The organism is Streptomyces sp. NPDC049970 (genome assembly GCF_040660235.1).
In the GTDB taxonomy this organism is placed as follows: Bacteria; Actinomycetota; Actinomycetes; order Streptomycetales; family Streptomycetaceae; genus Streptomyces.
In genome coordinates this window covers 168090-225427 of record NZ_JBFALP010000008.1, presented here as the reverse complement: position 1 = coordinate 225427, position 57338 = coordinate 168090, and the positions used below count along the sequence as shown (strand labels likewise).

50 protein-coding genes and 3 pseudogenes (2 of these 53 cut by a window edge) are annotated in these 57338 nt (G+C 69.4%); 12 read left to right on the top strand and 41 right to left on the bottom strand.

The window, feature by feature from the left end; all coding sequences use genetic code 11:
* Both AB0I83_RS17675 and AB0I83_RS17670 read left to right on the top strand, forming a co-directional pair.
* Positions 1-1957, top strand: the 3' portion of a protein-coding gene (locus AB0I83_RS17675; protein WP_363305232.1) for a glycoside hydrolase family 9 protein. Its footprint begins 635 nt before the window's first position; 1957 of the gene's 2592 nt are visible here — the last part of the coding sequence; its start codon lies off the left edge, out of view; it ends in the stop codon at positions 1955-1957.
* Positions 1958-2128: 171 nt separating this feature from the next.
* A complete protein-coding gene (locus AB0I83_RS17670) occupies positions 2129-3637 on the top strand; it encodes a DUF4246 domain-containing protein (RefSeq protein ID WP_363305181.1) in 1509 nt (502 codons plus the stop codon).
* A 193-nt stretch (positions 3638-3830) separates the two neighbouring features.
* Here the strand turns inward: AB0I83_RS17670 and AB0I83_RS17665 are convergent, their stop codons facing one another.
* From AB0I83_RS17665 to AB0I83_RS17650, 4 genes and pseudogenes are all read right to left on the bottom strand, one after another.
* A complete protein-coding gene (locus AB0I83_RS17665) occupies positions 3831-4499 on the bottom strand; it encodes a GNAT family protein (RefSeq protein ID WP_363305180.1) in 669 nt (222 codons plus the stop codon).
* A complete protein-coding gene (locus AB0I83_RS17660) occupies positions 4496-5692 on the bottom strand; it encodes a ThiF family adenylyltransferase (RefSeq protein ID WP_363305179.1) in 1197 nt (398 codons plus the stop codon). Before AB0I83_RS17660 ends, AB0I83_RS17665 begins: the two co-directional genes overlap by 4 nt.
* Before the next feature lie 277 nt (positions 5693-5969).
* Positions 5970-6374: an FKBP-type peptidyl-prolyl cis-trans isomerase gene (locus AB0I83_RS17655; protein ID WP_363305178.1), complete on the bottom strand. Its 405-nt coding sequence runs from the start codon at positions 6372-6374 to the stop codon at positions 5970-5972.
* Between the two features lie 301 nt (positions 6375-6675).
* A pseudogene (locus AB0I83_RS17650) lies at positions 6676-7464 on the bottom strand (protein kinase family protein); the annotation flags it as partial.
* Positions 7465-8124: 660 nt separating this feature from the next.
* Here AB0I83_RS17650 and AB0I83_RS17645 point away from each other — a divergent pair.
* Positions 8125-8565 carry a hypothetical protein gene (locus AB0I83_RS17645; RefSeq protein WP_363305177.1) on the top strand — a complete coding sequence of 147 codons (441 nt, stop codon included), beginning with the start codon at positions 8125-8127 and terminating at the stop codon, positions 8563-8565.
* 612 nt (positions 8566-9177) lie between these two features.
* Here AB0I83_RS17645 and AB0I83_RS17640 read toward each other — a convergent pair.
* The 8 genes from AB0I83_RS17640 to AB0I83_RS17605 all read right to left on the bottom strand — a co-directional run bounded on the left by AB0I83_RS17640 (position 9178) and on the right by AB0I83_RS17605 (position 15669).
* Positions 9178-9903, bottom strand: coding sequence for a glycoside hydrolase family 11 protein (locus AB0I83_RS17640; protein WP_363305176.1), 726 nt, complete (start codon positions 9901-9903; stop codon positions 9178-9180).
* 906 nt (positions 9904-10809) lie between these two features.
* A complete protein-coding gene (locus AB0I83_RS17635) occupies positions 10810-11415 on the bottom strand; it encodes a lytic polysaccharide monooxygenase (RefSeq protein WP_363305175.1) in 606 nt (201 codons plus the stop codon).
* 462 nt (positions 11416-11877) lie between these two features.
* The gene (locus tag AB0I83_RS17630; RefSeq protein WP_363305174.1) at positions 11878-12270 is read right to left on the bottom strand and encodes a type II toxin-antitoxin system death-on-curing family toxin; all 393 of its coding nucleotides are present in this window, start codon (positions 12268-12270) and stop codon (positions 11878-11880) included.
* Positions 12267-12461 (bottom strand): ribbon-helix-helix protein, CopG family, encoded by a 195-nt coding sequence (locus AB0I83_RS17625; protein WP_363305173.1) that lies wholly within the window; start codon positions 12459-12461, stop codon positions 12267-12269. Before AB0I83_RS17625 ends, AB0I83_RS17630 begins: the two co-directional genes overlap by 4 nt.
* 257 nt (positions 12462-12718) lie before the next feature.
* A complete protein-coding gene (locus AB0I83_RS17620) occupies positions 12719-13306 on the bottom strand; it encodes a SelB C-terminal domain-containing protein (protein ID WP_363305172.1) in 588 nt (195 codons plus the stop codon).
* Between the two features lie 82 nt (positions 13307-13388).
* The gene (locus AB0I83_RS17615) at positions 13389-14147 is read right to left on the bottom strand and encodes a hypothetical protein (protein WP_363305171.1); all 759 of its coding nucleotides are present in this window, start codon (positions 14145-14147) and stop codon (positions 13389-13391) included.
* 277 nt (positions 14148-14424) lie between these two features.
* Positions 14425-14850 (bottom strand): nitroreductase/quinone reductase family protein, encoded by a 426-nt coding sequence (locus tag AB0I83_RS17610; RefSeq protein ID WP_363305170.1) that lies wholly within the window; start codon positions 14848-14850, stop codon positions 14425-14427.
* Positions 14851-14889: 39 nt separating this feature from the next.
* The gene (locus tag AB0I83_RS17605) at positions 14890-15669 is read right to left on the bottom strand and encodes a glucose 1-dehydrogenase (RefSeq protein ID WP_363305169.1); all 780 of its coding nucleotides are present in this window, start codon (positions 15667-15669) and stop codon (positions 14890-14892) included.
* A gap of 106 nt (positions 15670-15775) precedes the next feature.
* Here AB0I83_RS17605 and AB0I83_RS17600 point away from each other — a divergent pair, with 106 nt between their 5' ends.
* The gene (locus AB0I83_RS17600; RefSeq protein ID WP_363305168.1) at positions 15776-16396 is read left to right on the top strand and encodes a TetR/AcrR family transcriptional regulator; all 621 of its coding nucleotides are present in this window, start codon (positions 15776-15778) and stop codon (positions 16394-16396) included.
* A gap of 78 nt (positions 16397-16474) precedes the next feature.
* Here the strand turns inward: AB0I83_RS17600 and AB0I83_RS17595 are convergent, their stop codons facing one another.
* A complete protein-coding gene (locus AB0I83_RS17595; RefSeq protein ID WP_363305167.1) occupies positions 16475-17356 on the bottom strand; it encodes an alpha/beta hydrolase in 882 nt (293 codons plus the stop codon).
* A gap of 168 nt (positions 17357-17524) precedes the next feature.
* Here AB0I83_RS17595 and AB0I83_RS17590 point away from each other — a divergent pair, with 168 nt between their 5' ends.
* The 3 genes and pseudogenes from AB0I83_RS17590 (at position 17525) to AB0I83_RS17580 (ending at position 20383) form a co-directional block, all read left to right on the top strand.
* Positions 17525-19549: a BTAD domain-containing putative transcriptional regulator gene (locus tag AB0I83_RS17590; protein ID WP_363305166.1), complete on the top strand. Its 2025-nt coding sequence runs from the start codon at positions 17525-17527 to the stop codon at positions 19547-19549.
* Positions 19550-19650: 101 nt separating this feature from the next.
* A pseudogene (locus tag AB0I83_RS17585) lies at positions 19651-19833 on the top strand (AAA family ATPase); the annotation flags it as partial.
* A 229-nt stretch (positions 19834-20062) separates the two neighbouring features.
* Positions 20063-20383 carry a hypothetical protein gene (locus tag AB0I83_RS17580; protein ID WP_363305236.1) on the top strand — a complete coding sequence of 107 codons (321 nt, stop codon included), beginning with the start codon at positions 20063-20065 and terminating at the stop codon, positions 20381-20383.
* A 484-nt stretch (positions 20384-20867) separates the two neighbouring features.
* On the opposite strand, the gene AB0I83_RS17575 is transcribed toward AB0I83_RS17580, so the two are convergent.
* Entirely contained in the window at positions 20868-21836 is a 969-nt protein-coding gene (locus AB0I83_RS17575) for an SDR family NAD(P)-dependent oxidoreductase (protein ID WP_363305164.1), read from the bottom strand.
* Positions 21837-21976: 140 nt separating this feature from the next.
* Between AB0I83_RS17575 and AB0I83_RS17570 the strand changes: the two genes are divergently transcribed.
* Complete coding sequence (locus AB0I83_RS17570; protein WP_363305231.1) at positions 21977-22471, top strand: TetR/AcrR family transcriptional regulator; 495 nt, start codon at positions 21977-21979, stop codon at positions 22469-22471.
* 1157 nt (positions 22472-23628) lie between these two features.
* Complete coding sequence (locus AB0I83_RS17565) at positions 23629-25473, top strand: Curculin domain-containing protein (mannose-binding) lectin (protein ID WP_363305162.1); 1845 nt, start codon at positions 23629-23631, stop codon at positions 25471-25473.
* A 732-nt stretch (positions 25474-26205) separates the two neighbouring features.
* Here the strand turns inward: AB0I83_RS17565 and AB0I83_RS17560 are convergent.
* The 23 genes from AB0I83_RS17560 to AB0I83_RS17450 form a co-directional block, all read right to left on the bottom strand.
* Positions 26206-26358 (bottom strand): hypothetical protein, encoded by a 153-nt coding sequence (locus AB0I83_RS17560; protein WP_363305161.1) that lies wholly within the window; start codon positions 26356-26358, stop codon positions 26206-26208.
* Between the two features lie 74 nt (positions 26359-26432).
* The gene (locus tag AB0I83_RS17555) at positions 26433-27131 is read right to left on the bottom strand and encodes an ATP-binding cassette domain-containing protein (protein WP_363305160.1); all 699 of its coding nucleotides are present in this window, start codon (positions 27129-27131) and stop codon (positions 26433-26435) included.
* Positions 27124-28089 (bottom strand): ABC transporter ATP-binding protein, encoded by a 966-nt coding sequence (locus AB0I83_RS17550; protein ID WP_363305159.1) that lies wholly within the window; start codon positions 28087-28089, stop codon positions 27124-27126. The genes AB0I83_RS17555 and AB0I83_RS17550 overlap by 8 nt, the downstream gene beginning before the upstream one ends.
* A gap of 32 nt (positions 28090-28121) precedes the next feature.
* The gene (locus tag AB0I83_RS17545) at positions 28122-28988 is read right to left on the bottom strand and encodes an ABC transporter permease (RefSeq protein WP_363305158.1); all 867 of its coding nucleotides are present in this window, start codon (positions 28986-28988) and stop codon (positions 28122-28124) included.
* Complete coding sequence (locus AB0I83_RS17540) at positions 28981-29946, bottom strand: ABC transporter permease (protein ID WP_363305157.1); 966 nt, start codon at positions 29944-29946, stop codon at positions 28981-28983. Before AB0I83_RS17540 ends, AB0I83_RS17545 begins: the two co-directional genes overlap by 8 nt.
* Positions 29947-30005: 59 nt before the next feature.
* Positions 30006-31628, bottom strand: a complete 1623-nt coding sequence (locus AB0I83_RS17535) for an ABC transporter substrate-binding protein (protein ID WP_363305156.1) — start codon at positions 31626-31628, stop codon at positions 30006-30008.
* Between the two features lie 235 nt (positions 31629-31863).
* Positions 31864-32712 (bottom strand): ABC transporter ATP-binding protein, encoded by an 849-nt coding sequence (locus AB0I83_RS17530; protein ID WP_363305154.1) that lies wholly within the window; start codon positions 32710-32712, stop codon positions 31864-31866.
* Positions 32713-32714: 2 nt separating this feature from the next.
* Positions 32715-33674 (bottom strand): iron ABC transporter permease, encoded by a 960-nt coding sequence (locus AB0I83_RS17525; RefSeq protein ID WP_363305153.1) that lies wholly within the window; start codon positions 33672-33674, stop codon positions 32715-32717.
* A 56-nt stretch (positions 33675-33730) separates the two neighbouring features.
* Positions 33731-34771 (bottom strand): ABC transporter substrate-binding protein, encoded by a 1041-nt coding sequence (locus AB0I83_RS17520; protein ID WP_363305152.1) that lies wholly within the window; start codon positions 34769-34771, stop codon positions 33731-33733.
* Positions 34772-34779: 8 nt separating this feature from the next.
* Positions 34780-39177 carry an amino acid adenylation domain-containing protein gene (locus AB0I83_RS17515; RefSeq protein ID WP_363305151.1) on the bottom strand — a complete coding sequence of 1466 codons (4398 nt, stop codon included), beginning with the start codon at positions 39175-39177 and terminating at the stop codon, positions 34780-34782.
* Positions 39164-39433, bottom strand: coding sequence for a phosphopantetheine-binding protein (locus AB0I83_RS17510; protein ID WP_363305150.1), 270 nt, complete (start codon positions 39431-39433; stop codon positions 39164-39166). Before AB0I83_RS17510 ends, AB0I83_RS17515 begins: the two co-directional genes overlap by 14 nt.
* 46 nt (positions 39434-39479) lie before the next feature.
* Positions 39480-41081: a long-chain-fatty-acid--CoA ligase gene (locus tag AB0I83_RS17505; RefSeq protein WP_363305149.1), complete on the bottom strand. Its 1602-nt coding sequence runs from the start codon at positions 41079-41081 to the stop codon at positions 39480-39482.
* Between the two features lie 45 nt (positions 41082-41126).
* Positions 41127-41660: an FcoT family thioesterase gene (locus AB0I83_RS17500; RefSeq protein WP_363305148.1), complete on the bottom strand. Its 534-nt coding sequence runs from the start codon at positions 41658-41660 to the stop codon at positions 41127-41129.
* A complete protein-coding gene (locus AB0I83_RS17495; protein WP_363305147.1) occupies positions 41657-42547 on the bottom strand; it encodes a TauD/TfdA family dioxygenase in 891 nt (296 codons plus the stop codon). Before AB0I83_RS17495 ends, AB0I83_RS17500 begins: the two co-directional genes overlap by 4 nt.
* A 49-nt stretch (positions 42548-42596) precedes the next feature.
* Positions 42597-42833, bottom strand: coding sequence for an acyl carrier protein (locus tag AB0I83_RS17490; protein ID WP_056792546.1), 237 nt, complete (start codon positions 42831-42833; stop codon positions 42597-42599).
* Entirely contained in the window at positions 42830-43891 is a 1062-nt protein-coding gene (locus tag AB0I83_RS17485) for a beta-ketoacyl-ACP synthase III (protein ID WP_363305146.1), read from the bottom strand. The genes AB0I83_RS17490 and AB0I83_RS17485 overlap by 4 nt, the downstream gene beginning before the upstream one ends.
* 41 nt (positions 43892-43932) lie before the next feature.
* The gene (locus AB0I83_RS17480; protein ID WP_363305145.1) at positions 43933-45336 is read right to left on the bottom strand and encodes an MFS transporter; all 1404 of its coding nucleotides are present in this window, start codon (positions 45334-45336) and stop codon (positions 43933-43935) included.
* A 158-nt stretch (positions 45337-45494) separates the two neighbouring features.
* Positions 45495-46244 carry an aspartyl/asparaginyl beta-hydroxylase domain-containing protein gene (locus AB0I83_RS17475; protein WP_363305144.1) on the bottom strand — a complete coding sequence of 250 codons (750 nt, stop codon included), beginning with the start codon at positions 46242-46244 and terminating at the stop codon, positions 45495-45497.
* A 179-nt stretch (positions 46245-46423) separates the two neighbouring features.
* The gene (locus tag AB0I83_RS17470; protein ID WP_363305143.1) at positions 46424-47071 is read right to left on the bottom strand and encodes a DJ-1/PfpI family protein; all 648 of its coding nucleotides are present in this window, start codon (positions 47069-47071) and stop codon (positions 46424-46426) included.
* A gap of 291 nt (positions 47072-47362) precedes the next feature.
* The gene (locus AB0I83_RS17465; protein ID WP_363305142.1) at positions 47363-47887 is read right to left on the bottom strand and encodes a copper chaperone PCu(A)C; all 525 of its coding nucleotides are present in this window, start codon (positions 47885-47887) and stop codon (positions 47363-47365) included.
* Between the two features lie 74 nt (positions 47888-47961).
* Entirely contained in the window at positions 47962-50253 is a 2292-nt protein-coding gene (locus tag AB0I83_RS17460) for a heavy metal translocating P-type ATPase (RefSeq protein WP_363305141.1), read from the bottom strand.
* Entirely contained in the window at positions 50253-50588 is a 336-nt protein-coding gene (locus AB0I83_RS17455) for a hypothetical protein (RefSeq protein ID WP_363305140.1), read from the bottom strand. Before AB0I83_RS17455 ends, AB0I83_RS17460 begins: the two co-directional genes overlap by 1 nt.
* 114 nt (positions 50589-50702) lie before the next feature.
* Positions 50703-50912, bottom strand: a complete 210-nt coding sequence (locus tag AB0I83_RS17450; protein WP_103759856.1) for a hypothetical protein — start codon at positions 50910-50912, stop codon at positions 50703-50705.
* 388 nt (positions 50913-51300) lie between these two features.
* Between AB0I83_RS17450 and AB0I83_RS17445 the strand changes: the two genes are divergently transcribed.
* Positions 51301-51993, top strand: a complete 693-nt coding sequence (locus tag AB0I83_RS17445) for a hypothetical protein (RefSeq protein ID WP_363305139.1) — start codon at positions 51301-51303, stop codon at positions 51991-51993.
* 138 nt (positions 51994-52131) lie between these two features.
* Positions 52132-52719 (top strand): sigma-70 family RNA polymerase sigma factor, encoded by a 588-nt coding sequence (locus tag AB0I83_RS17440; RefSeq protein ID WP_363305138.1) that lies wholly within the window; start codon positions 52132-52134, stop codon positions 52717-52719.
* Between the two features lie 112 nt (positions 52720-52831).
* Here the strand turns inward: AB0I83_RS17440 and AB0I83_RS17435 are convergent.
* From AB0I83_RS17435 to AB0I83_RS17425, 3 genes and pseudogenes are all read right to left on the bottom strand, one after another.
* Positions 52832-53374: pseudogene (locus AB0I83_RS17435) on the bottom strand (PepSY domain-containing protein); the annotation flags it as partial.
* Between the two features lie 5 nt (positions 53375-53379).
* Positions 53380-54795, bottom strand: a complete 1416-nt coding sequence (locus AB0I83_RS17430) for a PepSY domain-containing protein (RefSeq protein WP_363305137.1) — start codon at positions 54793-54795, stop codon at positions 53380-53382.
* A gap of 625 nt (positions 54796-55420) precedes the next feature.
* Positions 55421-55843, bottom strand: a complete 423-nt coding sequence (locus AB0I83_RS17425) for a YjbQ family protein (RefSeq protein WP_363305136.1) — start codon at positions 55841-55843, stop codon at positions 55421-55423.
* Between the two features lie 157 nt (positions 55844-56000).
* On the opposite strand from AB0I83_RS17425, the gene AB0I83_RS17420 reads away from it, so the two are divergent.
* Positions 56001-57125: an NAD(P)-binding domain-containing protein gene (locus AB0I83_RS17420; protein ID WP_363305135.1), complete on the top strand. Its 1125-nt coding sequence runs from the start codon at positions 56001-56003 to the stop codon at positions 57123-57125.
* Positions 57126-57310: 185 nt separating this feature from the next.
* On the opposite strand, the gene AB0I83_RS17415 is transcribed toward AB0I83_RS17420, so the two are convergent.
* Positions 57311-57338, bottom strand: partial view of an ABC transporter ATP-binding protein gene (locus tag AB0I83_RS17415; RefSeq protein WP_363305134.1) — the end only. It continues 1784 nt past the right edge of the window; 28 of the gene's 1812 nt are visible here — the last part of the coding sequence; its start codon lies off the right edge, out of view; its stop codon occupies positions 57311-57313.

The window sequence follows — 57338 nt, the reverse complement described above, 5'->3', positions numbered from 1 at the left end:
GGACGGCTCGACGGCCGCCACCGGCAGGACGGTTCCGCAGGGCGAGGACCCCAGCTCCCTCCAGCGGGTCCACACCTTCGACTTCGGCGGCCTCACCAAGGCGGGCGACGGCTACACAGTCGAGGTCGACGGCGAGGTGAGCGAGCCGTTCTCGGTCCGCGGCGACCTCTACGACGGGCTGCGCTCGGACGCGCTGGCGTACTTCTACCACAACCGCAGCGGCACCCCCATCGAGGCGGACCTGGTCGGCGAGGAGTACGCGCGCCCGGCCGGCCACATCGGTGTCGCGCCCAACAAGGGCGACAAGGACGTCCCCTGCCGGCCGGGGGTCTGTGACTACCGGCTGGACGTGTCGGGCGGCTGGTACGACGCGGGCGACCACGGGAAGTACGTGGTCAACGGCGGGATCTCGGTGGCCCAGCTGATGTCCACGTACGAGCGCACCCTGACCGCCCCGAACGCCGAGTCGGCGGAGCTCGGCGACGGTCGGCTCCGGGTACCCGAACACGACAACGGGGTGCCCGACATCCTGGACGAGGCCCGCTGGGAGATGGACTTCCTGATCAAGATGCAGGTCCCGGCCGGCGAGCCGCTGGCGGGGATGGCGCACCACAAGATGCATGACGCCGAGTGGACCGGGCTGCCGATGAAGCCGCATCTCGACCCCCAGCAGCGCGAGTTGCACGCCCCGTCGACGGCCGCCACGCTGAACCTCGCCGCCTCGGCCGCACAGTGCGCCCGGCTCTACGCCCCCTTCGACGAGGAGTTCGCGGACCGCTGCCTGCGGGCCGCCGAAACCGCGTGGGCCGCGGCGAAGCAGCACCCTGACGTGCTCGCCGACCCGGACGACGGCACCGGTGGTGGCGCGTACAGCGACGACGACGTCCGCGACGAGTTCTACTGGGCGGCCGCCGAGCTGTTCACCACGACGGGCAAGGACACCTACCGCCAGGCGGTGCTCTCCTCCGCCCTGCACGGTGACACGGACGCGGTCTTCCCGGCGGGCGGCGGCATCTCGTGGGGCTCCACCGGCGGACTCGGCGTACTCACGCTGGCCACCGTGCCGAACGGTCTGACATCGGCGCAGCTCGGCGAGGTCCGCTCGGTCGTCACCGCGGCAGCCGACCGCTACGCCGCGCAGTCCCGCGCGCAGGCGTACGGCCTCCCGTACGCCCCCGCGGACGAGGACTACGTCTGGGGGTCCAACAGCCAGGTCCTGAACAACATGATCGTGCTGGCCACGGCCCACGACCTGACCGGCGAGGCCGTCTACCAGGACGCCGTACTGGGAGGCGCCGACTACCTGCTCGGCCGCAACCCGCTCAACCGGTCGTACGTCACCGGCTACGGCGAGCGGGACTCCCACAACCAGCACCACCGCTTCTGGGCGCACCAGAACGACGCCACCCTGCCGAACCCGGCGCCCGGCTCGATGGCGGGCGGCCCCAACCTCACCGCGGCCTCCTCCGGGGATCCGGTCGCGACGGAGAAGCTGGGCGGCTGCGCACCGGCCATGTGCTACATCGACGACATCGGCTCCTGGGCGACCAACGAGATCACCATCAACTGGAACGCGCCGCTGGCCTTCGTCGCCTCCTACCTGGACGACGCGGGCGAGGGCGGACAGACCGGCCCGGCCCGTACGTGCGAGGTCACGTACTCCTCGCACCCGTGGAACACCGGCTCGACGGTGACGGTCCGAGTCGAGAACACCGGCTCGGAGCCGGTGTCGCCGTGGTCGCTGACCTGGCTGCTCTCCGGCGAGCAGCGGTTGAGCCACACCTGGAGCGCGGAGTTCGCCCAGTCCGGCCGCACGGTCAGCGCCCGCCCGCTGTCGTGGAACCGGAGCCTCGCCCCGGGGGCGGCGGTCGACTTCGGCTTCAACACCTCGGCCTCGGGCCCGGCGCCGGATCCGGAGTCGTTCAAGCTGAACGGCCGCGCCTGCGGTTCCGGCTGACAGGGAGGCAGCTCTCCTGGGAGCCCGGGTGCGGTCATCCTCCACGGGATGCCGCTCCCGGGCCGGCAGGTGCCTCCTCACGGGCGCTGCCGCCGGTGACCGCGGCTGTGGTGTCGGTCCGCTGAAGTAGTCTTCCCGCCACCACTCACCGACTGCGAGGGAACAAGAGAATTGTCCGGCCTGTCTGCTTTCCCGCTGCCCTTTCGCGCTTCCCGTTCCATAGCGTACGCAACACCCCGAACACTGCGGGAACGTCAGATGATGCAGTGCAGCTCACACATTCGGGCGAAGCCCGGATGGTTCCACAAGATGAACGATGGCGACGTCGTCGCCCGGTGGGCGCAGGAAGCGGTCGCTCAGGGGCTCACCGAGGCGCAGGTTCGCTACGTGCTGGCCGAACTCACGCATTACGCGGCACTGAGGGACGCGCCGACCGGCATCGAGGTGTCCGCGGTCGACGGGGTGTGGCAGTCGGACACACTGGTCGACGAGAAGCTCAGGTCCCGGCTGCGCGAGGCGGTTCGTGTGCTGGAACAGGTCCCCGCCGAGGAACAGGACTGGCATCCCGGGTCCGACGGCCAGGTGCTGGACCTGGTTCACCCCTCACTGTTCTGTCTGGTGAGAGAGGTGAGTGGTGCGCCCGAGCGCGCTTGGCGCAGCGATACGGACCGCTACTCGCAGTACGAGTTCTCGGAGAGGTTCCAGTGGCTGCCCACGGACGTGGATGTCCACGCGGACGGCACTGTCGCCTTCCGTTCGTACGTCAACAACGTCCACCCGGAGAACCACCACGAACTGGCTGCCTGCCTCCCGGACTTGTTCGCACGCTTGCGCCCTCTGCTGGAGAACGTGCTCACCGACCTGCGCCATCCGCGCCCCCTCCGGATCGAGGCCGATCCTTACGGTTGGTACGACTCCGAGCCGGAGTATCCGAACGAGTCGTCCTACAGCGATGCCGCGGCTTACGAAGAGGCCCTCGGCGCATGGGAGGAGGCCCAGGACGACTGGTGGGAGAACCGCAGCCCAGTCATCCCGGACGCCCCTGCCTTCGTCCCGCCCGAGTCGCCCGATGAATCCACCCGGGTCGATCTGCGCGGCCGTCGTCTCCAGGTCATCGTCAAGCTCGCCACCATTCACCTCACCCCGGACAAGCCCGAGTACGCCGGCGGTTCGTGGCACGTCGAGGGAATGCTGAACGAGCGGATCGTCTCGACCGGCATCTACTACTGGGACAGCGAGAACATCACCGAGAGCCGGCTGAGCTTCCGGGAGGCACTCGACGACCCGCGCTACGAACAGAACGACGACAACGGTCTGCGCGAGGTGTACGGCCTGGAGGACGAAGACGCGCTGAACCAGCCGCTCGGATCGGCGTCGACCCCGGCCGGGAGGTGCCTGGCGTTCCCGAACATCCTGCAACACCGCGTCGGCTCGTTCCGCCTTGCGGACCCCACCCGCCCGGGCTCTCGCAAGATTCTCGCGTTCTTCCTGGTCGACCCCTCGGAAGCAATCGTTTCGACGTCCGATGTACCACCGCAGCAACCATGGGCCGAGACCTCGACCATGACGCTGGAACAGGCCAACGACTATCGCGAACAACTCATGCGGGAACGCAAGTTCTTCGTCGACGAGCACAACGAACAGCTCTACGAACGAGAATTCTCCCTCTGCGAGCACTGAACGAAGGCGACGAAGGCCTTGCCTCTCGATGCCCCTGTCGACAGTCGACCGTTACGCGTGCCGCGGGATTGCCGTGCGGCGGCGGGCCTTTTGCGATCGGCCGACGGCGGGCCACAGCACGCTCTTCCGAGTGGCACCTCCTGTCCGCCGGAGCAAGCGACCGCATCGACGGACAAGAGGACGGGCGCAGGCGTCAGGAAGGCTGAGCCGTGCTGTGCCGCTCTCCACACGACGGGATCGGTGGCCGGCTCGGTTGAGGCTGCGTCAGCCATTCACCCTCGAGGATGGCTGTCTCGGCCTGTGTGGCCTGGCACTTCCATTCTGGCGCGAGGGCGGTGTACGTGGTGACGTCATGCCAGATTCCGCCGGTCCGGAACAGCTGGCGCAGAGTTGCCTCCTGGGTGAAGCCGGCGGCATGCATGACGGTGCGCATTCGCGTGTGGTCGCTCCGGTGCCCGGTCCATACCCGGTGCAGGCCCAGATGACCGAAGGCGTACGCCAGCAGCAGGCGGCCGGCTTCGTGGGTGTGGCCGCTGACGGAGGAACCGGGCAGCACGGCGAGGCCGGTGATCATCGCATTGCTCCCGTACCCCTCACGCAGGAGGCCGATGGTGCCGATCATGCTGTCCGGCCCAGGCGAGGGCGGGCAGACGGCGAGCGTGTGCCTGCTCCGGGACTCGGCGCCCCGCTGGACGAGGGCTTGAACGAACGATTCCTCAGCCTGCCGCCTGTCCAGACGATCGATCCCCAGATACCGCGTGAGGAGCCGGTGCGTGAAGATCCGCACGTAGGTGTCTCGGTCGTCGAGCCGGAGTTCCCGCAGCCGCAGGTGGGTTCCGTGCAGTTCGGGAACGACGTTCATCGGGCGGCCTCGACAGCCACTGGCTGATGGGATACGGGCGCTTCACAGAGGCCTGCGCCCGTGGGTTCGGTACCTGTTCGGTCGATGTCCTGAGCCGGGATCAGGGCATTCAGGTCAACGCCGTAGCTTCCCGACATGACGTGTTCGCCGAGCAGGATACGGCGCGCGCTGTCCGTGACGAGGGCTCCGCCGAGCAGGACGCCGCTGGCCAGCTGCGGCCAGCTGGACAGCGTGCGGCCGATCTCGGGGAGCGCCTCCGCCATCTCGGGGCTGAGCCGCTCGGCACCGATGGCCTGCAGCATGAAGGCTGTCAGGCCCGCCTGGTCTAGCTGTCGCACGTCACGGGCTGTCGTCGCACCGATGCGGCCGTGGAACAGCGGCCTGTGAGGTTCCAGATCGAAACGTTCGATGTCGAGAAGGCCGCGGTCGTTGGCCTCCATGAGCACCGGAACACGCTGCGCTCGGGCCATTTCGCGAACGGCCACCTTGGCCCACGGAGTGTCGCACTCCTCGATCAGGAGATCGGGGCAGCGGTCGACGAACGCGCTCAGGGAGGCTTCGTCGAGCCCGTCGCGGTAGATCTCGACCTCCAGGTAGGGGTCGAGCTCCGCCATGGCCCGGGCGCACAGCACCGTCTTGTCGATGCCGAGCTGGTCGACGCCGGCACGCAACCGGTTGAGATTCGACAGGCTCAACTGGTCCAGATCGGCCAGCAGGAAGGTCCCTCCCACCCCTTCGGCCGCGCACGCCATGGCAGCGGCAGCGCCCACGGACAGGCCGATCACTCCGATGCTTCGGGTCAGCAGGCTCCGCTGCTGCGACCGCGTGATCTTGCCGCGGTTGCGGTCGGTACGCACCAGCCGGTACTCGTCCCTGGGCAGGACATGCACCAGGCGGCCTGACCACGGGTACCAGACCCACGTGCCGTACGCCTCACTGGACACGCCGTCCGTGGCGCGGGAGATCGCGGCCTCCAACTCCGCACCCACGAGCTGTGAACCGGGCGAAAGGCAGCTGACGAGCTCCCCCAACTGCGACTCGATCCGGTCGTGGACGTCGCGCACCCGGCCGGATGCGCGCAAGTCGTGGAGAGCGGTGCGCTCAGCAGGGCTCGAAAGGTCGAACAGAACAGGACGAAACGGTTCCTCAGAACGAGGAGAGCTCGATCCGTCCACCGAAGAAGAATGGGTCACAAGCGCAAAAACTAGCCGGAAGAGCTCACCCGAAAATGACCGATCACCCCGGGGGCGCAATATCGAATTGATCTTCCCATTCTGTGCGCCCCTCGCACATACCACGCCCCCTGCGCCCACCCCGCGCCGGACGCAAAGGACGATCCGCGCAGCCCCCGCCCTGGTGTGGAGCTGGTCCGATGCCGCCCTGGCCACACGGGCAAGCCGACCGGCCTCACGCCGACGGCACTGACCACGGAGGGGTGTACACGACCTTCGCAGGATCAGGCCGAGCTGGTCAGGCCGGATTTCGACCGGCGGGCCCACCCACCACCGTGAGCAGGTCCACGACGAAGAACAGCGTCGAGCCCGCCGGGATCAGCGGAGAGGGCGACTGCACGCCGTAGCCGAGCCGCGGGGGAACGATGATCTCGCGTCGGCCGCCGACCTTCATTCCCCTTACGCCCCGGTCCCAGCCCCTGATGACCTTGCCACCACCTACGGCGAACTTGAACGGCCGACCCTGCTCCCAGGAGGAGTCGAACTCCCTTCCGGATGCGAACGTGACTCCTACGTAGTGGACCTGGACGACCCGGCCCGGCCGCGCCTCGGGTCCATCCCCGACCCAGAGGTCCCGGATCGTCAACTCGGTGGGCGCGGCGCCCTCCGGAACCTCGATACCGGGCTTTGTCCGTTCGCTCATCACGGTCCCATCGCTCGCCACCGGAATCCCCCGCAAGGGCCGACCGGACACATGGACATTCCACGCGGCAGGCGATCACGCTACGGCAGTGCCCGGGCCCCGAGGTGCACCCCTGGGCTCCGATGCGGGCCAGGGAGCCCGCGCCAACCTGAAGAAGCAGGTCATTCGGCAGGACGGCGAGTTGCCGGGAGTGGACGTCAGCGTCCGGCCAAGCTGGAACCGCTGCGCGGGAGGCTGGTCGGACTCGTCGACCAGGGCCGGTTGCGGAAGCTACCCGACGGCCGGGTCGGGGTGCAGGTGATCACGCACTTCGCCCCATCCGACAGATCGTTGCCAGCGGATGGGGAGCTGCTCGGCTCTCCTGCCGAAACTCGCGATAGAAGTTGCCCATCACCTCGGCGACCGGTGCGTAACGGACAACGAGCGCCGCGATCGACGCGGGAATCCCCTCTGGGAGCACCCCTTGGGCGCACGCGTTCACAAACGCTTTGCGTTCTTCCGGTGTGTATCCGTAGAGAGCGACGGCCAGCCAGTTCACCAGGTGGGTGACGGCGTAGCACTGGTCGTAGCTGCGGTGCTGGTCGAAGAAGTCGGCCTCGTCCCGCGTGAGGTCGAAGCGTGAGGAGAGCGCGAGGCCGTAGTCGGTGAAGAAGAGTTGTCGACCGTCGGTGAGGATGTTCTCGAAGTGGGCGTCGAAGTGCAGAAGCCCGCGGTCGTTCATGAACGGGATGCCGGCTCTCAGCTCGTCGTCGACCATGGCGCAGGCCCACTCGGCCGCCTCGCCGCCGGCCCGGATCTGGACGCCCAGCCAGTCGTGCAGGTTCTGCGGGATGTACTCCAGGAACAGCACGAGGCTCGCCGTGGACTGCTGGAGAGCTTCGATCCGTCGGCGTACCGCTGGTCCGCCTCCCCAGTAGGCGACAGCTCGGTCCACATCGGCAAGTTCCTCGGGAAGCGGCTGGCCGGAGTCCGGGATCACCCGCCAGTGGTACATCAGGGGAAAGCCCTCGTGGTCTCCGGCAACCACCCAGTTCGTCGTCGTGGTGTGCACGGACAGCTCCCGCCAGGCCCCGAACGCCGGGGCGCCGATGGCGCGAACCGGAGACCCTGCGCCGGAGGCCGCCGCCATGTCCGTTGAATCCCGTGCCGGCAAATCCGTTCGAGGCACTGTTCGAGACCGTGGCACCATGTACCGCATGACGACGAACCGAAAGGCCCATGCCGCGTAGCCGGCCAGGACAGATCCGCGCCGGCACGCCCACCGGGCAACGGGCAACGGGCAACGGGCAACGGGCACGAGTCCGGTCATCGACGGCCTGTCTTCGCGTGCGCTGTCCGAGATCATCCGCCTCGAGCACACCCGCAACCATCTGCAGCCAGGCGATGTCGGCGCGGCTGTGAGCCTGTGGAGGAACTACGTCCACCAGCCCGCGCGTGATCTGTGGCACGACTACGAGTGGGGCAACGTTCACTGGTGCTGCTGCGGCAACCCCCTCGAAGCCCGAGCCCTCCTCGGCACCGTGATGCAGGCCGTATCACCACGGAGCGCCCGCGAACTCCGAAAGGTCGTCAGCCGGTCAGATGCGGTCTGGAACCTTCGGTCCCGGCCCTACGACGCGGGCGGAAGATGAAGAGCAAGCTGAGGTCAGGTCCAGGTGGTCGCCCGGCGACGCGGCCTTGCCGGCAGGCGCCAGGACCCTGCCGGGGCCCTGGCGCGCTGGATGGCGGCCGAGCAGGCTAGTTTGCTCGGATGAGTCTCCTTGATGACGTGGCCGAGCGCGACAGCTGGCGGTGCTGGGTGTGTGACGAAGCGGTCGACCCCGACGAGTCGGTGAACGACCCGCGGGGCCCCAGTGTCGACAGCAGGACAGCCGACCGGAAGGCAAAGGTCGCCGAGCGGCTCGCACACCGCGGATGCAACACCCGCAAGGGTGCGGTCAAGGTGGTCATCGCCTGGCCGGACCGCCTGTACGTGGTCGAGCCCGCGCCACTGATCAGCGTTGCCGGAAGGCTGGAGCGCAAGGGGGGCCGCGAGATGGTGGGCCGTTGTCCGACCGAGCGGGACGCCCACGAGGTGGCGGATTGGCTGGTGGACCGGTTCTCCCGGCTGGTACCGGGACTGCCGGTGACCGTCGACATCGAGCCGGGCGGCGGCCAGTTCCTCGTCATCCTGGCCGCCGGCCGCCGATGACCAGGGATCAGCTGGGGCAGCGCGCAGCGCAGGTCCTGCACTGCGGTGACCAGGTGTTCGTCGCGGCCGACGAGGACCGGCGCGCGTCCGAGCGTAGAGGATCTCCGAACGCGCCGTCATCGGAAAGACGTCATGGAAGGCGAGTGCCGACATAAGCACAGGTCAACACTGGTTTTGGCCACCTTGATCAGCCTGGCGAACACCTCAGAGCGCCGAACGAGCGTCACGAGCATACCCATCAGGGCATCACCTACTGCGCCGCGGCTCGACGAACGGTCCGGAGCCTGGAGATCAAGAAGGGCGAGTCAGCCGGAACCGACTCACCGTGCGATGCCGTCGCAGGGACTGGAACCGGATGCGACGCTCCACCGGAGTCGCTGGACGGGTTGCCGGCCCGGTCCAGGGAGTCGTGGAGGAAGCGGGAATTCGAGGCCGGTCCGCACGCCGTGATGACGTTCCCGCAACGAGTTGCTGAGCGTCGCGCCGTGGCTGGGACGCCGAAGCGGCATGAGTTCGCAGCCGCCTTGAACTCACCCGGCCGTCCGCTACGACCAGGACTGCGGGCCCCGTCACGAGGACGGGGCCCGCAGCTGGTTGTTCGCCGGACAGAGGTCAGCCGCTGACCGTGATGTTCGAGCTTCCGCTGCTCTGGAAACCCTCGGTGGCCATGATCATGTAGTACTTGAACTGGCCCATGTTCATACCCGCGCGGGCCCAGGCGTCGAAGTGGTTGCCGGTGGTGATGCTGCCGGAGCCGCTGGTCACCTTTGACTGCCGGACGCTCCAGTACTGCTGGAAGGTCTTGGTGCCTTCCACGGAGGGGGCGTTGTACCGGGTCGTCTGGTAGATGTCGTACGTGCCGCCGTCACTGGAGACGGTGCCCTTGTGGCTGCCGGTGGGCCGGTAGCTGCCCCAGTTGTCGACGATGTAGTACTCCACCAGCGGGTTCGAGGTCCAGCCGTAGAGGCAGCCGTAGCCGTTGCCCGACGGGTTGAAGTAGCCGCTGTAGCGGACCGTCCTGCGTCCGCCGGTACTCCAGCCCTTGCCGGCAACGAAGTTGCCGCAGTTGGTCCACTTGGTGCTGTAGCTGCCGCCGCCGTTGAGCGTCATGGAGACGGAGCCGCCGCCGTCGGTCCAGAACGAGTAGTACATGCCGTCGGTGCCGGTCTGGTTGGTGGTGATGGTGGTGGCGGCGTGGGCGGTGCCGGGCAGCAGCAGCCCGGACGCGGTAGCGAGCGCGACGGTGCCGGCGCCGCCGAGGAAGCCTCGTCGGCTCCAGCCGTTGAGGGGAGCGGGGTTCCGCTGAATCTGGTCCTGCTGCGTGCCGTCCTGCTGCATGGATCCTCCCGATGAAGGCTGGTGGGGACCGGGCGGCTTCTGCTGCCCGGCGGCCTTGCATGAACACGGCGGGGGTCGCCCGTCGTCGTGCGGTAACGACCGATCACCCACCCCCGGTCACATGACGCGAGGGGAACGACGAACTCCTGCCGTTCGGTGGCCACAGTTTTCGTAGAACATCATGAGCCTGTCAACATTTTCGGCAATCTTTCGGAAATAGATCCTTGACCAGAAGCAGCCTTGAAGAGTGGGTCTTCGCTGTTCAAGCTGCCCATCGCACGGATCTGCGTCAGGAGTGGCATGGAATCCGGAGAGGACTGAGCGCAAGTGTGTCCGAAGCTTTCGAAACTTTCGGCCGGGCGTGGACGCGACCACGGCGGCCCGCCCCTGGGTACGACCGTGCGCGGGCGACCTGTCCTGGGTCACCGCGACCTCCAACGTCAACGGAGCTGCGGGTGACTTCGACCTTGTGGCGTCGGTCGCCGCCGCCGCCCTGCCGCCCCTCGGCTGCTCGGCGGTCCGGCGTTCCGGACGGCGTACGGTCCGCCCGCACCCGCCTCGGGATCACGCTGTACAGCGGGGGAGGCGGCCGACGGATGCGGACCGTGCAACCCGCCGGGCACGCGGAGCTCTCCGCTCCGCTCGCCGCACCTCACGCTCGACCGTCACTTCTACGGTGGCCTGCCAGAAGTCCGGTCGCAAGTGCCGGAGTCGTACGACCAGACGGTGGGGAGCCGGCTGCCGCGCGGCCTGCCGTGCGATCGGGCGCGTTCGCACCAGGAGCGCACCAAGCTCCGTAGGGGCAGGGTGACCAAAAGGTCCCCCTGCCCCTACGGAGCTTGGTGGACCGGGCTGCGGGTCACCGGCGCCCGGCAGAGGCCGGTGCAGTGTGCGACGCTCCCCGGCTCAGCCGAAGTTCACGTCGCTGCACCACATGTAGGCCTGGTCGAGGTGCGAGGCCTGCCAGATGGTGAAGACGACGTGGTGCCCGCTGTAGCCGGAGGTCTGGACGGGGAACGTGATGTCCTGCGCCGGAGCGAAGCTACCGGTCTGCGTGATGAGGTCGAGGTCGCCCCAGCCCAGGCTCTGGGTCTCCGGGTTGAACCCCTGCTTGCTCACGTAGACCTTGAAGAAGTCGGCACCGTGGGACGCCTGGTCTCGCAGGTGGATCGAGAAGTCGTTGCCGACGGTGGTCGTCTTCCACTGCCCAGGCTCGTTCAGGCTGGCGTTCCGCGAGAGGTTGTTGCTGCAGAGCGTCCCGTCGGGGGTCCGCGACTGGAACTGGCCACCGAGGCCGTCGCGGAGCGCGCTCATCCAGTTCCACATGGTGTCGGCGTTGGCCTGGAAGGCCTGCCAGCACATGGGGTCTTCGGTCTGCATGGCCGGGTCCGTGTGGTTGCTGCCCCATGCCTCCCAGCAGTGGTAAGCGCGGGAGGCGGGGCCGACGACGGTTCCGTGGGCCTGGGCGGGGGCCGACCATGCCAGTGCGCCGACAACCACGGCGAACAGCATGACGAGCACCTGGAAAGGCCGGCGGAGGGTCGACCGGAAACGCCCGGTTAACGGGCTCTGAATGCGCATGTGGGGGGAACTCCTTCCAGTTGAAAGCAACGTGGGAGCGCTCCCAACGGTACGATCCCTGAGTGAAATGTCAACAAAGGTAACGGAGCTGATCACCGAGGTAGGCGGCAGGCAGGGTACCTTGCGTGATCCGGGAGCCAGAACCCTTCCCGGAACCGCAAGGCGAGGATGCACCGGTGAGGCCCATGGGGCGCAGGATTGTTCCACCTCCCGCCATCCCACCATTGATGGCACATGCCAACACCCCGCCAGTGAGCCGGAATCGACCGCGCGAATGAATCGCCCCGGGCTTGCTGGAGATCCTCAAGACACTGGCTCATCGTGCCCCGCACCACCCCTCCGGCCGGTATGACACCGGGCACGCGAGCCCCCGTTCCCTCACTTCGTCGTGCGTCAGGAAACGGGGAACCAGGCTGACAGGCGCTTGGTGATGACCGGGACATCGATGTTGTCCTGCGCGACGTCCTCGACGAACGGTCCGGCAATGGAGACGGGCGGCGGGGCGATACTGGCGCTGACGCCGTTGAACCGCAGGAAGACGCGCATGGCGAGCCAGGCGGTGCGCTTGTTGCCATCGATCAGCGCGTGGTTTCGTGCAACAGAGTGCAGCAGTGCCGCCGCCTTCTCGTGCAGCGTGGGGTACAGCTCGGCCCCGAACACGTTGGTCCGGGGCCGTTCGATGGCCGATACCAGAAGTCCCATATCGCGCACACTGTGCTCGGTACCATTGACCGCGCGGGCGATCGCCAGGATCTCGTCGATCCGGATGTAGCGCACCTCGGTCACTTCAGGTAGTCCAGGATTTCCGCATCGCTGTCCATGAGCTCGGCCAGCACGTCGTCGACTGCCAGTTCGGCCCGGTCCTGGGCGTCGCGGATGGCCTCGATGGCGAGTTCCTGCTTGCTGCGGCGCTCGCGACGAGCGCGCTCGGTGAGCTTCGCGTCAAGGTCGTCGGGGAGCCGGAGTGTCATCGCCATACAGCGATGATACCTGACTGGTATCTAGGGGGCGAGGTGATACCGGCCACTGAGCCGTACGCATCGCCTGTCCGGGGCGGAGCATCGACCTCGACAAGAACCGGCCCGCCGTCGACGCCTGGGCCGGGCCCGATGCGCAGCCGGCCGTACCAGCTGTTGTCGGTGTCCGTCCACGCGGTGACGCGGCCCAGCTCCTCGCAGTCGAAGGGAGTACCGAGCAGAAGCCCCGACCGGTCACGGTGTGGGCACGGCCTGACTCACCTCTCCGGCCGCGGGCGCGTACACCGGCGGCGCTTGTCAGGAGGCACCTGGGTGATGCCCTGACCGTCGCAGTGCTCCAGCAGGGGAACGGTGACCCGTCGGGTGGTGCCCAGGGCACGGCTCGCCGTTCCCACGGTGAACGGTTGGTCGAGTTCGCTCAGCCGGTCGGCCGCCAGTCGGGGGCCGTCCGGCAGCAGCACCACGTGCTCCGCGAGCCGCAGTACCGCACCGTGTCGCACCGCCGCGGCGAGCTCTCGGCGGCCGAAGCCGAGTTCCGCGAGCCGTTGCGCGCGGGGAGCGGCGAAGGGCCGTCCGTCGAGTTCAGCGGTGAGCCGGCGCACCGCGTCCACCACGGAGGCGGGCTGCGCGGCGGGCCGGGTGGTCACGCGTCCCCGGCTCATCCGCAGGGGCGGCGTGACCAGTGCCTCCACGAGGGAGACCGCCGGCAGCCCCAGACGATGCCGGGCGGCCTCCACCGGTATGCCGTCCTCGGTCGGCCGCTCGGAGACGTACACCGCCACCAGTTCGGCCAGCCGGGCGCGCAGGGTGGTCCAGTGTCTCGTGTGTTCAACATCCGGGGTCAAGGCCCGCGACCGGACCGGGTCACCCGCACGCAACACGGCATCGGCACGCTCGAACAACGCCTCGCATGCCTGCGGGCGACCGTCAACGGCTCCCGTAGTCCTCGACCAGTTCGCCGATCAGAGCGAGGAGCGCGTCGGCCCGCTTCCGGTCCTCACGCTGGTCACGCAGCCTGCGGTCAAGCTCCCGCAGGTCGGACACGGCGGCCGGATCACGGCGCCGCACCGCGTCCAGCCACGGCGTGGTGACGAGGTCCATGCACGCGGTGAACAGGACCCGGGTCGACGGGGCGGGAGGAGCCGGGTCGGGGGCGGCGAACCCGGTGGTCACGTACCGGACCGGATCGGTCAGGCTCCACCCGACGACGGCACCGTCCTGAACAAGAAGTGCCACGTCCGGGGCGATGCCGACGCGAGCCTCCAGCGGCTCGTCCAAGACATCGAGATCACACAGACAGGTCAGTACGGCATCCTCCGGAGCACGGCAGAGCTCGGTGGTCACCTCCAAGCGGAAGTCCCGGACCTCTTCGGCGCGAAGTCCGCCCGGGTGGACGGCGGGTGCGGCAGGAAGTCGGGCACAGTCCTCAGTGTCGGCAGCCTCGTGGGGCAGGCGGAACCCGGCACCGACCAGTTCCCGGCTGTCCGGGTCGAACCGGAGCTCGTCGGGGTCGTCCCACAGCCACTCCTGGCTGCCGAAGGTGTCCCCGAGGGACTGTTGCCATTCCTTCACGTCCGCGTACTCCGCGACGCGCACACACTGGTTCCGGAAGTCGAAGCGCGGGGAGATACGCAGGGCGTCGTCCGTCAACGTCGCCCTCCAGTCGCCGCCGAGAGTAAGTCTCATGCTGAACGCCGCCTCATCGAATCTGTACCGCGGGAGCCATGTAGCCGTTCTTAGCTGGAACCCTGCCTTCCACCACATCGGCGTGGGTAACCGGTCCCCCGGGATCGGTGGGCAAGCCGCCGAGTGCCCTCGCACCGGAATCTCCTCTGATGCCGGAGGGGCCGTATGCCGTGACGGCATTGCCCGCCGGCGCCAGAAACGCCTGGCCCGATTGACCCCCGTCGAGTACGAGACCATCATGACCCCACCCGCAGCCCTGGCTGCATAGACCCCGCTCTCACCCAACCCTGCAGCAGTACCAGGCGACGCGGGCAAGTCTGCTGTCCAGCCAGTTGCGTAGGTGGGTGGGCTGGGTGATGGTGCCGGGACTGTGGGGCTGGTTCAGGTCGGCGACGATCTCGGTCAGGACGCGGTGTCGCTCCTCCCTCTGGGTGACGGGGATGGCCTGGGCCGGGAGGTCGGCTCGGATGCCGTGCTTCAGGTGGAAGGTGAAGTCCGGGTGGGCGAAGAGGTTGGCGTACCAACTTGTTGGACGGCCGGAGGTGCCGCCGCAGAGGTAGGTGCGGCCGGCGGCACGGTAGAAGAAGATCTCGATCCGTCGGGGCCGGCCGGTTCGGCGGCCGGTCGTGGTGATGTCGATGATGCGCTCGCGGGTGCCGGCTGCTGGGGTTATCCCGATGGCCGCGAGCGCCTTCGGGTCCATGAGGCGCTCCTTTCGTGAAGGCCGGGTAGTACGGGCAGGTCAGGCGGCTTCGTGCTTGAGGGCGGGGCCGAGGAGGAGTCCGCCGTCGATGACGAACTCCGAGCCGGTGGCGAAGGAAGCCTCGTCGGAGGTGAGGAAGAGCAGGGCTCGGGTGATGTCTGCGGGCTCTCCCAGGCGGGGGATGGCGAACGGCTCGGCCGAGTAGAAGTCGGAGATGGGGGCGTCGCTGCCGGCGGCGGGCTCGGTGATGAACGGGGTGGCGATCACGCCGGGGTGGATGGCGTTGACGCGGATGCGGTCGCGGCCCAGTTCCAGGGCGGCCGTCTTCGTGAGGCCCCGGAGTGCCCACTTGCTCGCTACGTAGGGGGCATACATCGCGGTGCCGCCCACGCCGGAGGTGGAGGCGATGTTGACGATGACGCCGCCGCCGTTTCGGCGCAGTGAGGGGGCAGCTGCCTTGATGCCGAGGAAGGCTCCGGTGAGGTTGACGTCGAGGACGCGGTCCCAGACCCGGCGTTCGGTGGTCTCGATCGGGGCGGCGGGGTTCTGCACGCCGGCGTTGTTCACGAGGACGGACAGCGGGCCGAAGTGCTCCTCGGCGGCCTGGACGGCGGCGCTCCAGGAGCTCTCGTCGGTGACGTCGAGGCGGACGTACAGCGCGTGGGCGTCAAGTTCGGCGGCGAGCGCGCGGCCCCTGCTTTCGTCGATGCCGGCGATGACGACGTTGGCGCCTTCGGCCTGGTAGGCGCGGATGTGACTGGCTCCCTGGCCGCCGGCGCCTCCGGTGACGAGCACGGTGCGGTGGTCGAAGCGTCCCATGGTGGGTTCCTTTCCTTATAGCGAGTCGAGTGACTCGCCTCGCTACTGAACCTACGAGGACGACGCGAGGTGAGTCAAGCGGCTCACCTCGCCTAGGATGGCGCCCATGAACCCCGAGCCGTCGGCCTACCACCAGCGCGTCTCCCAGGAGAAGCGGGCAGCGATCCTGCGGGCAGCCACCCGCCTCTTCCTGGATTCGGGGTACGACCGGACATCGCTGGCGAAGATCGCCGAGGCAGCCGGGGTGTCGAAGGCGACCCTGTTCAAGCAGTTCCCGACCAAGGCCGCGCTGTTCGACGCGATCGTTGCCGCGTCCTGGCAGGCGGGAGACGGGACGGAGGGCACGCCGACGCCGGGCGACCTCCGGGCGGGCCTCGCCCTGATCGGCCGGCGCTACGTCGCCCTGCTCACGCGTCCCGGCATGACCGACCTCTTCCGGATCGTCATCGCCGAGTTGCCGCGCTTCCCGGAGCTGGCCGAGTCGCAGTTCCACCGCGGCAAGATGCCCTACTTCGATTCGGTGCGCCGCTACCTGGAGGCGGAGCGGGATGCGGGCACGATCCGACTGGAGGATCCGGAGCTGGCCGCGACACAGTTTCTCGGCATGATCTCCAACTACGTCTTCTGGCCCCGCCTGCTCCTGCCCCACTGGGCTCCGGACGGCGCCGCCGTGGAGTCGGTCGTCGACGAGGCCGTTCTGATGATGGTGGCCAGGTACGCCGCCTGAGGCGACGTACCTTTCGCACCGTGTCGCCCCTCTCTTCCTGTCCAGCCTGGGGCGGCGAAGTGAGCCGTGCTGACTCGTTCAGCGGACGGTGACGGCCCGGATCTCGGATGCGATCAGCTGAGGGTCCTCTTCGGCCATGAAGTGCCCGCAGGAGACGGTCTGGTGGCGGAGGTCTTCGGTCCAGGCGCTCCAGAGCCCCTGGGCGTGATAGCCGAGGGCGGCGCCCCAGTCCTGCTGGAGGACGGTGACGGGCATGGCCAGCTTGTTGCCGTTCTCCCGGTCGGCACTGTCGTGGTCCACGTCCACCCCGGCCGAGGCCCGGTAGTCGGCGACGATCGAGGGGACGGCTGCCGCGGAGGCGGCGAGGTAGTGCGCGCGAACGTCGGCGGGGAGGGCGTCCGGATCCTTGGTCCAGGCGTCGAGGAAGTATCCGAAGAAGCTGTCCGCGGCACCTTGGATCATCTTCTCGGGCAGGCCGGGAGCCTGGGCCATCAGGTAGAGGTGGAAGCCGACCGTGCCGTTCACGCCGCGCAAGGCGTCCCACATGTCGAGGGTGGGCAGGACGTCCAGGAAGAGAGCGCGGGCGACGGCGTCCGGGTGGTCCATCGCGGCGCGGAAGGCGACCAGGGCGCCGCGGTCGTGGCCGGCCAGGGTGAAGCGGTCGTGGCCGAGTGCGGAGGCAAGGCGTACGACATCCCGGGCCATGGTCCGCTTGGAGTAGACGTCGGGTCCGGTCTCGGCGGGCTTGTCGCTGGCACCGTAACCGCGCAGGTCGGGACAGATCACAGTGTGGTCGGCGGCGAGGTCCGCGGCGACGTGCCGCCACATCAGGTGGGTCTGCGGGAAGCCGTGCAGCAGCACGACCGGGGGGCCGCTGCCGCCGACGGCGGCCTTCAGGGTGATGCCGTCGTCGACGCTCACGCGGTGCTCGGTGAATCCGGGGATGCTCGGGGTTGTCACGGTGGCTCCTGTGGTTCGTGGGAGAGTGGACGGCCTGGACCTTTGAGCTCGTCGGTCCGGGCTGTTCGGGGACGTCACCCAGGTTGCGGGCCGCGGATCAGCGATCGATGAGTGCGAACGCTGCACTCTCCGGCGACGGTGCCGCATCGTCCGCGAAAGGACCCTGCCGTGGGTGTGCAGTTCGGACTGCTGGGACCGGTCGCCGCCTGGGACACCGAGGGGGCACCGCTGCCGCTGAGCGCACCCCGGCACCGGGAAGTCCTCGGGCGGCTGCTGATCGCCCGGGGCCGGGTGGTCCCGGTCGGCCGGCTGGTGGCCGACCTGTGGGAGGACGAGGCCCCAGCGGGTGCGGTCGGCGCGGTCCGCACCTTCGTCTCGGCTCTGCGGCGCGCTCTGGAACCCGGGCGCCCGCCCCGGCAGCCGTCCCGTCTGCTGGTCACTGAAGGCCCCGGATACGCCCTGCGCGCCGACCGGGAGGCGGTCGACGCCTGGCGGTTCGAGGACATCGCCGCCCATGCCGACCAAGCGCCGCCGCGGGCAGCGGTCCCCCTCTGGGACCAGGCACTCGCCTGCTGGCGAGGGCCGCTACTCGCCGATTTCCCCGCTGCCGCGTGGGCCGCCGCCGAGCGGGCGCGGCTGGAGGCACTGCGCTTGGACGCGGTGGAGCGGCGGGCCGACGCCCTGTTGGCGACCGGCGCCGCCCGGGACGCCGTCGCGGACCTGCGGGCCCATGTCGCCGAGCACCCCGGCCGGGAGGACGGCTGGGTGCTGCTGGCCACCGCGCTGGACCGCGCCGGGCGGCGCGGCGAAGCCCTGGCGGCACTGGCCCGGGCCCGTGAGGCCTTGAGCGGAGGCGGGGGCGCTCTGGCACGGACCGAGGCACGCATCTTCAGCGCGACGAGGCAGTCCCCGGCCGAACCGGCCGGGGCGGCCGACAGCGTCTGGAACAGGGCGGCGGCCTCCTGGGACCGCTCGGTGCCCGCCCGGTCCCAGGCACGGCTGCACGCCACCGCCGGCCTCCTGCGCGATCTCGCGGTGACCGGTCCCGACGGGCTCGAGGAGGCGCACCGGCACCGGCGCGATCTGGTCGAGGCGGCTGAGGCAACCGGCGATCCGGAGCTGGCCGCCCGGGTCATCGGTTCCTACGACGTCCCGGCGGTGTGGACCCGCGCCGACGATCCCGAAGGCACCGGCGAACTGTGCCGGGCCGCCGCCCGGGCCGCCGCGCGGCTCGGGCCCGAAGGGTCGCCCACCCTGCGCGCCCGGCTGCTGTCGGTCGTGGCGGTCGAGTCCCGGGGCGACGCCGCCGCGGACGCCCCGCTTCCCCGGGCCTCCGGCGCCCCCGCCACCGAGCCATGGCGGCTGCGTGCCGAGCGCGCCGCGGACGAGGCCGTCCGGCTCGCCCGGCGCCTCAGCGACCCCGCGCTCCTGGCGTTCGCCCTCAACGGCGCCTTCATGCAGGCGTTCGCCGCCTGCGGGTCAGCCGACCGCCGGGATGCCCTCGGCACCGAACTGACCCGGCTGGCCGTCGACCACCAGCTGCCCGGGCACGAAGTGCTCGGCCGCATCATCCGCCTCCAGGCGCTCGCCGGACTCGGCGACTTCACGCAAGCGGACACCGAGGCCGAAGAGATCGACCGGCTCGCGGACCGCAACGAACGGCCGCTCGCCGGCGTCTTCACCGCCTGGTACCGGGCCTTGCGCCTCTGTGAGACGGACGGCTGGCCGGCCGCACGCCACCGGTACGCACAGGTCCTGAAGGAGACCGCCGACTGCGGCATGCCCGGCCTCACCCAGGGAGCCGCCGCCCTGGTCGCGCTGGTTCCCGTCATGCGGGGCGGCACCTTGCCCCGCCCCGGCGACTTCGACGGCCTGGACGCGGGACCGTACCAGCTCTGGCTCGACCCGCTGCTGGCAGCCTCCGGCGACTCCGAGGGAGCCCGACAGGCCCTCAGTACCGTCCCCCGGCCGCCGCACGACCTGCTCCAGGAAGCCCTGTGGTGCGTACTCGCCCGAGCCGCAGCGTCCGTGGGACACCTGCCGGTACTACGCCGCGCCCGGGACGAACTCGCCCGCGCCGCAGCCGAGTACGCCGGCGCGGGCAGCGGCCTGGTCTCCTTCGGCCCGGTCACACATCACCTGGCCGCTGCCGACGCGGCAATCGAGGCGCACGCCTCCGCCACGGGGCGGTGACGATGGATGAGCGCGGCTTTGGCCCAACCGCCGGGCGAGCCCAACCGGGTACCGCTGAGCGCTCGCCCTTTCACCAGTAACGGATCGACGAGGTAGCCGACTTGAGCGAGTTGACCGGCGACCGCATCCGAACCACGGTGACCAAGCTCGGTCTGCCCCACTTGGCGCAAACCATCAACGAGTACGCCCGGTGGGCGGACGAGGCAAGAATGGGCTGTCTCGACTTCCTCGACCCTGCCCGCTCCGAAGGACTCGCCGTCCGCGATGACCGCCGCTTCCGCCAGTCCAGTCGCTCTCCACCAAACCGGCCGTTAAGACAACCCGCAGCACAGTCAGGCCCCACCGGGCCCCGTCCCGGTGGGCGGCTGAGCACGCGGGAACTGGTCGGCGCCGGCGGGTGCTGGACCTATGGCGGAGCAGCCGACTCGCATATCCGCCCCGCTTCACGCCGTCCCGTGATCACACGCCAGCGACCGTCACTTACGAGAGGGCGTACCGGAGACGCTCAAGCACATGAGCCGCGGCGAGTACCTGCGGCGGCTTCGTCGACATCGACTGCTGCTGGTCGAGCAGTGCGAGGCGCTTCCGGAGCCGTATATCGAGCCCATTGACCTTGCGGTGGAGGATCGCGGAGGGCTCCTTAGGCTTTTCGCCCCTCCGTTCCCTCTCGGAGGTCAGACGCTTGGTCAGCAGGTCACGGGTCCTGACCAGCTCTGCCAGGCCACGGAGCTGAACCTCGGCCGGATATGCGGGGAGCCGGTTGGTGGCGATCCGGCTGGTCGCATTGGCCTCGGCATCCGCGAGCCAGGGAAGACCTCACGTGATATCAACTGACGCACCGTCGGGAGCATCGGTGCAGTCACGGTAGGGCGTGGGGCAGCCGGCAGCACGGTGCCGCGGCTGTCGACGTAGACGTAGGCGAACCGTCGGGCCACCGACGCACCGGGCAGTGCGGCGCGGAGGGAGCCTCGTACGATCGGCGCTGGGCGTCGGGGAAGAGCACAGCCGTGCTCGTGCAGCACTACCACGTGGGCGAAGGCGAGCCCCGCCCCTTACCCACCTCCCCCGCCACACCCTCGTGCACATCCTGATCACCGAGTGGAGCCTGGACTCCGGCTACCCCTCCTCAGCCCTCCGCCGACGTCTGTACTGCGACGACGACATGGCGGGGCTTCTCATCTGCACCGCTACCAACGACTCCGTCGGCAGCCTCGGCCGACTCGTCGCCCAGGGCGAGCCGGTTGAGCAACGGCTGACCGCAGGAGCCTGTGATCCATCGAGCTCGGCAAGGGCGAGAATCTGTGCGACCTTCGAGAGATCAGGCGTTGAGTAGGCCGGTCGAGACAGTCCAGAGGCGCTTGGCGGTGGCGGGGTCGAGCGCCCATTCCTTGACACCGTGTGGGTGCTGCGCGAGGTCGGCGTCGTCCGGCACGGTGTAGGCCTCTTGTGCATCGTCGAGGTAGTGGCCGCCGGAGTGAGCGAGCTCGGGGGCGACGGCCGCGACGATGCTGGTTGCGGCCCCCTGCTCGACCGTCTTGTAGGTGAAGACTCCGGCGGCTTCGGCCGCGGCGAGCGACTCCTTCTGTTCTGTGGTGAAGTTTCGCTGCAGTCCTGTCGCGATACCGCCGGGGTTCACCGCGTTGGCGACGATGCCGTCGGATGACCAGAGACGGGTCGCCTCGACGGCGAAGAGAGAGTTCGCCGTCTTCGACTGGGCGTAGGCGATCTGCGGGTCGTAGCTGCGACGCTCGAAGTGGAGGTCGTCGAAGTTGACGCCGGAACGCATGTGGGCCGTCGAACTGACCGAGACGATCCGTGCTCCATCACGGTCGGCCGCTCCCAGAGCCAGGGCGTCATGAAGGCCGGTGGCCAGGGCGAAGTGGCCAAGATGGTTTGTCGCGAACTGCAGTTCCCAGCCTTCATGCGTCCGTTCGAGCCCACTGGTGACCACGCCGGCGTTGTTGATCAGCAGGTGGAGCGGGCCGCGCCACGCGCCGACGAATCGTGTGACGGAGTTGCCGTCGGCGAGGTCGAGCCGGACGACTCGGAGGCGCATCCCTTCGGTCGACTTCTCGATCGTCTCAGCGACGGCGTCACCCGCAGTCGTGTTCCGGACAGCGAGCGTCACTTCTGCCCCGGCAGCGGCCAGCACGCGAGCTGTCTCGATCCCGAGTCCGGAAGAAGCTCCCGTCACGATCGTGCGGACGCCGGCGAGATCGGCGCCTCGCAGCACCTCGTCCGCAGTGCTGGAGGCAGTGAAGGGCGTGGAGATGAGTGCGTGAGCCATGACCCGACTATACGTACTATACTTGATTTGTATAGTTGGGTTCTCGCTCGTATGCTCGCTCCATGAGCAGTCCCGATACCGCCCGCCCGCCGTCGACAGTCCCCGATACCGATCGTCGGACCCTGGTTCTGGACTCCGCGATGGTCACGTTCGCGCGATTCGGTTACCGGAAGACCTCGATGGAGGAAGTGGCGCGGGCGGGGGACATCTCCCGGCCCGGGCTCTACTTTCTCTTCTCCTCGAAGGAGACTCTGTTCCGTGCCGCAGTCACCCAGGCCCTTGAGCGGGACATCACAGAGGTAGAAGCTGTTCTGGCCGAGACCGAACGCCCCCTGGCAGAGCGCCTCGTTGAAGCGTTCGACCAGTGGGCAGGCCGCTACATCGGCCCGCTGACGCGCGACGTCGCGGCGGTCGTCGAGGACAACCCCGACCTCCTCGGAGAGATCGTCGAAACCACACCGCGACGCTTCGAGGAATTGATCACAGACGCGATCGCCGTCGAGTCAGGCCAAGACGCGGCCCCCTTCGTCGCACAGACGATGATCAGCGCATCGATCGGCCTCAAGCATCAAGCCGTATCACGGGAGTTCTACCTCGACCGGCTGAAGGTCGCTATCGATCTTCTGGTGCGCTAGAAACGCTCCCGGTCCTTCGTAGGACCGGCGGTCTCGGACGGCGACGGGCCGACCGCCAGTCGCTGCCGAGCTCGGCAGCGCACGTAAGGCCTCGTGGGAGCAGTCTTACGGTGTGTGCGGTCCTTGGCTGCGTGACCGCACGATCATCGGCCCCGCCAGGCGTCTGGCATGGCCGCAGTGACTGGAGCTCCAGGGCAAGGGCTGTCCCTGACCTCTCGGAATCGGCCTCGGGTCGCCTGCTCTCTCAGCGCACATCCCCCCTGCTCGATCCGCTTCAACACGTCAATCCGACAGGGAAGACGACACGACCCGCGAAGCGGAGTGGACGGCGATCGAGGAGAGCGCTCGTACGGTGGCCCGCGCCGGGTGGTGGATAGACCAGATGTCGTCCGAGCCCGAGGACCTCGCCGAACTGCTCCGAGCCACCACCGGGGCCGACCGACCGACAGAGAATCCCTTCTTCTGACTGACCGGGCGCCCGGCTGTGGCGGGACACCCGGCTGACCGCCACCGTGCGGCCTCTACCAGCGATTCTCGGCCGGACCAAGACCCGGATTTGCCGGACGCTCTGCCCACTGGCCCACCTGCAACGGGCCCTTCGCTCCCTCTGCCCTGGAGACTTCCGTGCCTACCTCGATCACCATCACGTCCGAGTTCAGCGGCAGCGTCGTCGCCAAGGGCGCCAGCGATGACCTCTCCGCGCAGCTCCTCCGCCACGCCGGTTTCAAGCAGATCGACGACTGGCACGGCCGACGCCATCCAACCCCCGTTAAGACAACCGTCACGTTATCTGGCCACGCCCCCACGGTTCGGTCGTCGGCGGGTTCGCATGGAGGAGAGGCTGGTCTAAGACCTGGCCCATATCTCTGAGCGGCCGCGCGCAAGGGGCCAGGATCCGTTGTGGACCAGGGTGCGAGAGGATCGGAGCGGCTTGTCCGCTCACTCCTCTCGAGCCAGCGTCGGCTCCACCTCCGATTGCGGCGTCTCGGCCGGCTCGGCGGCAAGGCAGGCCTGGCGCCAGACTGCCGGCTGTGCGGCAGGGGTGTCAGGGCGGGAGCCGACGGGCCACGTAGGCCCGTTGTCAGTAGCGTCCGGCAGAATCCGCTTCGCCGACGCCACCATGAGCTGGCGTCGCCCGGTAGGAGAAGAGGGTTCCTGTGCGTGAACTGCCCATGTTCGAACGTCTTTACCCCGATGTCCAGCTGACGTCCCCCTCGGAGAGGTTCGCGCTGCGGTGCGACTCGGAGGGTGTCGCCGTGGTCACGGACACCGACCGCGGTCAGGTCGTCTGGCGTGCGGGCGCAGCTGGACAGCTGTTTCTCGGACACGGGTACGAGGTCGTCGTCGAGGGCGGGGAGGACGACGACACGGTCTGGCGTTCCGGTTTCGCCGCGCCCGGGGCGCAGTACCTCATCCTCACGGATGCCGGAGAGCTGGAACTCCTGGACCGCACACACGTCCGCCTGGGCAACATACGCACCGGACTCACCCACCCTGTGCCGCTCGGAGAAGCGGCCCCCGCGGCTGCCATCACCCGGGATGCGTATCTGGTCAGGGAGGGGAAGATACGGCGGACAGTGGCCCGCGAGCAGGACGGATGGCTGCGGGTCTGCGAGTACAGGAAGGGCGGGGGTATGAGCTACGCGCTGACCCGTCCACTGGTCGACTGGTTCGAACAGGAAGACACCGTGCTCACCTGGCGCCGGCACCTGGCGGGTGGTTCGGAATCCAAAGGCTTGATGCTGTGCCTGGTCGACTCCGCCGGGACCGTCCTGTGGCACGAGGGCACCCAACGCCCGCATGGACCGGTCCCCCCGGGAGAGCCCTACGCGTACGGTGGGCCCGAGTTGGAGGTGGGAGGGCGCTTGCGCAACCAGTCCCTGACGTCTCCCGCCGGTACGCACACACTGGCTCACCAGGGCTACGGCGACCTGACTCTGTACTGCCACACCGAGCGCCGTGCCGTGTGGTCGACCGGCACTGGGTGGGTGGACGGAGGATGGGCCGAGCTCTCCGAGGACGGTGTCCTCTCGGTCCGCAACACCCATGGTGTCCCGGTGTGGAGTTCCGGCCCGTCCGGTTCGGGGGCCCGCCGGCTCGTGGTCGGTGATGACGGCCGTGCCGAACTGCGTGACGTGGACGGCCGGTCGGTGTGGTCAACAGGCACACACACGGCATGCCACGGCCCCACGGCCGACGCCCCGCGGGGTGCCGTGCTGCGCCGAGGACAGACGCTCGGACGACACTCCCTCACCTCCCCCGACGGAAGCACCGTGCTCGGACACTGGGACGAACGCCGCCTCGTTCTGTTCGGGGCCGACCAGACCTGGCTCTGGTACGTGCACCTCGGCGAAGCGGCCGAGCCCGGACTGCGACTCGACGAGGACGGCATGCTGCGCGTTCTCGGCGACGAACGCCCACCGCTGGGCGGACCGGCCGACGAACTGCGTGTCGAGGAGGGCGGAGTGGTCCTGTGCCGTGCCGACGGCACCGTCGTCTGGCGCGACGGCGAGGCGGTGGCCGAGCCCGCCGCCACCCCGAACCCACCCGCACAGGGAGGACTCGTGAAGAGCCTGCCGGACACGGACGAGGCCCTGCTGATCCGCACCGACTTTTCCGACCCGACCGCTTGGCAAGCCCTGCTCACGACCGTCATGACACCGAACCAGGACGGCTTCCTCGCGAACGTCCACCCAGTGGATGATCTCGCCTATCGCGACCTGACGACCGAACAGATCATCTCGGCCGCACGCGAGGTGGACACCGATCTATTCATTGTGGCCGATAAGACCGCCCTCACGGCGCCGGAGATGCCGCTGCTGGCCCTCCTGCTCTTCGACGAGAACGACGAATGTGAGGAGAGTGAGGCCAGGCAGGAGCACGGCCAACTCCGAGTCTTCGCCACAGAACTGTGGTCGGTCGAGAACAATATCTCCCTCGCCAACATGGATTGGGAGGACTTCGAGAACGCCGCCGACAACGGTGTCTTCCGGGGCTTCTGACCTTGGCAGGATCTAAGGGGCGTCCCGCAACGCATCAGATGAGTCGAGCATCCTCCGTCAGGCTGCCGATGTGTGGGTCGTCGATCCGTACGGGGCTGGTTTCAGGGGCTGCGAGGCCCGTGCGACTGGCGCGGGCCTGGCCCTGTCGGAGGCAAACCGGTGGGCCGGTTCTGCGTGAGCGTACCGGTGCGCATCTTCGTGAGGGTGCGGATCGGAGACCATTCCCCTGTCAGCGGCGGTCGAACCGCTGGATCGATGGCGGGCTGCCTGTTGCCCGAGCCGAGAATTCCATCAGGATGCCTACTCGTGTGGCGGCGACATGCCAGAACGCCGCTGCGAAGGGCGGCGATGCCGTCGTTCAACATCCCGGAGGGTTGCCCGCCCCGGGACGGAACGCCCCTACGATTCGAACCCGTTGAGTTTCCTCCAGTCATCCGGACGCCTCAGTCCCGCGACGAAGCAGCGGTCGCGGTCGGCCGACCTCCTCGCGGAACGAGGAAGAGGATCGGAGTGTGCGTACACGAACCAGCCCGGTACTGGTGGCTGACGCCGGGTCATCGAGCCTGCGTCTGACGATCTTCGGCGACGGTGGTCACGTCCTCAACGAACACCACAGTGCCCCCGCCAGGAGCGACGGGCTCAGCGGTCGAAGCCGGCGAAGCTGGTGGCCGATGAGCGACTGCGCGAGTACGTGCAGGACCGGCTGGCCGGGCACGTCGGCTCCAGGGGCCGCTAATCAGCAACGACGAGGTGGCCGAATTCGTCGCCGAGGCTGAGGGACGGCTGCGCGGAGTGGCCGGTGGGGATCTCGCCCGGCCGCCCCATTCCGTACATCGACCAGGTCGCGCTCGACTTCCCCGAACTGACCATCGTGTGCGGACACATCGGCTATCCGTGGACCACGGAGATGATCGCGCTTGGGCCAGCCACTCGTCCGGCAGTGCGCTCGAAGCAGCGCCTTACCCACGCAGCGATAGCACGCTCTGACGAGGGTTCTCGCCTGTTCCGTGGCAGTCGGCCCACGTGACCGTCCGGTCGCACCACCTCTCGAGCAGCACGCGATCGTGTCCGACGCAGAGGAGCCCCGCGCCCGACCGGCGTCGGTATTCCTCCACGACGTGGACGAGGGCCGCCGTCGTCGAGGCGTCCAGCATCGCCGTCATCTCGTCACAGATCAGCCAGCGCGGACGTAGCACCAGGGCACGCGCCAGGCAGGCGCGCTGGAGTTGGCCGTCGCTGACCTCGTGCGGGCGACGGGTGAGAAGGTCCGTGCCCAGGCCGACGCGGGCCGCCAGTTCCGGAACCAGTGCGGGGGCCTCGGAAGGCCGGCCCGCCGCGCGTAGTGGCTCCGAGATCAGGTCGGTGAGGGTCAGGCGGGGGTCAGCGGAGAGTCGGGGCTGTTGGAACACCACGCCGAAGGCGGTTCGCTGCTCACGCGGGGCGCGGTGGCGCCAGCCCCGTGCCTGTTGGCCGTCGATGACGACCTGTCCGGCGTCGGGTCTGTGCAGCAGGGCCGCGACCCTTGCCAGCGTCGACTTGCCGCAGCCGCTGGGCCCGAGGAGGCCGACGGACTCTCCGGGGCCGATGGTGAGGTTCGCCGACCGGACGACCGGAGTGCGCCGGTCGTATCCGGCGGTGATGGCCCGCAGTTCAAGCATGCTGGTCCTCCGGTATGTCCTGGTGCGGGTGGTGGCAGGCGGTCCCGTCGGTGAGCGTGGGCAGCCTGCCGCACGCCTCGTCCGCGCGTTCGCAGCGCGCTGCGAACGCGCAGCCGTCGGGGAGGGCGGACAGCTCTGGCGGCATGCCGGGGACGGGTGTGAACGCACGCTCCGGCAGGGCATTCAGGAGACCGCGCGCGTATGGGTGGCGAGGGCCGGGGGCACCGAAGAAGTCAGCAGCGTCGGCGAGTTCCACGATGCGGCTGGCGTACATGACGGCCACCCGATCGGCGATCCGCTCGGCAGCCGCCAGATCGTGGGTGATCAGGAGCAGCGCACGGTCCTCCCCCACGTGCCGACGCAGTTCGTCCACCGTGCGTTCCACGAGGTCTCGGTCGAGTCCGGTGGTCGGCTCGTCGGCGAGAAGCAGTGGCGCCTCGCCGACGAGAGCGAGCGCGGTGGCGGCACGCTGGGCCAGACCGCCGGACAGTTCATGCGGATAGCGGTCCAGATGCCCGGAGGGAAACAAGGCGCGCCCGGCGGCCGCCTCCCCGGCACGCCGCAATTGCGACTTCCGTAGCCCGGTGAGCTCCCGCAGGGCTTCCTCCAGTTGGGAGCGCACGGTGCGGACGGGTGTCAGGTGGGCCGCGGGGCTCTGCGGTACGAGGCCGACGCGTCGACCCCGCACGGCGCGGGCCAGCGTGCGCTCCTCGGCAGCCAGAAGGTCGATGAGGTCCCCACCGGCGGCGTCTCGCAGCAGCGCGGTGCCGGCGGTCTCCGCGTTCTGCGGGAGCAGACCGAGCAGCGCCGAGGCGAGCACCGACTTGCCGCAGCCGCTCTCACCGACGAGGGCGAGGCACTCTCCCGGAGCAAGGTCGAAGTCCGCTTCGGTGACCGCGCTCACGTACCGGCCGCCGGACAGGCGGAACCTGACGGAGAGACCTCTTACGGTCAGCATGGTTTCCCGCCGAGCAGGGGGTGCGGGGACTGTCACAGCATGAGCTCCGATCGGCGTCGGGGGTTGATCCGTTCCCGCCAGGCGCCCGCGAGGCCGGCGATCGCGAGCGTGGGCACGATGATGCACAGGCCGGGAAAGAGGGTCGGCCACCAGTCACCCACCAGGAGCGAGCCTCGCGCGCTCTGTACGAGCGTCCCGAGGCTGGCCTGGTGGGTGGGAAGCCCCAGGCCGAGGAAGGACAGCGCTGATTCGTGCCAGATGGCGTGCGGCACCATCAGCGCGGCGGCGAGGCTGGCCTGAGGGAGTACAGCGGGCACGAGGTGGCGCGCTGCGACTCTCAGCCGTGACGCACCGCCGGAGATCGCCGCGTCGATGTACGGCCGCGAGCGCAGGGAGAGGACTTCGGCGCGGACGATACGGGCGGTGGAGAGCCAGTGGGTAAGCGCTACGGAGATGACGACGGGCCAGACGCCGGGCCGGAACATGGCGACGATGAAGATACCGAGGAGCAGGTGCGGAACGGAGGAGAAGACGTCCAAAAGCCGCATCACGACGCGGTCGGCCCAGCCCCCGGTAGCTGCCGCGAGGGCGCCGACCGCCGTGCCGATGACGGTCGCGACCACAGCCGCGACGACACCTACGAGGAGGGAGACACGCAACCCGTAGATACAGCGGAGCAGCAGGTCACGGCCGACGTCGTCTGTACCGAAGGGGTGCGACAGCGACGGCGGCTGCAGCTTGGCGGCCAGGTCGACGGCCTGCTCGTCGAGGTGGACGAGGGGCGGTACGACCAGCACGGCGAGGACGACGACACCCACGAGCGTCACGGAGGTACGCACCCGCCATGTGCGGGTGGAACCGCGCTGTCCGCCCTGCGCGCGCCAGGTGATCTCAGCCATCGAATCCCACCCTCGGGTCGGTGAGGCCGTACAACAGGTCGGCCACGAGGTTGCCCAGGAGGACCGCGACGGTGGCGAGCGCGGTCAGCGCGGCGAGGAGCGAGAAGTCCACGGAGGTAGCGGCCTGGACGGTCGCCGCGGCGATACCGGGCCAACTGAACACGGTCTCCACCAGCAGCGCGCCGGTGATCAGTTCGGGTACCCGGGAGCCGACGAGGGTCAGCATGGGCAGCATCCCGGAGCGCAGGGCGTGCCCGACGAGGACGGTCCGATCCCTGAGGCCGCGAGCGCGTGCGCCGCGCACGGCGTCGTCGCCGAGAGCGTCACCCACCCCTTGGCGGACGTACAGCACGAACCACGGCAACTGCGAGGTCGCCAGGACAGCCGCGGGCAGCACCAGATGGCTCGCGATTTGACCGGCCGTCACAGTGGAGCTGGTGGTGCCGGTCAGGCCGCCGGAAGGCAGTACGCCTAGCTTGAGTGCGAACAGCCAGACGGCGAGCAGGCCGAGCCAGAACGGCGGAGCGGCCTCGAGGGTGTACGCGAGAGAGGTGACGGCACGGTCGAACCAGCCGCCCTGGCTGCGGGCGGCAAGCACGCCCAGCGTGGTGCCGAGGAGGACAGCGACGACGAACGCGGTAGCGGCCAGGAGCACGGACCAGCCGACGCGCTCGCCGATGGCGTCCGCGACGGGTTGGCGCAGCGTGGTGGAGTTTCCGAGGTCACCGGAGAGCGCCGAGGTCAGCCAGTGCCACCAGCGTGCGGTCAGCGGCTGATCGACGCCGAGGTTGGCGCGCAGTTGGTCGAGGGTCTCCTGCGAGGCGGTGAGCCCGGCCGTGCCGGCGTACGCCTTGACCGGGTCGAACGGCGAGGCGGCGGCGACGGCGAAGACGCCGAAGGTGACGACGAGCAGCACGGGCACGGCGAACAGTGCTCGTCGTGCCGCGAGGCGGGCCATGGGCCCCCAGGGGAGGCGACGGCTCGACGCCTCCCCACCGCTGTGGGACAGAGCCGATCTCACTGCTCGACCTGCCAGTCCTCGACGTTCCACCACGGGCCGGAGGCGAGGCCGTGGTCGTGCGGCTCGATCTGGGTGCTCAGGTCTCCGAACTTCTCGTCCACGACGTAGAGGTGATCGATGTGTGTGAGGAACGTATAGCCGGGGTTGCTTACGAGCTCGCGCTGGACGGTGTCGTAGGCGGCCCTGCGCTCGGTTCGGTCTCCGCTCCTGCGGGCGTCCTCCAGCGCCTTGTCGACCGTCGGGTTGTCGTAGTGCGCCATGTTGTTGAAGCCGTCGCCGGCGAGGGAGGACTTGAGGAGTGCGTACTGGTCGAAGTCCGGGTCGGCGGGGGAACCACCGCCGGCGAGAACCGCGTCCTTGGGCATGCGGGGCTTGATGACCTCCCACGTGCCGGACTGCACCTGCACCTTGATGCCGATCTTCTTGGCGTCGGAGGCATAGGCGAGGGCGTGGTCCTGCCGCAGCTTGTCGCCGGAGAGGTACCAGAGCGGGAACGTCGCCTGGACGCCCCCCCTCGTTCGGATTCCGTCCTCGCCCGGCTTCCACCCTGCCTCGTCGAGGATCTTCTCGGCCCCGGCCGGGTCGAATTCACGCTCGGTGCCTGTGGTGAACCAGGGGCTGTCGGTCGGGACGGGGCCGTATGCCTCCTTGCCCTTGCCGTACAGGATCGAGTCGACCATGGCCTTACGGTTGACACCGATGTCGAGCGCCCGCCGGACAGCGGTGTCACCTGCGACCTTGTTACCCGTCGGCAACGTGACCACGCGGTAGTCGAAGGACTTGGCAGCGTAGGTGTTCATGCCCTTGTCGCTCCCGTATTTCTTGGCGAGGTTGGGCGGCAGGATCGCGCCGTCGAGTTCCCCGGCGTCGAGCCGGGTGGCGCGGATGTCGTCGTCCTTGATGATCGCCATGGTGAAGTTCTTGACCTTTGGCGCGGCGCCCCAGTAGTCGGGGTTGGCCTTGAAGATCAGCTTCTCGCCCTTGGACCACGAGACCAACTCGTACGGTCCCGTGCCGACCGGCGCGCTGGTGAACGCACCGTTGTTCACGTCCTGCCCGGCCACGATGTGCTCGGGAGCGATGGGCAGAACGGTGCGCTCAGCGAACGGCGCATAGGGGTACTTGAGGCGGAAGACAACGGTGTCGCCACCCTTGGCCTCCACGCTCTTGACGGCGTCAAGTTCCGTCTTGGAAGCGTTGTTGGTCTTCTTGTCGAGGATCGTCTCGTAGGTGAAAACGACGTCGTCGGCGGAGAACGGCTTGCCGTCGCTGAACTTGACGCCCTTGCGCAGCTTGTAGGTGTAGGTCGTGCCGCCGTTGGTGACCTCGGGAAGGTCGAGGGCAAGAGCGGGCTTGAGCTTCATGTCGACGTCGTGGGTGAGCAGCCCGTCGAATATTTTCGAGTTGCCGTCCTTGCCGTACCCGAGGAGCGGGCTGAGGGTCTCGGATTCGTATGCGATGCCGACGACAGCCGAGTCCTTCGAGCCGCCTCTGTCCGCACCGCCACCTGGTGCCGAGCAGGCCGAGGCTCCTGCAATGACGACGCCTGCCAGAGCTGCCGCGTTCACTCGCCGAATGGTTATCGCAGTTGCATATGAGTTGCACTTAGTCCAGATCATGAGCAGCAGTATGCCGCCCTGCGCCTCGGCGTGGTCGCTGATCTCGACGTGGACCCGAAGTTGCCGCTCGGCTCGTCCACCCGGCTGGTGCGGCGCCCGTCCAGGCCGCGAAGGTGTCGCAACTGAAGCGGTTGCGTACCGTGCACACCCGGGCCGGTACTGGCCGGCGTGTGCACCAGTGCTCGCGTTCGCAGCAGCCGGTCTTCCCGCCGTCTGGCGGGCAATCACCCGTTCCTCAGTGTTCAGTCGTCCTGGCCAGGCCGGCGTCGTCCTTCTTCGTGCACACGCCGGCCGGTGCCGGTCCGCCCCCGCCCGTTATGGGCCGGGCCGCGTAGGTGATGCGGATGACGCCGTCCGTGTGGCGTTCGGTGGTGGCGTGGACGCCGAAGACGTCGGCGAGAAGCTGCGGAGTGAGTACTTCCAGGACGGGTCCGGCCGCCGCCACGGCCCCGTCGCTCAGGATGACCAGGTGGTCGCAGAGTCGAGCGGCGAGGTCGAGGTCGTGCAGGACGGCAAGTGTGGTGACCCCGGTCGCGCGAATCAGGTCGAGGAGTTCGAACCGGGCCCTGATGTCGAGGTGGTTGGTGAGCTCGTCCAGCACGAGCAGCTGGGGCTTTTGGGCCAGTGCCCGGGCCAGCAGGACGCGCTGGCGTTCGCCGCCCGACAGGGAGGCGTAGTCGCGGCCCGCGAAGGGGCGTACGCCGCAACGGTCGATCGCGTCGGAAACGGCGTCGTGGTCTTGGGGTCCCTCGCGGCCGAGCAGCCCGTGGTGCGGGGCGCGGCCGAGGGCGACGATCTCGGTGACGCTCAGGCCCGTGGCGTTGCCGCCGTCGTCCTGGAGGACGGCGGCGGTACGGCGCGCCGCAGCGCGCGGGGACAGTTCCCACACGTCGTCCCCGCCCACCTGCACCACCCCGTCCGCCGGACGTAGTGAACGGTAGACAGTCCGCAAGAGGGTGGATTTGCCACTGCCGTTGGGGCCGACGAGGCCGACGATGTCGCCCTTTCGGACCTGGAGGCTCACGTCGCGCAGGATCGGGTTGTGGTCCAGGGTGACATGGAGGTGGTCCACGGTGAGTTTCATGCTCAGTCCAGGCCCTTGTTGCGGCGCAGCAGCCACAGGAAGAAGGGGGCGCCGAGCAGGGCGGTGAGAATGCCCAGCGGCAGTTCGTTGGGGCGGATGAGGGTGCGGGAGAGGAGGTCGACGAGGACGAGGTAGACGGCTCCGAGGAGCGCGGTCAGCGGGAGAAGCCGACGGTGGTCCGCGCCGACGGTGAGGCGCACGAGGTGGGGGATCATCAGGCCGACGAAGCCGATGCCGCCGGCCACCGCGATGACCGAGCCGGTGAGCAGCGCGGTGATGACGAGCAGGACGGCGCGCAGGCGGTTGACGTCCACGCCGAGTGCGGTGGCGGATTCGTCGCCCGCGAGGACGGCGTTGAGCTGCCGGCCGAAGAGCCCGAGCAGGGCGGTGCAGGTCAGGACGATGCTCGCGACGACGGGCAGTTGGTTCCACTGGGCTCCGGCAACGCTGCCGAGCATCCAGAACATGACGGTGCGCAGCTCGGTGGGGGTGGCCCAGAGCTGGACGAAGCTGGTCGCGGAGAGCAGGACGTAGCCGACCGCCACGCCCGCGAGGACGAGGCGGGTGGGTGCCAGTCGTCCTCGGCGGCGGCCGAGGGCGAAGACCACCGCCCCGGTGGCGAGAGCACCCAGGAAGGCCGCCCCCGCCACCCCCACGCCCCCGATGCCGATCCCGCCCAGGGTGATGACCAGGACCGCTCCGAAAGAGGCCCCGTAGGAGAAGCCGAGCACGGTCGGGTCGGCCAGCGGGTTGGTGACGAGGGTCTGCAGGACTGCACCTGCCACCGCCAGTCCGGCTCCGGCGAGGGCCGCGAGCAGGACGCGGGGTGTGCGGAAGTTCCACACGATCTGGTCCGGTGCCGGGTCGTCCGTGGCCCCTTGCCCCGTGATGTGGTGGGCCACGATGGTCCAGACGTCGGCGACCGGTATGGTCACCGCGCCGATGCTGATCGCTGTGATCATGGCGGCGATCAGCGCGGCGAGCAGGACGGCGACACCGAGAGAGAGCCGAAGTCCGGTCAGAGCGCGTCGGGGTGGAGCGTCTTGGCGATCTTCTCCACGGCCACGTCGTTGCTGGGGCCGAGGTAGATCGAGTCGGACAGCACCACGTACGCCTCGTTCTTCGCGGCCGTCCACTGGGGGAACTCCTTGAGCAGTTTCTTGGCGTAGGCCCCCGGATCGGGGTCGTTGTAACTGATGACGACGAGGGCGTCCACGTCGGCGGCGGCGACCTTCTCCTTGCTGAGGTCGGCGAAGGAGCCCTTGGCGGCGTTCTCGAAGGCGTTGGTGCCCCCGGCGTTTGCGAGGATGTCGTTGTAGATGCCCTTGGCGACGACGGAGCTGAAGTCGTTGCCGCCCATGGTCATGTTGGAGAAGAGCACCATGACCTTGGGCTTCTTCTCGCCCTTGACCTTCTCCGCGATCTCAGCGGTGCGCTTGTCGGACTCGGCGATCAGCTTCTCGGCGCGGTCGCTGACGCCGAAGACCTTGCCCATGTCGCGCAGCAGGGTCCGGCTGTCCTCCATGGTCATTCCGGAGGTGTCCTGGTCGCAGCCCTGCGGGGAGATGTAGCTGTTGGCGCCGACCTGCTTGAGCTGGTCGCGGGTGGCGAAGCCGTTCTTGGCGTCGAAACCGTAGGCGGTGGTGGACAGGACGAGGTCGGGGCGCTGGGCGAGCATCGCCTCGCGGGGGATGTCGAAGGCGTCGTTGAGCTTGATGTCCCCCTTCGGCAAGGACTTGATCGCGTCGGCTCGGCCCGGGACCTCGGACATGCCGTAGGTCTGCTGGTTGACGGCGATGCGGTCCTTGAGTCCGAGGGCCAGCAGCGTGGAGACCTCGGCGACCGAGGCGCCGTTCATGACGACCACTCTGCTGGGGGCCTTGGTGAAGGTCTGCTTCACCCCGCAGTTCTCCAGTGTCACCGGGTAGCCGCCGGCCGGGGACGAGGCGGCGGGCTTCTCTGCTGCCGCGGTCTTCCCGTCCGACGAGTCCCCGCATCCGGCGGTCGCGAGGCCGACGACGGCTATCACTCCGAGGGCGGCGATCCGCTTGGTGGACATGTGTGCTCCTAGTTCGAGGCCGGCTCACGGCCGGGGTTCGTATCAAGAGTCGGACGGGGCTCGGAGCCGGTTCCCGGCTTTTGCGAGCCGGGTGCAGTGGGGGCCGGGAGGTCACCTTGGGCCACGCAGTGGTCCAGCTGCCGGAAGAAGGCCGCCCGGTCGATCACCGGGTGAGTGGGCGGGACGGGGCTTCCGGCTGCCAGGAGGCTTGCGCGCACGTGGTCCGCCTGAACGGTCGCCAGGGCGAGGTCTCCGTCCGTTCCGATCGGGGCATCGGGCAGGGAGTCGAAGAACGCCAGGACCGCTGCGGCGTCTTCGTCGTCCTGAGATATCCGCTCCCGCCAGGTGTCCAGGGCCAGGGCCTCGACCGTGTATCCGTACTCGCGCAGCCAACGGTGCAGATCCTCCTGGCGCACCGGGGTCCCCGCGTGGTGGTGCACCACCGCCGCCGGGTGCCGTGTGCCGGGGCCGGTCACCACGATCTCGGCGGCGACCCGGTCGGCCGGGGTCCAGGACTCCTCCGTGAAGAGGTCGGGCACAAGGCCCGCAGGCACTCCGGCACGCAGGACGGTCCACAGGAAGTCCTGGCGGTTGACCCTGCCTGTACCGATCGGTCCGACGACGCGGCCGAGCCGGTGAATGGTCACGGCCAGACCACGCTCAGCCGCCTGTTCCAGGAGGCGTTCGGAGGCCCACTTGGCCTGCTGGTAGCCGTAACGCAGCCCTTCGTGGGCAGGGAGGAACGACTCCGTGAACTCCGCGCTCAGGGAGCGGGGCGGGCCGACGGAGACGGTGGAGACGTAGTGGAGCGGGATGCGTCGCGGAGCGGCCAGCCGCAGCAGATCGTGGGTGGAGTCTGTGTTGGCCGGGCGAAGCGCGGTGTAGTCACGGACGACGCTGACCGCCGCGCCGTTGTGGACGATGGCGTCGACAGTGGCCCTGAGTTCGTCCCATTGCTCGTCGCCCAGGCCCAGCAGGGGCCGGTCGAGGTCGGCCGGAAAAGCAGTCACGCGTTGGTGCTGGTCCGGTGGCAGTGGCAGGTCGGCCGCAGCCAGCGCGGAGTGGACGCGTTCCAGGGCTGTGTCGGGGCTCGCGGCCCGTACGGCGCAGACCACCTCGGCATCGGTGCGGCGCAACAGTTCGGCAAGCAGGTGGGTTCCGACGAAGCCTGTGGCTCCGGTGAGCAGGACCCTCCGGGGCGGCCAGGCAGCCGTGTCGGCTCCCGGTTGGATACCGGGGGTGAGGATCGTGTCGGCAGCCAGGGTGGAGGGCAGTACGGACCCGGTCGTCAGGTTGTCGGGGCCGGAGCCGGACTCGGCTGCGAGGAACGCGGCGAGAGCGGCGGAAGTAGCGTGCTGGAAGAGCCAGGCCACCTTCACTTCCCTGCCCAGTTCGGCCGCCAGGCGGTTGGCTGCCTGGATGGCCTGGAGGGACTGGGCCCCGCGGTCGAAGACGTCGTCGTGCTCAGTGAGGTCTCCGGCCGCCAGCACCTCACGCCAGACGTGGGTCACGGCCTTCGTGAGCGTGCGGTCCAGGAAGGTTTCGGCAGTGACCCCCGGCGACGGGAGCTGGGCGAGCAGGGCGGCGCGGTCCGTCTTGCCGGACAGCGTAAGGGGCAGTCGGGCCAGGAAGTTGAGCGAGGTGGGGATCATCGCTGCGGGCAGCCGGGCCTTGAGGTGGTCGCGTACCCCGGAGAGCGGGGGCTGACCCTCGGCGGTGACCAGGTGGGCGGTGAGCCTGCGGGCTCCGTCGGGCAGTACCTGGCCCACCACGACGGCTCCCTTGATGCCGGGGTGGGAGAGCAGGGCGCTCTCCACCTCGGCCGGCTGGACCCGGTGGCCGCTGATCTTGAACTCGTCGTCGACGCGACCGAGGTAGCGCAGGAGGCCGTCCTTCCCGAGCTGCACGCGGTCACCGGTGCGGTAGGCGCGCGGAGCGTCGGGCAGGTCTTCCAGCCGGACGAACCGCTCGGCGGTCTCCTTGGGCAGGTTGCGGTAGCCGTGGGCGAGGGCGGGGCCCAGCAGATACAGCTCTTTGTCGCGGACGGCGACCCGGCTGCCGGGCAGGGGGCGGCCTACGGGGATGTCGTCGGGGGCGAGGGCGGGGTCGTTCAGGTCGGCGGCGGTGGCCACCACCGTTCCCTCGGTCGGGCCGTAGGTGTTGACCAGGCGGACGTCCGTGCCGACGGCCTTGCGCCAGCGGGCCGTTCGCTCGGGCAGGGCCGCCTCGCCGCCGATGATCACGGTGTGCACCGTGCTCGGCAGATCTCCCGCCCCGGTGGACAGGGCGTAGGCCAGCTCGTGCCAGTACGCGGTCGGCAGGTCGAGCACATTGACGGCCAGACGCTCGCATACGGAGAGGAAGTGCGGGACCGAGTCCGTCATGTCCGGCTCACGGATCACCAGGGTGGCGCCGGAGCACAGGGTCAGGAAGATCTCCTCGACGCTGGTGTCGAAGTGGAGGGGGGCGAACTGAAGTACGCGGTCGTCGCGTTGCGGCCCGTAGCGGATGCCCGCCGCCGCGACGAAGTGAGTCAGCGCGCCGTGCCCGACCTCGACGCCCTTGGGCTCCCCCGTGGAACCGGAGGTGTGGAGCACGTAGGCGAGGTCGTCGGGCCCCGAGGTGGAGAGCGGGGGCTGGTGGGGCTCAGTGCCCGGCGGTGCGTCGATCAGCATGATCTCGCGGTTCGGGAAGAGGTGGGCGTATCGCTGTTCGGTGACGACGAGGGCGGGCGCGGCGGAGGTGAGCAGGGCGGTGGTGCGGTCCGTCGGGGCGCTGGGGTCGAGGGGGCAGTAGACGGCCCTCGCAGCCATGATGCCGAGCAGGACGGTGACGGCGTCTATGCCCCGGGGCAGGGCCACGGCCACCAGTTCACCGCGGCTCACCCCATGTCCGGCGATCCGCCGGGCAATGTGGAGGGTCTCGCCGAAGAGGTCGGCGTACGAGATGCTCCGGTCGCCCTCCTCGACGGCCACCGCGCCGCCGCGGCGGGTCGCATGATCGGCGATGAGCGAGAGCACGGGGCGCGGCGGCGCGGGGAGCGGGTCCCCCTCCATGACCTGGATGGGCGGTACGCCGCGTGCGCTCCGTACGGGGCGCAGAGAGGTGAACGGCCGGTCGGGTTCGGCAACCGATTCCGCCAGGAGGCTGAACAGGGCGCTGCGATGATCCGCGACCTCGGCAGCGGTGTAGAGGTCTGGGTTGGCGTCCACGGCGAAGCGCAGGGCGGTGCCTTCGGAGCGGTCGTACACGTTGAACGCAAGGTCGTCGACGGGGCCGGCCGAGAGGTTGTGGACGGTGCTGCGGTGTCCGGCGAAGCGCAGGTCGTAGGCGAAGGGCATGATGTTGACGCCGGGTCCGGAGAGGCGCCGTCCACCGCCCACCAGTCGCAGGTCGCGGCGGATCTGTTCGTAGCGGTAGCGCTGGTGCGGGAGGGCGGCGCGCACCTCTTGGGAGACTGCGGCGGTCAGGGTGCGCAGGCTGTCGTCCGGGCCCACGGTCAGCCGGAGCGGCAGGATGTTGCGGACCATGGCGGGCACGCGCAGGGAAACCGAGCCGAAGCGGCCCATCGCCGGGACGCTCAGCACGATCTCGGGTGCCCCGGTGGCGCGGTGGAGGTGGGCAGCGGTGACCGCGAGCAGGATCTCCGACCAGGACACTTTCAGGGCACGGGCGGTGGTCCGGAGCGCCGCGGTGGTGCCGGCGTCGAGATCCGCCGCGTCCCGGAGGAAGGAGGCGCCCGGAAGCGCCGAGCGTCCTGCTGGGGTGGCTACCTCCGGCCGGTCGGCGTACCGGCCGTTCCAATGGTCCCGGTCGCGTGCGTACCGATCGGACGTACGGTAGGCGGCCTCCTCCTCGCGTACGGAGGCGAGGGTGCCGAAGCCGCAGGGTCCCGGCTCGGTGCCGGTCACGAGGCCGGTGTAGAGGTCGGCGGCGCGGCGGGCGACCAGGGAGAGGCCGAAGCCGTCGAGTGCGATGTGATGGACGCGGTGGTACCAGAGGTGCCGGTCGGGGGCCAGGCGGAACAGGGCGTGGCCGAACAGCGGGTCGTGGGTGAGGTCGACGGGGCGGGCGACGTCCTCGTCGATCCAGGCGAGCGCGGCGGCGTGGGGGTCGGACGCTTCTGAGAGGTCGGCGGTGTGGAGGTCCCACCGAGGGACGGCGGTATCGACCTGCCAAGGGTGCCCGTCGTCGTCGGTCATGAAGACGCAGTGCAGGGCCTCGGTCTCCTCGACCGCCCGGCGCAGGGCAGCTTCGAAGCGGTCCACGTCGACGGGGCCCTCGATCACCACGTACTCGGCTGTGTTGTAGGCGGGACTGGAGGTGTCGAGCTGGTGCCCGGTCCAGATGCCCTCCTGGGCGCCGAGCAGTGGGTGGCGGCGCAGGTGGTTCTCAGACGTCGCCATGGTGTCCTGCTTCCTGTCGTGCTCGCTGTCGCTCGTCCAGCAGGTGCCACCAGCGCTGGAAGGAGGGCAGTTCGGCCAGGTCGATGAAGGAGACGTCGATGCCGTACTCCTGCCAGCGCTCGACGAGCGTGAGGACGCGCAGGGAGTCGAGTCCCGCGCCGACGGGGTTGTCGTCGAGGTCGACCTCTTCGGGCTCCTGGTAGAGCAGTTCGGCGAGATCGGCGCGGAACTGCTGGGGGGTGAGGGCAGCGGGCATGGTGATCCCTTCTCTGTGGGGGGGTGGCTTTCCCGGTGGGTGGAGGTCAGTTGACCTTGCGGTCGGAGCCGTCCCAGAACCGGTTCCGCAGTTCGCGGCGGAGGATCTTGCCGCTGGGGTTGCGGGGGACGTGGTCGATGAACTCGTACTTCGCGGGCAGCTTGAACGCCGCCAGCCGAGGGGTGAGGAAGGTGTGCAGGTCGCGGGCGCGGACGGGCTCGCCGCCCAGGTCGGCGGGGACGACGAAGGCGTGGACGTACTCGCCCCACCGGTCGTCGGGCGCTCCGACGACCACGGCCTCGGCGACGCCGGGGTGGTGCTCCAGGACGTTCTCGATCTCCGCCGGGTAGACGTTCTCCCCGGCCACGAGGATGGCGTCCTTGATCCGGTCGCGGATGAAGACGTATCCGTCCTCGTCGACGAAGCCGGCGTCCCCGGTGCGTATCCAGCCGTCGACGAGCGTCTCAGCGGTCTTGTCGGGGAGGTTCCAGTACTCCAGCATGCGCGCAGGTGTGGCCAGGCAGACCTCGCCGACGGCTCCGGGCGGCAGTACGGTGCCGTGGTCGTCGATCACCTGGACCCGCACGCCCGGGTAGGGGCGGCCCGCCGCCTGCATGAGGGGCGATCCGGGTTCGTGGACGGCGGGCGGCAGGCAGACGGCTGTGTTGCCGGTCTCCGTGAGCCCGTAGATCTGGGCGAACTCGCAGCGGAACACGGCCATGCTCTGCTCCAGCAGAGTCTCGGAGATCGGAGACCCGCCGTAGACGATCTTGCGCAAGGTGGCGAAATCGGCCGGGGTGACGCCGGGCCGGGTCAGCATCATGCGCAGCATGGCCGGGACCACGCAGGCGGTGGTGATCCCGAGCCGGTGGATCAGCTCGACCGCCCCGGCCGCGTCGAAGGCGGGCATCGCCACGACGGTGGTCCCGGCGTTGAAGTTCTGCGTCGCCCACCAGAGGCCGCCGATGTGGAAGCCGGGAATGCCGATCAGCGCGATGTCTCCTGCCCGCCAGTCGATCCAGTCGACGTCTGCTTCGGCCATGGCGTCCGCGATGGCGAAGAAGCTCCGGTGGGCCAGGACGACGCCCTTGGGCAGCCCGGTGGTGCCGCTGGTGTAGAGCTGAGCTACCGGGGTGTCGCGGGTGGCCGCGTACGCCTCGGCGGCTCCAGTTCCGACAGCTTTCCAGGCGGCGTAGCCTTCGGCCGCGTCGAGGACGACGATGTGTTCGGGCGGTGTGGCGGGCATACCGTCGACCACGGGCCGGAACTCCTCCTCGACGAGGAGGAGCCGGGTGCCGGAGTCGTGGAGGATGTGGCTGACCTCGGGTGACGTCAGACGCCAGTTGACCGGGACGAGGACGGTTCCGGTCTTGGCGCAGGCGAAGAGGACCTCGTAGTAGCGCTCGGACTCCTTGCCGAGGTAGGCGACCCGGTCACCGGCAGTGAGACCTGCCGCTCGCAACGCCTGCGCGGTGCGGTCGCTCTCACTGTGCAGTGCGGCGTAGGTGAGGGTGGTGTCGCCGCAGATGACCGCCGGGGTGTCAGGCTGGTGTTCGGCGTGGAAGCGTGCGGTGTCGACGAGTGTGGTGAGTCTGTGGAGTCTGTGATGCGGCCGGGCGCCCGGTCGTGGGCCGTCAGGGGATTCCATGTGTGGTGTCCGTCCGGTGCCGGCCCGCGCTGGCGGGCGGGGAGGTCAGGTGATGTTGACGAAGGCGAGGGTGGCGTCGCCGTCGCACCGTCCGTCCTGGGCGTCGCCGTAGCGGTAGGCGGTGGTGGCCATGAGAAGTGGCTTGCCGCCGGGCGAGCGCCGCTCGACGGAGCGGAACTCCATCTCGCCGTGAAAGTCCCGCGGGTCGACGGGCCGTTGGAAGCGGGAGGCGAAGCGGGCGATGAGGATGTCCGGCAGCTGACGACGCCAGAAGTCCTCCAGCGTCCAGCTCTCGAAGCCGCTCAGAAGCCTTTCCTTCACCGACTTGGCGACGAGGTAATACATCATCTGGTTGTAGGCGATGTTCACCTCGACCGCGTTCAGATGGCCGGTGTCCTCGATGTAGCAGGACTCCGGGATCGCGAACGTCGCGCGCACCCGGGAGAGTCCGTCGGGCAGGGCGGACACCTCGGCGGTGAGCAGGTAGCGGCAGTGGTGTTTGTACGGGGTGAGCACCCGGGGCAGTAGTTCCTGGTCGGTGGCGAAGGTGTGCGTCGGGGCGGTGTCGGTGACGGTCATGCCGCCTCCAGTCCGGCGTGCAGCTTGCGCTCGTCGTGGACGGTGACGCGGAAGGAGACCGTCGGCTCGGGCGTGGTGGTGTGCCGGGCGCAGTGGATGAGGCTGCGGTTGTCCCAGACCAGGAGGTCGCCCTTCTCGAAGCTCTGGAGGTGGATGTTCTCGTGCGCGAAGTCGCGGTCGAGCTGTCCGGTCGCCTCGAAGAGCCGCTGGAGAAGTTCCTCGTCGAGCGGCATTCCGTCCTCGTCCTCGATGCCGACGGTGAAGCCCTCGCTGAGGTAGAGCACCTTCTCACCGGTCATGGGGTGGGTGAAGACGGTGGGCTGGCGGACGGCGGGCGTCTTCTCCTCGACCTCCTGGATGATCTCCGAGAGCGGCCGGTAGACGTCGTGGGGACGGACCTTGAAGTACTTGCGTACGGAGTGGAGGCAGCGTGCGCCCTCGACCTCGCCCTTGAGGTCATCGGGCAGCCTCTCGTAGGCCGCGCCCATGTCGATGAAGTACGTGCCGCGGTTCTTGGCCGGTATGACCTGCGGATAGATCAGGGTGATGCCGAACGGGTCGGGCATGAACTGGTAGTCGGCGTGCCAGAACTTGCCGGTCTTGGGGACGCCGACCTGCTTGCCGTTCTCGGGGACGTTGGAGGAGACGAACACCTCGGAGACCTCGGGGTGCTGGTACATCGGCTCGTAGTACGTCTCCGGGCGGCCGAGCCGCCGGCCCAGCTCCAGGAACGCCTGTGGGGTGAGGCGCTGCCCTTTGAGGACAGCGATCTTGCGGCGGTAGACGGTCTCTTTGAGTGCCGCGATGTCGTTCTCCGAGGCCGACGTGTGGTCGAAGTCCTCGACGGATGCGCCGATGGCGGTTCCGGTGTGGTCGGTGATGCGCACGCTGGTGCTCCTTCTGATGCGGTGGCGGATGTGTTGGGCCGTGATCGCGTCAGGCGGCCAGGCGGGCGTCGATCAGCTCTGCGGTCGCGCCGAGCGTGAGGTCAGGGACGAGTTCGCTGTCCTCGACGGTGACGCCGAGGTGGCGTTCGATGTGGATGCTGATCTCGACCATCGTCAGCGAGTCGACGTCGAGGTCGGCGTACGTCGCCTCGGGCCGGAAGTGGTCGGCGGGGGCGTCGTGCAGAGTGGTGAGGATGGACACCAGCTGCTCGTAGGTGGCGGTCACGGGGCGGATTCCTTTTCGTGGTCGGCAGGTTCGGCGGCCGGGGGCAGTTCCGGCCAGGTGAGGAGGCAGGAGCCCCAGGTGAGGCCGCCTCCGAAGGCGGTGAGCAGGACCTGGTGGCCCGGTCGCAGGAGCCGGTTCGTGTGGTCGTCGGTGAGAGCGAGCGGGATGGATGCCGCTCCGGTGTTTCCCACCCTCTCCACGTGGGTGGCGCAGCGGTCTGCGGGCAGGCCCAGGTCGGTGGCGACGGTGCGCAGGATGCGGAGGTTGGCCTGGTGGGGCACGAACCGGTCGATGTCGTCCACGGTCAGGCCGGAGCGGTCCAGCACGGTGCGGGCCGAGTCCGTCATCCGGGTCAGTGCGTGGCGGTAGACCTCCTTGCCGCGCATCGCGAAGTGCCGCTCGGTGTGTGAGGTGCGGGAGGGGTCGGCGGGGAGGCGGGAGCCGCCGGCCGCGACGGTGATCATGTCCTCGTGGCCGCCGTCGCTGCCGAGGTCGAAGGAGCCCAGGGCGCCGGGTTCGTCGGCGTACCCGTCGCGCAGGACGACGGCCCCCGCCCCGTCCCCGAAGACGACGGCGTTCTGCCGGTCGGCCGGGTCCACGATGCGGGAGTACACGTCCGCACCGATCACCAGCACGCGGTCCGCCACACCGGAGGTGACCAGCCCCGCTCCGGCGGCCAGGGCGTAGACGAACCCGGTGCACACCGCGCCGACGTCGAAGGCCGCCGCCCCGGACAGCCCGAGCCGTGCGGCGACCAGCGGAGCCGTGGCGGGACAGGGCCGGTCAGGGGTGGTGGTGGCCACCACGACGGCATCGGCCGTGGCCGTACCGGAGTTCGCCAGGGCTCGGCGGCCTGCGGCGACGGCCAGGTCGGACGTGGCCTCGTGCGGGGCGGCGAGGTGCCGGAACCGGATGCCGGTCCGGGTCCGTATCCAGGCGTCGTCGGTGTCGAGCCGGGCCGCCAATTCGTCGTTGCCCACCTTGTGCCGGGGCAGGTGTCCTCCGACGCCGCACAGCACGGCGGCGCGGTCGGGTCGCCCGGCGGAAGTCGCGGACACGGTTCTCCTGGTGGGTGGTGTGGTCGCAGGCATTGGGGCGTTCACGGGGAGGTCGCCCTCCGGGTCGCGAGGGCGACGAGCGCGCCGAGCGCCAGGGCCCCGGACATCGCGAGCAGTGCGGTTCGTATGCCGTCAAGCAGCGCCGGGGCGGAGGACTGCTGGCCGATGCCGGAGGCGGCGGCGACGAGCAGGGCGAGGCCCACGGCGCCGCCGATCTGAAGGGAGGTGGACGCGATCCCGGAGGCAATGCCCTGGTCGCCCGGAGCCACCTCCGAGCCGGCGGCGATCCACAGGGCAGTCCACGCTGAGCCCTGGCCCAGGCTGATGAGCACGATGCCCGGCAGCAACGACAGGTAGGAGCCCTCCGCTGCGACGGCGGGCACCAGGGCGAGTGCGCCGACGGCACCGGCCGCCAGCCCCCCGACCAGCATCCGCCGCGTCCCGAAACGGGCGACGGCGGGCGGCCCCGCCTGGGTGCCCGCAGCGACGACGACGGCCGGGAGCAGGAAGCAGAGCCCGGTGACGAAAGCGTCGTAACCCCGCACGGCTTGGAAGTACAGGGTGAGGAAGTACGGCAGCGAACTGAACGTCGCGCTGAACAGAGCCGCCACCGCCGTGGCCAGGACCAACCCTCTGTGCCGGAGGAGCCGGACGGACACCAGCGGATCCGGAGCTCGGCGCTCGATGGCGGCGAAGAGCACAAGGAAGAGGATCCCTACCGCTGCCGCAGCGAGGGAGGCGAGGCGAGTCCAACCCCAGGCGGGCGCGTACACAAACACGAAGACCACCAAGGTGAGCCCGCCGGTGGCGGCCAGCGCCCCGGCCGCGTCGAAACGACGCGTACGGTCCCGGGGCGCGTCGGCCGGGAAGAGGAGCCACCCCAGCACGGCCAGAGCCAGGGCCACGGGGACGTTGACCAGGAACACCGAAGGCCAGCCGTACCCGTGGACCAGGACACCGCCGAGCAGCGAGCCGAAGCACAGGCCACCCGCACCGGCAGCGCCCCAGATCGCGAGCGCCCGGTTGCGCACCGGTCCTTCGGCGTACGTGGTGTTGATGAGCGAAAGCGCGGCGGGGAACAGCAGGGAGCCGCCTATCCCCTGGGCCGCGCGGACTGCGAGCAGCACACCGGGCGACTGGGCGAGACCGCCGATCAGGGAGGAGACCGCGTATATCGCCGTGGCGAGGACGAACATCCGGCGGCGGCCCAGGAGATCAGCCGCGCGCCCGCCGAGCAGCAGGAAGCCGCCAGTGGTGACGACGTACGCGCTGACCACCCATTGGAGGTCGTGGTCGGAGAACCCGAGGCCGAGGCCGATCTCCGGCAGCGCTACGTAGACGATGCTGTAGTCGAGGGAGATGACGAGTTGGGCGAGCGCCAGGACGACCACGGGGAGGCCGAGGCGCTGGCGCCCGGCCGTCGACTCGGGTGCGGTAGCGGACATGAACGTCCCTTTCTGGGTGTGGGCCTGGCGTCCAGGCCGAGCAGGAGCAGTCGGGGCGGGCGGGCATGCCGGAGGTCGCCCCGTCATCGGGCACAAGGCGCGGGAGCACGTCCTGCCGCACGCCGGTGGGCGGACGATGCGGGACGCCACCCGGGATCTCACATGTCGGCGAGCAGCTTCCGTACCTCCGTCACCAGGACTGTTAGCGCCCTGCGTTCGGGCACGGTCGTCTCGGGGTGCCAGAGGTCGGCCAGGAGACAGGTCCGGGGGCGCTCACCGCGGTTCTCGGCATGGTGCTCGAAGGAGTAGTCGAAGAGCAGACAACGACCCTCCTCCCAGGTACGCGTCTCACCGGCGACTGTGATGTCGCAGTCGTCCGGGATGTCGACGGCGAAGTGGAGGTTGATGCTGAAGTTCCACAGATCGCTGTGCGGAGCGATACGGGACCCCGGGAGCAACGTGGAGAAGTGGCTTTCCAGGAGCGGACAGATGAGTCCGTCGGCGACGGCGACATCTCTGATGACGCTGAAGGCAGTGGGTGCCAACTCAATCGACCTTGTTTGGAGTTGACCGTCCTGGTAGATGTAGAGGGACTGCCAGTCGTCTTGGCGGGTCAGGTAGTGCTCGTAGTCCGAGAACGCCGTGCGGCGTGTCTGCCAGGCGCGCTCGTGCTCGGAGCGGATCGCGCCGTGCGCGTTCTCCAAGGCGTCGACCAGCGAGGCGATGGCCGGATCGCTTCGCGGATCGTGCCAGGGCTGCTGTGAAATTCCTGGCAGGATCCATTTGGCGCCCGCCTGAAGGGGATGTCTCGGCATTCCTCCCGGGGCCATCATCTCCTCCACCCGCGCCAGCGAGTCGGGGCCGAATTCCTCACGTATCGCGGTGAACTGCTCGCACGTCGACTGCATCGCGCATTCCTTCCCGCCCGTACTGCGAAGGTCTCGACCATGCGTCGCGACCTTCGCAGTAGCTGCCTCATCGAAGGTTGGTGGCCGCTTCGTAGTAAAAGTCGAAGGGCAGTCCGGTCGAGTTCCCGCCGTGACCGAGAAATCAATCGGAATCGCACCCCACGGGGAAGTGGCCAGGCTCAGTCACTTTCAAGCGACGTATCGGGGCCGAAGACGGTGAAGAGGGTGTCGACGACCTCGTCCGAGGCCGTCTCCCTGCTTCCCGCGTTGTAGGGCGGCTGCGGCGCGTACTCGATGAGAAGCTGCACGGCCTGCGCCACGTCGTCGCCCGAGATCCGGCCGGCCAGCGTCAGGGCCATGTCGATACCGGCCGAGACGCCGGCACCGGTCGCGTACTTGCCGTCGATGACCACGCGCTCCGGCGTGGGCGTCACCCCGAACTCGGTGAGCTGGTCCAACGCTCCCCAGTGGGTCGTCGCCCGGCGGCCGGACAGGACTCCGGAGGCGGCCAGCACCAGCGATCCCGTGCAGACCGATGTCATCCAGGTCGCGGAACGGTCGACCGTTCTCAACCAGTCGTGCAGAGCGCCGTCAGCCATCTGGTCCGCCTGCCCGGGGCCTCCGCCGACCAGGACCACATCGGGAGCGGGCACCTCGTCCAAGTGCTTTACGACATTGATCGACAGGCTGCCCAGATCGTTGGTCACGAGGCCGGGATTCTCGGCCACGAAGACGGCCTGGGCCCCCGGCAGGCGTCCCAGGACTTCGTAGGGGCCAATGACGTCCAGTGCGGTGTATCCGGGATAGAGCACGATCGCTACCTGCACGTAAATCTCCTCGGTTAATCGGTCATAGCGCACGCACGAAGAAGGCGGGAATTTCGCACGAGTGGAAGAAGCCGATGTGGTTCTCCGCTCAGTCCGCGAACGCCCCGCCACCCGGGAGCCGAAGATTCCGAGAGCGCTCCGCGCAGCCGGAAGTTCGCCGCCGTCGCCGAAGAAAGCAGCTAACGGACCGCCCCATAAGTCGGATGGAAACGATGCCGAGTTCCCACCCTCGGCGAAGTTCACCAGTGGGATGGCGAAGTCCCGGGGGAAGGTGGGAAACCCGCCTCGGCTTCAGGGTGTGGAGCCAAGGGTGACCGGTCGGACCACGGCCTGCACGGTGACCGTCCCGGACCGTTGAAAGTCGAGAGTGAACGTGACCCGGCTCCCGGGACGCCACGAGGGATCGGAGCGGAGGGTCACCGCCGAGCCTTGGGGGGACATTGCCACCTCCCCTTTCGCCGGAATCTCCACGCTCCCGGACCGCTCGCGGTAGGCCCCGTTGGCCGCGTTCATACGGTGCGTGGTCAGCTTCGGGGCCGATGCCGCCGAGGACGACACCGAGCGGAGCCGGTCCGGCGCGCCGCCGGTGTTGACGATGTGGAAGTAAGCGTTGGTGTCCCGCCCAGGCATCACCGGCAGCAGCACGCGGGCCTCCCGCACCTCGATGTTCGCAGGGCTGCCCGCGTAGCCGGCGGCTGTCCAGGCGGAAAGACCGCCGACAGCTGCAAGGGAGGCGACGGCCAGTGCCGTCCCCGTCGCGGCCGCCTGGCGGGCACGGCGAAGGCGGCCGGACCTCGGCGGACGGAGGTTCTTCATGAACGCGCTCCCTTACGGAGAGGAAGGGGATATGAGGTTCGCCGAGACGAACCCTGCGAGGCTGGGTGGGTAGGTCACGTCAGGCTCCTGGGGGCGGTACGGCCACGGCGCTGCCGGGCCGGGGACGGCTGCCAGGTGCGCAGGCGCAGGCTGTTGGCCACTACGAGGACGGAGCTGAGCGACATCGCGACGGCGGCGACCATGGGATTCAGCAGCCCGACCATGGCCAGCGGCATCGTCACGGCGTTGTAGCCGAAGGCCCACGCCAGGTTGGTGCGGATGGTGCCCAGCGTGTGCCGGGCCAGCCGGACCGCGTCCGCGAGCGCCTCGATGTCGCTGCGTACGAGCGTGACGTCGGCGGCGCCGATCGCCACATCGGTCCCGGTGCCCATGGCGATGCCCAGGTCCGCGCCGGCGAGTGCGGCGGCGTCGTTGACGCCGTCCCCGACGACGGCGACCCGCCGGCCTTCGGCCCGCAGTCTGCGTACCAGTTCAGCTTTGTCCTGCGGTGTGCAGCGAGCGTGGACCTCCGCGATGCCGAGGTCCTCCGCGACCGCCCGTGCGACCGCGGCCCGGTCGCCGGTGGCCAGCACGGGGCGGACCCCGAGCCTGCGCAGCCGGTCGACGGCGCGGTAGCTGCCGGGCCGTACGAGGTCGGCCACCTCCATGATCGCGGCGGGAGCGCCGTCCACCCGTACCAGTACCGCCGTACGGGCCGCTTCGTCCGCTCGTTCGCGGGCCGCCGACAGAGCGGCGGGCAGCTCCGTTCCGTCGGGTGCGACCACCTCCACGGCCCGCCCGTCCACGTGCCCGCTCACACCGTGCCCGGCGGTGGCCCGGAATCCGGACACGGCAGGCAGTGGCCCGCCTCCGCCCGCACGGCGCGCATGGGCTGTGATCGCCCGGCCCAGCGGGTGCTCCGAGCCTTCCTCGACCGCGCCGGCCAGCCGGGCGACCTCGTCCGCGTCCGGTCCGTCGGGTGTCGCGGTGATCCGCCCGACGCTCATGTGCCCGGAGGTCAGGGTGCCGGTCTTGTCGAGCACCACCGTGTCGACGTGCTTGAGCCCTTCCAGTGCCTGCGGCCCGCTCACCAGGACGCCCAGCCGCGCTCCGCGCCCGGTGGCGGCCATCAGCGCAGTAGGTGTCGCGAGGCCCAGGGCGCACGGGCAGGCGACGACGAGGACCGCCACGGCGGCGGTGATCGCGGCCTGGGGGTCGGCGCCGGCGCCGAGCCAGAATCCGAGCGTTGTGGCCGCGAGGGCGAGGACGACCGGGACGAAGACGCCGGCGATCGTGTCAGCCAGCCGCTGGGCCCGTGCCTTACCCGCCTGGGCGTCCGTCACGAGCTTGGTGATGCGGGCGAGCTGCGTGTCCGCTCCTACTGCGGTCGCACGCACCAGCAACAGGCCGCCCGCGTTGACCGATCCTCCGGTCACGGAGCTTCCCGGGCCGACCTCGATGGGCTCGGACTCGCCGGTGACCAGGGACAGGTCGACGGCGGAGCTTCCCTCGGACACCTCCCCGTCGGTGGCCACCCGTTCACCGGGACGTACGACGAACACCTCGCCGAGTCGCAGCCGTTCGATCGGCAGGCGTATGTCCTCGCCGCTACGGCGTACCGTGACCTCCTTCGCGGCGAGCTGGGCGAGCGACCGCAACGCCGCCCCGGTCCCGCGCCTCGCCCGGCCTTCCAGGAACCGACCCAGCAGGACGAACAGCGGTACACCCACGGCCGCTTCGAGATAGACGTGCGCCACTCCGTCGGAGGCGGAGGGCACCAGGCTGAACGGCATCCGCATGCCGGGCATGCCTGCTCCCCCGAGGAACAGCGCGTACGCCGACCAGAGGAACGACGCGAGCACGCCGAGCGACACCAGCGTGTCCATGGTGGCGGTGGCGTGGCGCAGTCCGCTCAGGGCGCGGTGGTGGAAGGGCCAGGCTCCCCAGGCTGCGACCGGAGCGGCGAGCACGAAACACAGCCACTGCCAGTTGTCGAACTGGAAGGGCGGTGCCATCGACAGGACGAGGACGGGCAGCGAGAGCGCCGCGGTGGTGGTCAGCCGCTCGCGCTCCCGCCGGACGTCGTCCTCGGCCGTGTCCTCGACCCGCCGCTGTGGTTGCCCTTCGACCGGGGGAACCACCACGTGTGCCGTGTATCCCGCGGCCTCGACGGCGGACGTCAGCTCGTCGACGGTCACCTCGGCTGGATGGCTGACGCGGGCCCGGCCGGTGGCGAGATTCACCTCCGCCGTGACCCCGTCCAGCTTGCCCAGCTTGCGCTCGACCCGTCGCACACAGGCCGCGCAGGTCATACCGCCGACGGTGATGTCCGTCATCGCCGCCGTCGGTGTCGCCTCAGCCGCCATCAGTGACCGCCCCCATGCTCCATGGGCATGTCCCCGTCGTCGGCGGGCGTGTTGCCGGTCGCTCCCGGACCGTGCATGCCCGGCGCGACGGGCCCCACCGCGTTCCCCACCGCGTATGCGCCCGCGAACAGGACCCCGAGCAGAAGCAGCAACACCCACAGCGCCGGTGGCGGGACGCCCCGGCCGGAATTCGCTTCGGGTCCGGGACCTGCCGTCTGCTCCACGGAGTGCTCCTCGCGGTTCTGGATGCGAGCCGTGCTGCGACGGCTCGTGACGGTCCAGAAGTCGAAGGCGCTCCGCCCGGAGTTCCCCGCCGCACGAGTGAGCAGCGTCACAGCACCCGTGCGAGTGAGGTGAGGAGTGGCAAGAGGGCGGAGGGACGACCGCGGTGCTGACCGAAGGACCTGGTCAGTGGTCAGGTCTCGGGGTTTCCAGGACCCGCGTGACCGTCATGCGGTGACAGCTGCGTCGAGGTGACCGGCTTTGGCCTCCTCGACCAGGGACCCGAACTGGTCCGCACTCATCTCCACGCGCTGCCCGAAGTCGTCGGTGATGACGATCCGGCGTTCGACCGGAGCGCTTTCGTCCACGAACAACTGCGGGCACCCGCAGTTGCAGTTCCCGCAGAAGGTCGCCAGGGGCTCGGGGGATCCGGTCATCGCTCTCTCCTCCATTCGTGGCCTCCGGCTGAAGCCGGAGACGAATACGGAGGTAATGCCCCCGGCCGCCGGGCCGCAAGCTCGGCCGTCGTCCTGTGCGGATGCACAGTGACCCGCCCGCGCGCACCCGATGCTCCCGGAACTCCAGGGGTGGCGGGAACCAGAAGGCCCCCCTGTACGACCCCTTTCACGTGTCGACCCTGTGGATGGCCATGCCGTCGAAGCACACTGCGTCGTCCGCAACAGGCCGCACGGGACCCGGCAGGGAGCCGCTGCGGGAACAATGCCAGGATTGGGTGCCATGTCGGTGGGATGGCGGTTTCGCGCCGCACGGTCCGCGTTCTTCGCGGTCGTGTGCGTGGCTCTCGCTGCCTGCGGCCACGTCCTCATGTCGGACGATGCACTGCCCTGGTGGTTTCTGGCCCTGTGCGTAGGAGGAGTCGGCACACTGGCCTGGCTCGTCACTGGACGGGAACGGGGCCAGGTAACTGTCGTCGCTCTCACCGCCGCGGTACAGGCAGCACTCCACGGCGTGTTCACGCTCGTGCAGACCGCGCCGCAGGCGGCCACGGGAGCCGGAGGTGATTCCGGGCTCGCCGAGCGATGGGCGGACGCCTTGCTCTGCGGCCCGCACAGCGACACGGCCGCAGCGGCGCGCGCCTACGACGTCGCGACGCAGGCCGGTCTCACCGACAGCATGCCGCTGCCCCGACTCGAAGGCGGTTCCTCCGCCATAGCGGCGCTCGGGCACACCGCCGCTCACGGTGCCCACGCGACCCCGCCCATGCACGACATGGGAGCGATGACCGGCAACGCTTCCTGGGGCATGCTCGCGGCGCACGTGGTGGCGGCGCTGCTGTGCGGCGTGTGGCTTGCCCGCGGTGAGCGGGCCGCCTTCCAGATTCTGCGAGCCCTGGCGGACCGGTTCCACCTTCCCCTCGCACTTCTCAGCGCCCTCCGGCCCCACTCGCCCGCTCCCCCCGCGTCCGCGGTCGACCGCTCCGTCACGCTTCCACGCCCGCGACTGCTCGTCCACACGCTCGTCACCCGGGGACCTCCGGGGGAGATCGCTGTCCACTGACAGCTGGATCACGTCGGCTGCATCACCGCCGACGTGCGTCCTTGCAGGTGATGCACGGACGCGATCTCCCAACTTCCGGATTGGCGCACGCCCGTGGGCCGCGCCCTGTCCGGACACCCGGAAGGAACCGCAGTTCCCATGCTTCCTGCCCAAAGACAACCCGCGGTGACGGAGGACGAAGTCACCGCCTGGGCTCTCGGCGCCGCGGCCGGCGACGCCGATGCCTTCGAGCACGTCTTCCGTGCCCTCCACAACGACGTACGTCGATATGTCACCGCTCTGGCCGACGACTTTCAGATGGCCGACGACCTGGTGCAGGAGACCTTCCTGCGCGCTGTGAGCACCGTCCATCTCTTCCAAGGACGGGGCTCGGCTCGCGCCTGGATACTGACCATCGCCCGCCGAACTGTCGTCGACAGCCTGCGGCGTGCCGCTTCCCGGCCCCGTCTGACTGACACGTCTGACTGGCAGCACGTAGCGGAGTGCAGCCAACCGCGTGACCTGCCCGGCTTCGACGAGGGCATCGCTCTCATGGCCCTCGTCGACTCGCTCCCGGATGCCCGCCGCGAGGCGTTCGTACTGACTCAGGTCCTGTACATGCCGTACGACGACGCGGCTCGTGCCGTCGCGTGCCCGGTGGGAACCATCAGATCCCGGGTCTCGCGAGCACGTACGACACTGTGCGCCATGCTCGACGACAGGGCGGAGCCTGCTCTGGCCTGCTGACCGAGCCTGATCTCGCCGGGTCTGCACGACCGCTCGGGGCGCGGACTGCGCACCGAGCGGTCGTTCATCGGCTGAACCCGCAGCACATCCCGTACGCCTTCCCCTCCAGCCGCTACCTCGCTCGGCCCCGCCGCACGAGACCGGTGGCCGAGTCACCGACGAGGAAGGCGAGCAGCGTGATGCCCAGCAGCGGAAGAGCCCAACCCAGTAGGACCGTGAGAGGTATGCCCAGAACGAGCACCGGCAGCGGGATGCGTCGCCAGGCGCTCCGCTCGGGTGCCCTTCCGAGGCGCGCTGCACTGCCTTGGCGTGTGGGGCGGCGCTGCCACCACATCCGGTATCCCCAGAGGGTCACCGTGATCAGGCTCAGAGCGATCAGTGCCAGAAGGATCTGGTTGACGACGCCGAACAGCACGCCCATGTGCCCCTGCACGCCCAGCTTGCTGAGCTTGGCCGGCAGTGGGTAGTCCGCCCAGCGGCTGTGCGAGGTGACCTTGGCGTTGGTGGTGTCCACGGCGACCTGGTCGTAGTGCACCGGCCACACGTTGTCGCCTTGAGCAACGACCCAGGCGCTTGCCACGTCCGTGGGGGGCGTCACCGTGACAGTTCCTCCCAGCCCGGCCTGGCGCGCGACGGCGAGAGCCGTATCGACCCCGTCCGTCAGCCGACCGGCGCGGACGAGCGCCTGCCACGGCGGTAAGCGATCTCCCCCCGGAGGATGTCGACGGCGAGGAACACTGCCAGCGGTATACCGAGGAGCGGCACGAAGTACCCGACAACCGCGACGCAAACCATCAACGGCACGAGTACGTGGGGCGGAACCTTCTGCCAGGCACCGCGCGGCATGGGGCGGCCGAAGGACGAACCGCGTCCGCGTCGCCACCACATCCGGTAGCCGAGCAGGATCAGCACGATCACACCTGCGGTGAGGGCGGCCAGTACGAGCTGATTGGCCAGACCGAACAGGCTTCCGGTGTGTGCGTCGATGCCCCAGCGGGACAGCTTGGCCAGCAGCGGGAAATCGGCGAACCGCACCACATCGGTGACCTCCCCCGTGGCCGGGTCGATGGCGACCGCATCCTGCTTCTCGGGCCAGCTGCGCTGGATCTGGCGCACGACGTAGGCGGTCGATGCGTCGGCCGGAGGGACGATCTCCACCGGGTTCGAGAGACGCTCGCCACGGGCTGCGTTCACTACGGCGTCCAGGCCGACGTCCTCGGCGGGCGTGCCGACGGATCCGCCCGACGGCATGTGCTCGGCGTGTTCGCCCCCGGATGCGAGGCCGGCGGAGACGGCCGGCGTGGTCTGGCTGAGGGCTTCACGCAGGTCGGAGACGCTCGCACCGGCATACGTCGACCAGGTCAGACCGGTGGCGGAGAGGAAGAAGAGCCCGACCGCCGCCCAAGCCCCCACGGTGCCGTGCAGGGAGAGGGTCCGCCTGCGCCCACTCGTGCCGCGCACCCTGCGGCGGGCCCGGCGCCGTCCGAACCACAGGACGAGGCCACCGCCGGCTATCACCCACAGCCAGCTCGCGGCGAGCTCACTGTAGAGACGGCCTGTCTGGCCCAGATGCAGATCGCGGTGGAACTCGTCGATCCAGGTACGCAGAGGCAGCGCGCCCGACGAGCCGTACTGCTCCAGTGCCCCTGCTAGTTCTCCGGTGTACGGATCCACGAACACGGCGAGCGTGTGTCCTTCGTCCACACCCTTTACACCGGACAGAAGCACACGGGTCGTCGCACCGTCTTCGGGCGACGGGCGGATCGCGCTGATGCTCCCTTCCGGATGCGCCTGTCGGGCTGCTGCCACCTGCCGCGAGATCGGCAGTTCGCTCTTCCCCACGGGGACCCGGAGCTCGTCCGCGTACACGATCTTCTCGGCCTGGTACGAAGCGGCGTAGAGGAACCCCGTTGCGGCCGCGACCAGAAGGAACGGGGCTATCAGTACACCGGCGTAGAAGTGCAGCCTCATCGCCAGGGGCCGAAGGGCAGCCCACGCACCAGGCCCTTCGGATCCGCCGGTTACTGGGGTTCCCCGCTCCTCGACCGAGGCACGGACTGCTGGCTCGACGGACAAGGCTGCTCTCCTCAAGGGCGTAAGGGTGTGCGGGCAGACCAAGGCCAGCCGGTCCAGAAGTCGGCTGCGAGCGCAGACCAGTTCCCCGGGCCCACTGTGGTCTACACCACAAATCACCCCCGATTCCGGTGCTCGCGTTGCTGTGAAGTCACTCGTGAGCAGATGCGGAATTCCGGCCGCGAACTCACATGACTGCGGGCCGCGCCGGGTGTTGACATGGGCATCGGCGATGGTTGTGCCAGGGCGAGCCGACAGCGTGCGCGCCCGGGAACCGTGTTCCGCTGTCGACGAGCGCGATCATCGTCTCGGTGTCGGCGCAGCCCCAAGCCGTGGCGGGCGCACGACGACAGCTACGGCACCTCGCCGCGTTGTCGGAGCGGCCAAGTCGGTCCACGGCGGCCGCTACGAGGCCGTCATAGGGGCCCTTCTCGTCGCGGAGCCAGGGGCCCAGCTTCGGGCGGGACACGGGGTCGGTGGCGCCCGATACCTCCACTCCGAGCAGGTATTTACCGCATCCGTCGTAGGGACGTTCGATCGCATGTGGGGTCGCACCGTGCAAGATTCTCTCCGTTCGCGCACGCATGGTACGGAGAATCGGCGGCACGACCCGTGGGAGCGATCTTGGTCAGCCCAGGAAGCTCAGACGAACCTGACGGTTGGCATTGTCCTTGTTGGTGTCCACCAAGCAGACGGACTGCCACGTCCCGAGCTCCAGCCGCCCCCCGATCACCGGCAGGGTCGCGTGCGGTGGGACCAGGGCGGGGAGTACGTGGTCTCTGCCGTGGCCAGGGGTGCCGTGGCGGTGGCGCCAGCGGTCGTCGGCCGGCAGCAGGTCCTGGAGGGCGGCCAGGAGGTCGTCGTCGCTGCCGGCGCCGGTCTCCAGGATGGCGATCCCGGCGGTCGCGTGCGGCACGAAGATGTTGAGCAGGCCGTCCCGGCCGGGGGCGGTGCGGGTGAGGAACTGTGCGCAGCCCTCGGTCAGGTCCGTGACCGTCTCGGTCCGTCCCGTGGTGACGCTGAGCAGGTGTGTGGCAAAGGTGTCGGGCATGGCCCCATTCTCCCCGGACGGGGCGAAAGCATCTCCTCCGAACACGCGCCTCTTCTCCGAGGTGCGGACGGTGCGGCCAGTGCGGGATCTGCGGACACGGCGGACACGGCGGACGGCACCAGGGAAGATCCGCCGCCTCTCCCAGGTTGGTAGAAGCGTGAACAACTTCGGGATCCGTGAGCTGGACGTGGTCGTCATCGGCGCCGGGCAGGCAGGGCTGTCCGCCGCCTATCACCTGCGGCGCGCCGGGCTCGAGCCCGACCGGGGCTTCGCCGTGCTCGACCACGCGCCGCGTCCCGGCGGCGCCTGGCAGTTCCGCTGGCCCTCGCTGACGTACGGCAAGGTGCACGGCATGCACGCCCTGCCCGGCATGGAGCTCACCGGCGCGGACGACAGCCGGCCCTCGTCGGAGGTGATCGGCGGGTACTTCGACGCGTACGAGCGCCGGTTCGGCCTCCGTGTCCATCGGCCCGTGGAGGTGCGCGCCGTACGCGACGGCGGGGATGGGGGCGGGCGCGGGCGGCTGCTGGTGGAGACCTCCGAGGGTACGTACGCCACTCGGGCGCTGATCAACGCCACCGGCACGTGGGACCGGCCCTTCTGGCCGCGCTACCCCGGCCAGGAGACCTTCCTGGGGCGGCAGTTGCACACCGTGAACTACCCGGGGCCGACGGAGTTCACCGGCCTGCGGGTGATCGTGGTCGGCGGCGGCGCTTCGGGCACGCAGCACCTGATGGAGATCGCCGATGTGGCGGCCGGTACGTACTGGGTGACGCGCCGGCCACCGGTGTTCCGGGAGGGGCCCTTCGGCGAGGAGGCGGGCCGGGCGGCCGTGGCGATGGTGGAGGAGCGCGTACGGCTCGGGCTGCCGCCGCAGAGCGTGGTGAGCGTGACCGGGCTACCGCTCAACGACGCAGTCCGGCGCGCTCGCGAGCAGGGGGTCCTCGACCGGCTGCCGATGTTCGAGCGGATCACCCCGAACGGCGTCGCCTGGCCGGGCGGGGTGACCTGGCCGGACAAGGTGGCCCGCCCGGACGGCCGGACCGTCGAAGCGGACGTGATCCTCTGGGCGACCGGCTTCCGGCCCGCCGTCGATCATCTGGCGCCGCTGAGACTCCGCGAGCCCGGCGGCGGCATACGGGTCGAGGAGACCCGTGCCGTCCGGGACCCGCGTGTCCACCTCGTCGGCTACGGCCCGTCCGCGAGCACCATCGGAGCCAACAGGGCCGGGCGCGCAGCCGTGCGTTCGGTCACCCGGCTGCTGGACGGCGTCCCCGCCTGACCGCGCCGCAGCATCGGCCTACACCCCGAACCGGATCGCGGGCATCGGCGTCCACCCCGAACCGGATCGTGGGGAGTAGGCGTGGGCCGGGGCAGGGGTTCGGGGGTTCGGCCCGAGCCGAGCGCCGGTCCCGTGCGTGGCCCGCCTGTCGGCGGTCCCCGCGCGGACGCCGGGCCGCAGCCGTCTCACACCACCGCGGGTGCGGGGGCCGCG

Bases quoted from the DNA above. Each gene is read 5' to 3' on its own strand.
- AB0I83_RS17665 (WP_363305180.1), bottom strand. From the start codon at position 4,499: ATGAACGTCGTTCCCGAACTGCACGGAACCCACCTGCGGCTGCGGGAA.
- AB0I83_RS17655 (WP_363305178.1), bottom strand. From the start codon at position 6,374: ATGAGCGAACGGACAAAGCCCGGTATCGAGGTTCCGGAGGGCGCCGCG.
- AB0I83_RS17645 (WP_363305177.1), top strand. From the start codon at position 8,125: ATGAGTCTCCTTGATGACGTGGCCGAGCGCGACAGCTGGCGGTGCTGG.
- AB0I83_RS17640 (WP_363305176.1), bottom strand. From the start codon at position 9,903: ATGCAGCAGGACGGCACGCAGCAGGACCAGATTCAGCGGAACCCCGCT.
- AB0I83_RS17635 (WP_363305175.1), bottom strand. From the start codon at position 11,415: ATGCTGTTCGCCGTGGTTGTCGGCGCACTGGCATGGTCGGCCCCCGCC.
- AB0I83_RS17625 (WP_363305173.1), bottom strand. From the start codon at position 12,461: ATGGCGATGACACTCCGGCTCCCCGACGACCTTGACGCGAAGCTCACC.
- AB0I83_RS17615 (WP_363305171.1), bottom strand. From the start codon at position 14,147: ATGAGACTTACTCTCGGCGGCGACTGGAGGGCGACGTTGACGGACGAC.
- AB0I83_RS17610 (WP_363305170.1), bottom strand. From the start codon at position 14,850: ATGGACCCGAAGGCGCTCGCGGCCATCGGGATAACCCCAGCAGCCGGC.
- AB0I83_RS17605 (WP_363305169.1), bottom strand. From the start codon at position 15,669: ATGGGACGCTTCGACCACCGCACCGTGCTCGTCACCGGAGGCGCCGGC.
- AB0I83_RS17600 (WP_363305168.1), top strand. From the start codon at position 15,776: ATGAACCCCGAGCCGTCGGCCTACCACCAGCGCGTCTCCCAGGAGAAG.
- AB0I83_RS17580 (WP_363305236.1), top strand. From the start codon at position 20,063: ATGAGCCGCGGCGAGTACCTGCGGCGGCTTCGTCGACATCGACTGCTG.
- AB0I83_RS17575 (WP_363305164.1), bottom strand. From the start codon at position 21,836: ATGGCTCACGCACTCATCTCCACGCCCTTCACTGCCTCCAGCACTGCG.
- AB0I83_RS17570 (WP_363305231.1), top strand. From the start codon at position 21,977: ATGGTCACGTTCGCGCGATTCGGTTACCGGAAGACCTCGATGGAGGAA.
- AB0I83_RS17560 (WP_363305161.1), bottom strand. From the start codon at position 26,358: ATGTGTCCGCACACGATGGTCAGTTCGGGGAAGTCGAGCGCGACCTGG.
- AB0I83_RS17555 (WP_363305160.1), bottom strand. From the start codon at position 27,131: ATGCTTGAACTGCGGGCCATCACCGCCGGATACGACCGGCGCACTCCG.
- AB0I83_RS17550 (WP_363305159.1), bottom strand. From the start codon at position 28,089: ATGCTGACCGTAAGAGGTCTCTCCGTCAGGTTCCGCCTGTCCGGCGGC.
- AB0I83_RS17545 (WP_363305158.1), bottom strand. From the start codon at position 28,988: ATGGCTGAGATCACCTGGCGCGCGCAGGGCGGACAGCGCGGTTCCACC.
- AB0I83_RS17540 (WP_363305157.1), bottom strand. From the start codon at position 29,946: ATGGCCCGCCTCGCGGCACGACGAGCACTGTTCGCCGTGCCCGTGCTG.
- AB0I83_RS17535 (WP_363305156.1), bottom strand. From the start codon at position 31,628: ATGATCTGGACTAAGTGCAACTCATATGCAACTGCGATAACCATTCGG.
- AB0I83_RS17530 (WP_363305154.1), bottom strand. From the start codon at position 32,712: ATGAAACTCACCGTGGACCACCTCCATGTCACCCTGGACCACAACCCG.
- AB0I83_RS17525 (WP_363305153.1), bottom strand. From the start codon at position 33,674: ATGATCACAGCGATCAGCATCGGCGCGGTGACCATACCGGTCGCCGAC.
- AB0I83_RS17520 (WP_363305152.1), bottom strand. From the start codon at position 34,771: ATGTCCACCAAGCGGATCGCCGCCCTCGGAGTGATAGCCGTCGTCGGC.
- AB0I83_RS17515 (WP_363305151.1), bottom strand. From the start codon at position 39,177: ATGGCGACGTCTGAGAACCACCTGCGCCGCCACCCACTGCTCGGCGCC.
- AB0I83_RS17510 (WP_363305150.1), bottom strand. From the start codon at position 39,433: ATGCCCGCTGCCCTCACCCCCCAGCAGTTCCGCGCCGATCTCGCCGAA.
- AB0I83_RS17505 (WP_363305149.1), bottom strand. From the start codon at position 41,081: ATGGAATCCCCTGACGGCCCACGACCGGGCGCCCGGCCGCATCACAGA.
- AB0I83_RS17500 (WP_363305148.1), bottom strand. From the start codon at position 41,660: ATGACCGTCACCGACACCGCCCCGACGCACACCTTCGCCACCGACCAG.
- AB0I83_RS17480 (WP_363305145.1), bottom strand. From the start codon at position 45,336: ATGTCCGCTACCGCACCCGAGTCGACGGCCGGGCGCCAGCGCCTCGGC.
- AB0I83_RS17475 (WP_363305144.1), bottom strand. From the start codon at position 46,244: ATGCAGTCGACGTGCGAGCAGTTCACCGCGATACGTGAGGAATTCGGC.
- AB0I83_RS17465 (WP_363305142.1), bottom strand. From the start codon at position 47,887: ATGAAGAACCTCCGTCCGCCGAGGTCCGGCCGCCTTCGCCGTGCCCGC.
- AB0I83_RS17460 (WP_363305141.1), bottom strand. From the start codon at position 50,253: ATGGCGGCTGAGGCGACACCGACGGCGGCGATGACGGACATCACCGTC.
- AB0I83_RS17450 (WP_103759856.1), bottom strand. From the start codon at position 50,912: ATGACCGGATCCCCCGAGCCCCTGGCGACCTTCTGCGGGAACTGCAAC.
- AB0I83_RS17445 (WP_363305139.1), top strand. From the start codon at position 51,301: ATGTCGGACGATGCACTGCCCTGGTGGTTTCTGGCCCTGTGCGTAGGA.
- AB0I83_RS17440 (WP_363305138.1), top strand. From the start codon at position 52,132: ATGCTTCCTGCCCAAAGACAACCCGCGGTGACGGAGGACGAAGTCACC.
- AB0I83_RS17425 (WP_363305136.1), bottom strand. From the start codon at position 55,843: ATGCCCGACACCTTTGCCACACACCTGCTCAGCGTCACCACGGGACGG.